This window comes from Caulobacter sp. FV2ps19, from assembly GCF_058681035.1.
Map to the genome: position 1 here is coordinate 3,432,411 of NZ_CM178729.1, position 53,303 is coordinate 3,485,713.

At 65.8% G+C, this 53,303-nt stretch carries 62 protein-coding genes and 2 tRNA genes (2 of these 64 cut by a window edge); 15 read left to right on the forward strand and 49 right to left on the reverse strand.

What is annotated here, in order from left to right; genetic code table 11:
- Positions 1-303 carry the end of a DUF1501 domain-containing protein gene (locus ACW18B_RS16220; RefSeq protein WP_492048054.1) on the forward strand. The gene continues 957 nt to the left of window position 1, outside the view, so only the last 303 of its 1,260 coding nucleotides appear in the window; its start codon lies off the left edge, out of view; its stop codon occupies positions 301-303.
- Here the strand turns inward: ACW18B_RS16220 and ACW18B_RS16225 are convergent.
- Positions 300-1,289 carry an RluA family pseudouridine synthase gene (locus ACW18B_RS16225; RefSeq protein WP_492048055.1) on the reverse strand — a complete coding sequence of 330 codons (990 nt, stop codon included), beginning with the start codon at positions 1,287-1,289 and terminating at the stop codon, positions 300-302. The two genes, ACW18B_RS16220 and ACW18B_RS16225, sit on opposite strands and share 4 nt — an antisense overlap.
- A complete protein-coding gene (gene crcB, locus ACW18B_RS16230) occupies positions 1,286-1,672 on the reverse strand; it encodes a fluoride efflux transporter CrcB (protein WP_492048057.1) in 387 nt (128 codons plus the stop codon). The genes ACW18B_RS16225 and crcB overlap by 4 nt, the downstream gene beginning before the upstream one ends.
- A 105-nt stretch (positions 1,673-1,777) precedes the next feature.
- Here crcB and ACW18B_RS16235 point away from each other — a divergent pair, with 105 nt between their 5' ends.
- Both ACW18B_RS16235 and ACW18B_RS16240 read left to right on the forward strand, forming a co-directional pair.
- Positions 1,778-2,911, forward strand: coding sequence for an energy transducer TonB (locus ACW18B_RS16235; RefSeq protein ID WP_492048058.1), 1,134 nt, complete (start codon positions 1,778-1,780; stop codon positions 2,909-2,911).
- Between the two features lie 111 nt (positions 2,912-3,022).
- Positions 3,023-4,273 (forward strand): hypothetical protein, encoded by a 1,251-nt coding sequence (locus ACW18B_RS16240; RefSeq protein ID WP_492048059.1) that lies wholly within the window; start codon positions 3,023-3,025, stop codon positions 4,271-4,273.
- On the opposite strand, the gene ACW18B_RS16245 is transcribed toward ACW18B_RS16240, so the two are convergent.
- The 9 genes from ACW18B_RS16245 to ACW18B_RS16285 form a co-directional block, all read right to left on the reverse strand.
- Positions 4,274-4,771 (reverse strand): CC0125/CC1285 family lipoprotein, encoded by a 498-nt coding sequence (locus tag ACW18B_RS16245; protein ID WP_492048060.1) that lies wholly within the window; start codon positions 4,769-4,771, stop codon positions 4,274-4,276.
- A gap of 18 nt (positions 4,772-4,789) precedes the next feature.
- Positions 4,790-5,584 carry an RluA family pseudouridine synthase gene (locus ACW18B_RS16250; protein WP_492048061.1) on the reverse strand — a complete coding sequence of 265 codons (795 nt, stop codon included), beginning with the start codon at positions 5,582-5,584 and terminating at the stop codon, positions 4,790-4,792.
- Positions 5,585-5,735: 151 nt separating this feature from the next.
- Positions 5,736-7,037, reverse strand: coding sequence for a replication-associated recombination protein A (locus tag ACW18B_RS16255; protein ID WP_492048062.1), 1,302 nt, complete (start codon positions 7,035-7,037; stop codon positions 5,736-5,738).
- A gap of 63 nt (positions 7,038-7,100) precedes the next feature.
- Positions 7,101-8,531: a Do family serine endopeptidase gene (locus tag ACW18B_RS16260; protein WP_492048063.1), complete on the reverse strand. Its 1,431-nt coding sequence runs from the start codon at positions 8,529-8,531 to the stop codon at positions 7,101-7,103.
- Between the two features lie 83 nt (positions 8,532-8,614).
- On the reverse strand, positions 8,615-9,862 hold the full coding sequence (locus ACW18B_RS16265; protein WP_492048065.1) for a TCR/Tet family MFS transporter: 1,248 nt from the start codon (positions 9,860-9,862) through the stop codon (positions 8,615-8,617).
- Complete coding sequence (locus ACW18B_RS16270; protein ID WP_492048066.1) at positions 9,859-10,377, reverse strand: SRPBCC domain-containing protein; 519 nt, start codon at positions 10,375-10,377, stop codon at positions 9,859-9,861. The genes ACW18B_RS16265 and ACW18B_RS16270 overlap by 4 nt, the downstream gene beginning before the upstream one ends.
- Positions 10,374-10,697, reverse strand: coding sequence for an ArsR/SmtB family transcription factor (locus ACW18B_RS16275; RefSeq protein WP_492048067.1), 324 nt, complete (start codon positions 10,695-10,697; stop codon positions 10,374-10,376). Before ACW18B_RS16275 ends, ACW18B_RS16270 begins: the two co-directional genes overlap by 4 nt.
- 7 nt (positions 10,698-10,704) lie before the next feature.
- Positions 10,705-11,163, reverse strand: coding sequence for a VOC family protein (locus tag ACW18B_RS16280; protein WP_492048068.1), 459 nt, complete (start codon positions 11,161-11,163; stop codon positions 10,705-10,707).
- 168 nt (positions 11,164-11,331) lie between these two features.
- The gene (locus ACW18B_RS16285) at positions 11,332-12,576 is read right to left on the reverse strand and encodes an alkaline phosphatase family protein (protein ID WP_492048070.1); all 1,245 of its coding nucleotides are present in this window, start codon (positions 12,574-12,576) and stop codon (positions 11,332-11,334) included.
- A 153-nt stretch (positions 12,577-12,729) separates the two neighbouring features.
- Between ACW18B_RS16285 and ACW18B_RS16290 the strand changes: the two genes are divergently transcribed.
- Both ACW18B_RS16290 and ACW18B_RS16295 read left to right on the forward strand, forming a co-directional pair.
- Complete coding sequence (locus ACW18B_RS16290; RefSeq protein ID WP_492048072.1) at positions 12,730-13,653, forward strand: ABC transporter ATP-binding protein; 924 nt, start codon at positions 12,730-12,732, stop codon at positions 13,651-13,653.
- Positions 13,653-14,477, forward strand: coding sequence for a DUF2705 family protein (locus ACW18B_RS16295; protein WP_492048074.1), 825 nt, complete (start codon positions 13,653-13,655; stop codon positions 14,475-14,477). The genes ACW18B_RS16290 and ACW18B_RS16295 overlap by 1 nt, the downstream gene beginning before the upstream one ends.
- Positions 14,478-14,616: 139 nt before the next feature.
- On the opposite strand, the gene ACW18B_RS16300 is transcribed toward ACW18B_RS16295, so the two are convergent.
- The 28 genes from ACW18B_RS16300 to rpsJ form a co-directional block, all read right to left on the reverse strand.
- Positions 14,617-15,339 carry a hypothetical protein gene (locus ACW18B_RS16300; RefSeq protein WP_492048075.1) on the reverse strand — a complete coding sequence of 241 codons (723 nt, stop codon included), beginning with the start codon at positions 15,337-15,339 and terminating at the stop codon, positions 14,617-14,619.
- Between the two features lie 316 nt (positions 15,340-15,655).
- Positions 15,656-16,069 carry a 50S ribosomal protein L17 gene (rplQ, locus tag ACW18B_RS16305; protein ID WP_419251717.1) on the reverse strand — a complete coding sequence of 138 codons (414 nt, stop codon included), beginning with the start codon at positions 16,067-16,069 and terminating at the stop codon, positions 15,656-15,658.
- 191 nt (positions 16,070-16,260) lie between these two features.
- A complete protein-coding gene (locus ACW18B_RS16310; RefSeq protein WP_062145568.1) occupies positions 16,261-17,277 on the reverse strand; it encodes a DNA-directed RNA polymerase subunit alpha in 1,017 nt (338 codons plus the stop codon).
- 76 nt (positions 17,278-17,353) lie between these two features.
- A complete protein-coding gene (rpsK, locus tag ACW18B_RS16315; RefSeq protein ID WP_035049391.1) occupies positions 17,354-17,743 on the reverse strand; it encodes a 30S ribosomal protein S11 in 390 nt (129 codons plus the stop codon).
- Between the two features lie 12 nt (positions 17,744-17,755).
- A complete protein-coding gene (gene rpsM, locus ACW18B_RS16320) occupies positions 17,756-18,124 on the reverse strand; it encodes a 30S ribosomal protein S13 (RefSeq protein WP_492048076.1) in 369 nt (122 codons plus the stop codon).
- A gap of 173 nt (positions 18,125-18,297) precedes the next feature.
- Positions 18,298-18,867 carry an adenylate kinase gene (locus ACW18B_RS16325; RefSeq protein WP_492048077.1) on the reverse strand — a complete coding sequence of 190 codons (570 nt, stop codon included), beginning with the start codon at positions 18,865-18,867 and terminating at the stop codon, positions 18,298-18,300.
- A gap of 123 nt (positions 18,868-18,990) precedes the next feature.
- On the reverse strand, positions 18,991-20,346 hold the full coding sequence (secY, locus tag ACW18B_RS16330; RefSeq protein WP_492048078.1) for a preprotein translocase subunit SecY: 1,356 nt from the start codon (positions 20,344-20,346) through the stop codon (positions 18,991-18,993).
- A gap of 181 nt (positions 20,347-20,527) precedes the next feature.
- Positions 20,528-21,019 (reverse strand): 50S ribosomal protein L15, encoded by a 492-nt coding sequence (rplO, locus tag ACW18B_RS16335; RefSeq protein ID WP_492048079.1) that lies wholly within the window; start codon positions 21,017-21,019, stop codon positions 20,528-20,530.
- A 171-nt stretch (positions 21,020-21,190) separates the two neighbouring features.
- Positions 21,191-21,376 (reverse strand): 50S ribosomal protein L30, encoded by a 186-nt coding sequence (gene rpmD, locus ACW18B_RS16340; protein ID WP_035049381.1) that lies wholly within the window; start codon positions 21,374-21,376, stop codon positions 21,191-21,193.
- 3 nt (positions 21,377-21,379) lie between these two features.
- Entirely contained in the window at positions 21,380-21,985 is a 606-nt protein-coding gene (gene rpsE / locus ACW18B_RS16345) for a 30S ribosomal protein S5 (RefSeq protein ID WP_425999898.1), read from the reverse strand.
- 10 nt (positions 21,986-21,995) lie between these two features.
- The gene (gene rplR / locus ACW18B_RS16350; RefSeq protein ID WP_035049377.1) at positions 21,996-22,352 is read right to left on the reverse strand and encodes a 50S ribosomal protein L18; all 357 of its coding nucleotides are present in this window, start codon (positions 22,350-22,352) and stop codon (positions 21,996-21,998) included.
- A 3-nt stretch (positions 22,353-22,355) separates the two neighbouring features.
- Positions 22,356-22,889, reverse strand: coding sequence for a 50S ribosomal protein L6 (gene rplF / locus ACW18B_RS16355; protein ID WP_492048080.1), 534 nt, complete (start codon positions 22,887-22,889; stop codon positions 22,356-22,358).
- A 17-nt stretch (positions 22,890-22,906) separates the two neighbouring features.
- Positions 22,907-23,305 (reverse strand): 30S ribosomal protein S8, encoded by a 399-nt coding sequence (gene rpsH, locus ACW18B_RS16360; protein WP_492048081.1) that lies wholly within the window; start codon positions 23,303-23,305, stop codon positions 22,907-22,909.
- A gap of 10 nt (positions 23,306-23,315) precedes the next feature.
- On the reverse strand, positions 23,316-23,621 hold the full coding sequence (rpsN, locus tag ACW18B_RS16365) for a 30S ribosomal protein S14 (RefSeq protein WP_492048082.1): 306 nt from the start codon (positions 23,619-23,621) through the stop codon (positions 23,316-23,318).
- Positions 23,622-23,640: 19 nt separating this feature from the next.
- Entirely contained in the window at positions 23,641-24,201 is a 561-nt protein-coding gene (rplE, locus tag ACW18B_RS16370; protein WP_492048083.1) for a 50S ribosomal protein L5, read from the reverse strand.
- Positions 24,194-24,508: a 50S ribosomal protein L24 gene (gene rplX, locus ACW18B_RS16375; protein WP_492048084.1), complete on the reverse strand. Its 315-nt coding sequence runs from the start codon at positions 24,506-24,508 to the stop codon at positions 24,194-24,196. The genes rplE and rplX overlap by 8 nt, the downstream gene beginning before the upstream one ends.
- Positions 24,508-24,876 (reverse strand): 50S ribosomal protein L14, encoded by a 369-nt coding sequence (rplN, locus tag ACW18B_RS16380; RefSeq protein WP_035049365.1) that lies wholly within the window; start codon positions 24,874-24,876, stop codon positions 24,508-24,510. The genes rplX and rplN overlap by 1 nt, the downstream gene beginning before the upstream one ends.
- 18 nt (positions 24,877-24,894) lie before the next feature.
- Complete coding sequence (gene rpsQ / locus ACW18B_RS16385; protein WP_492048085.1) at positions 24,895-25,134, reverse strand: 30S ribosomal protein S17; 240 nt, start codon at positions 25,132-25,134, stop codon at positions 24,895-24,897.
- 10 nt (positions 25,135-25,144) lie between these two features.
- Positions 25,145-25,339 carry a 50S ribosomal protein L29 gene (gene rpmC / locus ACW18B_RS16390; RefSeq protein WP_035049361.1) on the reverse strand — a complete coding sequence of 65 codons (195 nt, stop codon included), beginning with the start codon at positions 25,337-25,339 and terminating at the stop codon, positions 25,145-25,147.
- Positions 25,336-25,776, reverse strand: coding sequence for a 50S ribosomal protein L16 (gene rplP, locus ACW18B_RS16395; RefSeq protein ID WP_035049360.1), 441 nt, complete (start codon positions 25,774-25,776; stop codon positions 25,336-25,338). The genes rpmC and rplP overlap by 4 nt, the downstream gene beginning before the upstream one ends.
- A 12-nt stretch (positions 25,777-25,788) precedes the next feature.
- A complete protein-coding gene (gene rpsC / locus ACW18B_RS16400; RefSeq protein ID WP_492048086.1) occupies positions 25,789-26,538 on the reverse strand; it encodes a 30S ribosomal protein S3 in 750 nt (249 codons plus the stop codon).
- A complete protein-coding gene (gene rplV / locus ACW18B_RS16405) occupies positions 26,538-26,918 on the reverse strand; it encodes a 50S ribosomal protein L22 (RefSeq protein WP_035049356.1) in 381 nt (126 codons plus the stop codon). The genes rpsC and rplV overlap by 1 nt, the downstream gene beginning before the upstream one ends.
- Positions 26,919-26,921: 3 nt before the next feature.
- Positions 26,922-27,200: a 30S ribosomal protein S19 gene (gene rpsS, locus ACW18B_RS16410; protein WP_419251730.1), complete on the reverse strand. Its 279-nt coding sequence runs from the start codon at positions 27,198-27,200 to the stop codon at positions 26,922-26,924.
- 3 nt (positions 27,201-27,203) lie between these two features.
- Positions 27,204-28,043: a 50S ribosomal protein L2 gene (gene rplB / locus ACW18B_RS16415; RefSeq protein ID WP_492048087.1), complete on the reverse strand. Its 840-nt coding sequence runs from the start codon at positions 28,041-28,043 to the stop codon at positions 27,204-27,206.
- 4 nt (positions 28,044-28,047) lie between these two features.
- Positions 28,048-28,344, reverse strand: coding sequence for a 50S ribosomal protein L23 (locus tag ACW18B_RS16420; RefSeq protein WP_419251732.1), 297 nt, complete (start codon positions 28,342-28,344; stop codon positions 28,048-28,050).
- Positions 28,344-28,982: a 50S ribosomal protein L4 gene (gene rplD / locus ACW18B_RS16425; RefSeq protein ID WP_492048088.1), complete on the reverse strand. Its 639-nt coding sequence runs from the start codon at positions 28,980-28,982 to the stop codon at positions 28,344-28,346. Before rplD ends, ACW18B_RS16420 begins: the two co-directional genes overlap by 1 nt.
- Positions 28,982-29,749 (reverse strand): 50S ribosomal protein L3, encoded by a 768-nt coding sequence (gene rplC / locus ACW18B_RS16430; RefSeq protein WP_492048089.1) that lies wholly within the window; start codon positions 29,747-29,749, stop codon positions 28,982-28,984. Before rplC ends, rplD begins: the two co-directional genes overlap by 1 nt.
- A gap of 15 nt (positions 29,750-29,764) precedes the next feature.
- Positions 29,765-30,073, reverse strand: coding sequence for a 30S ribosomal protein S10 (rpsJ, locus tag ACW18B_RS16435; protein ID WP_004616952.1), 309 nt, complete (start codon positions 30,071-30,073; stop codon positions 29,765-29,767).
- A gap of 611 nt (positions 30,074-30,684) precedes the next feature.
- Between rpsJ and ACW18B_RS16440 the strand changes: the two genes are divergently transcribed.
- Positions 30,685-31,443 (forward strand): outer membrane beta-barrel protein, encoded by a 759-nt coding sequence (locus tag ACW18B_RS16440; protein WP_492048090.1) that lies wholly within the window; start codon positions 30,685-30,687, stop codon positions 31,441-31,443.
- 99 nt (positions 31,444-31,542) lie between these two features.
- On the opposite strand, the gene ACW18B_RS16445 is transcribed toward ACW18B_RS16440, so the two are convergent.
- From ACW18B_RS16445 to fdhD, 3 genes are all read right to left on the reverse strand, one after another.
- Positions 31,543-32,382, reverse strand: coding sequence for a GIN domain-containing protein (locus tag ACW18B_RS16445; protein ID WP_492048091.1), 840 nt, complete (start codon positions 32,380-32,382; stop codon positions 31,543-31,545).
- A 117-nt stretch (positions 32,383-32,499) separates the two neighbouring features.
- The gene (locus ACW18B_RS16450) at positions 32,500-34,767 is read right to left on the reverse strand and encodes an FdhF/YdeP family oxidoreductase (protein ID WP_492048092.1); all 2,268 of its coding nucleotides are present in this window, start codon (positions 34,765-34,767) and stop codon (positions 32,500-32,502) included.
- Positions 34,767-35,582, reverse strand: a complete 816-nt coding sequence (fdhD, locus tag ACW18B_RS16455; RefSeq protein WP_492048093.1) for a formate dehydrogenase accessory sulfurtransferase FdhD — start codon at positions 35,580-35,582, stop codon at positions 34,767-34,769. The genes ACW18B_RS16450 and fdhD overlap by 1 nt, the downstream gene beginning before the upstream one ends.
- A 342-nt stretch (positions 35,583-35,924) precedes the next feature.
- Between fdhD and ACW18B_RS16460 the strand changes: the two genes are divergently transcribed.
- The 3 genes from ACW18B_RS16460 to ACW18B_RS16470 all read left to right on the forward strand — a co-directional run bounded on the left by ACW18B_RS16460 (position 35,925) and on the right by ACW18B_RS16470 (position 40,900).
- Positions 35,925-38,804: a TonB-dependent receptor domain-containing protein gene (locus ACW18B_RS16460; protein ID WP_492048094.1), complete on the forward strand. Its 2,880-nt coding sequence runs from the start codon at positions 35,925-35,927 to the stop codon at positions 38,802-38,804.
- Between the two features lie 147 nt (positions 38,805-38,951).
- Positions 38,952-40,589 carry an FAD-dependent oxidoreductase gene (locus ACW18B_RS16465; RefSeq protein WP_492048095.1) on the forward strand — a complete coding sequence of 546 codons (1,638 nt, stop codon included), beginning with the start codon at positions 38,952-38,954 and terminating at the stop codon, positions 40,587-40,589.
- Positions 40,590-40,600: 11 nt separating this feature from the next.
- Positions 40,601-40,900, forward strand: coding sequence for a UBP-type zinc finger domain-containing protein (locus ACW18B_RS16470; RefSeq protein ID WP_492048096.1), 300 nt, complete (start codon positions 40,601-40,603; stop codon positions 40,898-40,900).
- Positions 40,901-41,903: 1,003 nt separating this feature from the next.
- Here ACW18B_RS16470 and tuf read toward each other — a convergent pair.
- From tuf to ACW18B_RS16485, 3 genes are all read right to left on the reverse strand, one after another.
- Positions 41,904-43,094: an elongation factor Tu gene (gene tuf, locus ACW18B_RS16475; protein ID WP_492048097.1), complete on the reverse strand. Its 1,191-nt coding sequence runs from the start codon at positions 43,092-43,094 to the stop codon at positions 41,904-41,906.
- Positions 43,095-43,149: 55 nt separating this feature from the next.
- Positions 43,150-43,223 (reverse strand) — tRNA-Gly (locus ACW18B_RS16480).
- A 79-nt stretch (positions 43,224-43,302) separates the two neighbouring features.
- A tRNA-Tyr gene (locus ACW18B_RS16485) sits at positions 43,303-43,388 on the reverse strand.
- A gap of 170 nt (positions 43,389-43,558) precedes the next feature.
- Between ACW18B_RS16485 and rlmB the strand changes: the two genes are divergently transcribed.
- The 3 genes from rlmB to ACW18B_RS16500 all read left to right on the forward strand — a co-directional run bounded on the left by rlmB (position 43,559) and on the right by ACW18B_RS16500 (position 47,141).
- Positions 43,559-44,383 (forward strand): 23S rRNA (guanosine(2251)-2'-O)-methyltransferase RlmB, encoded by an 825-nt coding sequence (gene rlmB / locus ACW18B_RS16490; RefSeq protein ID WP_492048098.1) that lies wholly within the window; start codon positions 43,559-43,561, stop codon positions 44,381-44,383.
- A gap of 165 nt (positions 44,384-44,548) precedes the next feature.
- Positions 44,549-46,255 (forward strand): stalk-specific protein StpX, encoded by a 1,707-nt coding sequence (gene stpX, locus ACW18B_RS16495; protein WP_492048099.1) that lies wholly within the window; start codon positions 44,549-44,551, stop codon positions 46,253-46,255.
- 142 nt (positions 46,256-46,397) lie between these two features.
- A complete protein-coding gene (locus ACW18B_RS16500; RefSeq protein ID WP_492048100.1) occupies positions 46,398-47,141 on the forward strand; it encodes a TerC family protein in 744 nt (247 codons plus the stop codon).
- Positions 47,142-47,144: 3 nt separating this feature from the next.
- Here the strand turns inward: ACW18B_RS16500 and ACW18B_RS16505 are convergent, their stop codons facing one another.
- From ACW18B_RS16505 to ACW18B_RS16515, 3 genes are read right to left on the reverse strand one after another with little or no spacing between them, the layout of a single operon-like run.
- On the reverse strand, positions 47,145-47,576 hold the full coding sequence (locus tag ACW18B_RS16505; RefSeq protein ID WP_492048101.1) for a hypothetical protein: 432 nt from the start codon (positions 47,574-47,576) through the stop codon (positions 47,145-47,147).
- On the reverse strand, positions 47,573-48,583 hold the full coding sequence (locus ACW18B_RS16510; RefSeq protein WP_492048102.1) for a phosphotransferase family protein: 1,011 nt from the start codon (positions 48,581-48,583) through the stop codon (positions 47,573-47,575). Before ACW18B_RS16510 ends, ACW18B_RS16505 begins: the two co-directional genes overlap by 4 nt.
- Entirely contained in the window at positions 48,580-49,686 is a 1,107-nt protein-coding gene (locus ACW18B_RS16515) for an Rv3169 family protein (RefSeq protein WP_492048103.1), read from the reverse strand. The genes ACW18B_RS16510 and ACW18B_RS16515 overlap by 4 nt, the downstream gene beginning before the upstream one ends.
- 111 nt (positions 49,687-49,797) lie before the next feature.
- Here ACW18B_RS16515 and ACW18B_RS16520 point away from each other — a divergent pair, with 111 nt between their 5' ends.
- Entirely contained in the window at positions 49,798-50,181 is a 384-nt protein-coding gene (locus tag ACW18B_RS16520; RefSeq protein ID WP_492048104.1) for a DUF423 domain-containing protein, read from the forward strand.
- A gap of 443 nt (positions 50,182-50,624) precedes the next feature.
- On the forward strand, positions 50,625-51,341 hold the full coding sequence (gene pyrH, locus ACW18B_RS16525) for a UMP kinase (RefSeq protein ID WP_492048105.1): 717 nt from the start codon (positions 50,625-50,627) through the stop codon (positions 51,339-51,341).
- A gap of 320 nt (positions 51,342-51,661) precedes the next feature.
- Here pyrH and ACW18B_RS16530 read toward each other — a convergent pair whose 3' ends face one another.
- On the reverse strand, positions 51,662-52,879 hold the full coding sequence (locus tag ACW18B_RS16530; protein WP_492048106.1) for a multidrug effflux MFS transporter: 1,218 nt from the start codon (positions 52,877-52,879) through the stop codon (positions 51,662-51,664).
- Between the two features lie 152 nt (positions 52,880-53,031).
- On the opposite strand from ACW18B_RS16530, the gene ACW18B_RS16535 reads away from it, so the two are divergent.
- Positions 53,032-53,303: the 5' portion of an alpha/beta fold hydrolase gene (locus ACW18B_RS16535; protein WP_492051754.1), read on the forward strand. 727 nt of this gene lie beyond the right edge of the window; 272 of the gene's 999 nt are visible here — the first part of the coding sequence; its start codon is at positions 53,032-53,034; its stop codon lies beyond the right edge, outside the window.

The window sequence follows — 53,303 nt, forward strand, 5'->3', positions numbered from 1 at the left end:
GTCGTCACCGTGACCGAGTTTGGCCGCACAGCGCGCGCCAACGGCACCGGCGGCACCGACCACGGCACCGCCTCGACCGCCCTGGTGCTGGGTGGGGCCCTGAAGCCCGGCGGGATCATCGGCGACTGGCCGGGCCTGTCGCCCGGCGCCCTGTTCGAGAACCGCGACCTGGCGCCGACCGTCGACATGCGCGGCCTGTTCAAGGGCCTGCTCCGTGACCACATGGGCGTCGAGCGCGCAGCGCTCGAGACCCAGGTGTTCGCCGACAGCGCCGACGCGAAGGCGGTGACGGGGCTGGTCTAGCGCCGCTTGATCTGCCGCCGGGCGAAGGGGTCCTGATCGGCCTCGTCTTCCGAGAAGCCGAACTTGGCGAAGCCGGCCTTCAGCTCGGGGCTCAGCGGAGCCTCGATATACAGCATGCCCACCGACGGGTGCGGCAGCATCACCGAGCGGGCGTGCAGCTGCAGCTTCAGGCCTTCCGACAGCGGCGCGGACTTGTCATCGCTGTATTTTGGGTCGCCCAGGATCGGGTGGCCGATGGCCTTCATATGGGCCCGCAGCTGGTGCGTGCGGCCGGTGTGCGGACGCAGGGCCATGAAGGTGACGCGCGGACCGGCGCGGCTGATCGAGACGAATTCCGTCTCGGCCGGCTGGGCGTCCGGGTCCTTGGGTTCGGCGGGCACGACCAGTTCCCGGTCGCCGACGCCGCGCTTGGCCAGATGCAGCTCGATGACGCCCTCGACCGGGTGCGGATTGCCCGCCACGATCGCCCAATAGGTCTTCTGCGCCTTGCGCTTGGCGAACGAGCCCGACAGGCGCGCGGCCGCAGCGGGGGTCTTGCCCAGCAGCAGCACGCCGGAGGTGTCGCGGTCCAGACGGTGCACCAGCTTGGGCCGATTGACCCCCTCGCCCCAGGCGCTGAGCAGCTTGTCGATATGGTGAGTGGTCTTGGTGCCGCCCTGCACGGCCAGGCCCGAGGGCTTGTTCAGCGCCAGGACTTCCTCGTCCTCGTAAAGCACCAGCGACTTGGCGAAGGCGATGTCACGCTTGGACAGGGCCTGCTTCTCGTCGGGATCGGGCGCGTCAGGCAGCGGGGGCACGCGCACCTGGCTGCCCGCCGCCAGCTTGGTGTCGCCCTTCACGCGCGAGCCGTCGACCCGCACCTGACCGGAGCGGAACAGCTTGTTGAGCTGGATATGGTTGAGGTGGGGCCAGCGGCGCTTGAACCAGCGGTCCACCCGAACCCCGTCCTCGCCCGCGTCCACATAGAGCGTGCGTACTTCTTTCATGCCGCGAATATCCTGCGGGCGATCAGAAGGCCCGCGAAAAGGGCCGCCACGGACAAAAGCACGCTGGCGGCGGAATAGGTGAAGGCCTGACCGTAGGCGCGCTTCTGAATCATCAGCGCGGTTTCCAGTGAAAAGGCCGAGAAGGTCGTAAAGCCGCCCATGACGCCGACGGCGAGCAACAGGCGGGCGGTTTCATGATTGGCGTTGCCCCTGTGGGCCAGCCACGAGGCCAGCACGCCCATCAGGAACCCCCCGATCACATTGACCGCAAAGGTGCTGTAGGGCCACGCCGATCCCAACAGCCGGAGGGCCTGGGCGCCCACCAGATAGCGGGCGACCGAGCCGACGGCGCCGCCGGCGGCCACGAGAAGCAGTTTCGTCATTGGCTCCTTATGCGCCGAGCGCGCCCGAACGCCAAGTCATGCGGCGCTTTGAAGTCGTCACACATCTTGTGATAGCATGAAGGCGACACATATTCCGGAGATCGCATGCGCGGATTGGTTCTCCTGGCCTTGGCCGTCCTGGTTCCGGCAACAGCGCAGGCCAGCGTGCCGCCGCTTCCTGTCTTCGGTCTGGGTGCCGGCGGCACAACCGCGATCATCAGCTTCGCCGCGCCGCCAGCGCGCGTGGCCTGTGACGGTCGCGAGGTTGTCGTCGTTCAGAGCACGCCGATCCATCCCACGACCTGGCAGGCATGGGCGCCCGCAGCCGGCGAAACCTCGCCCACAGCCCTAGCTCAACTGGGCCAGACACTCTCCTTCTCAGTTGACGCCAACGGCGCGGTGATCGACCTCAAGCGCGGTCCTGGCCTCTTGCCCTGGCCGAGCGACGATCAGGCCGCAGCCGTGGCCGCCTGGCGGTTCGCGCCAGGCGCGCCGGCCAAGGGCTGCGCGTTCGACCTGGCGCCCGTCCAGACGGCGCTGGCTGACACCGCTCCGGCCAAGCTGTTCGAGCTGTCCGCCTTCCAGGGCCGCAACACGCCGCCGGCCATCCGCGACGCGCTCTACAAGGCCGGGAACTGCAACAAGACCCCTCGCCGCGCGCCGGACACCATCGCCTATCCAGACCTGCGCGGGTTCGGAAACAAGAGCGCCTCGCCGCCCTGGGCGGGGATCCGCTACAGCATCGACGCCGGTGGCGCGGTACGCGACGTGCAGATCGTGGCCCAGAGCGGCGACGCGGCCTATGCTGACACCGCCGCCTCCAGCCTCGCCGAGAGCCGCTTTCGTCCGGGCGAGTTGCGCACGGGATGTTATGCAACCTTCTCCGCCAAGCCCAGGACGACGCACGCCCCCGCGCGGCCCGACATCAAGGTCTTCGAACGCCCCGGCGACGTCTGCGCGATCAAGGAAGCCTCCCTGAACCTGCCTGAGACCAAGACCTTCCCACCGGCCTTTGCCAAGCGGGGCGTCGAAGGCTGGGCGATCGTCCGTTTCGACGTGGCGCCCTGGGGCCAGATCGGCAATGTCCAGATCGTGGCCGCACAGCCCAGCGAGGCGTTTGGCAACGCAGCGCGTAACCTTGTGCAGTCCGCACGCCCGTCCGCGCCGGCCACCGGCTATCGCGGCTGTCTGGTCCCGGTCATGTACGCGATCCCCGCCCCGACCGACGATTTCGACTGAGCGGCCGATCTTGGTAAACCTATAAGGTAGTCATTCCGGAAACCTTATTTCCGAACGAGACGTTAAGCGTGGCGACAGCATTCTGGACCTCCTCTCCGAGAACCGAGTCCGATGCCCTTCGACAGCACCGACCAAGATGACAAGACCCGCCGGGTGGCCTTGCCCGCGCCGGTGCTGCACAGGCTTGCGGGGTCCGACCTGATTGCACGCGGCTCCGTCAACGTCATCAGCGTCAAGGCGATCCGCGCCTGGGCCGGTGACTGGTGGTCCCAGAAGCGCGGCGACGTCTGGACCTATGTCGAACGCAAGCTGGGCGAACACCTGGATCGCACCGACATGCGGGCCCGGATCTCCGACAGCGAATTCCTGATCGCCATGAACAGCGACCACGGCCTGGCCGCCCAGGCGACCAGTGTTCGTATCCTGGAAGACGTGCTGACCCACCTGTTGGGCTCTGCCGAGCTGAACGATCTGGGAGTCAGTTCGGTCGTCGGCCTGCAGGGCGGCGAAGCGGTTTGCCGAAAGATCGACGCCGCCACGGTTCTGGCCGCCCGCGCCCGCCGCGACTCGCAGCGCTCGCCCATGCGGCGCGTGACCGAAATCGGCGATGAAGCGCGACGCTCCCCCGTGGCCTTCACCACCGGCAGCGGCGCGGCCCTGCGCGTCGACTTCACCCTGGAACACGTCGTCAATCTGCGTCGCAACGTCACCACGGCGATCCGCATCGAGCCGATGGTCACCCACCTGGGCACCGGTCGCCAGGCCTCATCGCGGGCGATCAGCCGCCTGCCCGATCGCGACATCGCCTTTATCGACGAGGCGACCCTGAAATACGCCGCCCTGTTTGCGCGCGGCGCCCAGGGCTACAACGTGCCCGACCTGATCCTGCCCGCCTCGTTCCGCACTCTGGGCACCCAGCGCGGTCGCGACCTGCTGACCGGCACGCCGGGTCTGTCCCTGGCCCTGCTGCGCGGCGGCGTGATGATCGAGCTCGTCGACATCACCCGCGGCACGCCGACCGGCCGCCTGGTGGAGGTCGTCGGCCTGCTGAAAGCGCTGACGCGTGGCGTCATCGCCCGGGTTCTGCCCGAAAAGGGCGCCTTGCAGGGTCTGAAGGATGCGCGGCTGGCCGGACTGACGCTCGACGCCTCGGACCTCACCGGTCCGGCCGAGCGGGTCGCCATGGACATCATGACCTTTGGCCGCGAAGCCCAGAGCGTGGCGCCGATGACCGCGCTGCAGGGCCTGGTGGCGGAAGGCTATTTCGCGGCGGCCCAGACGGCGGGTCTTACCCACGCCGGCCTGCGCGCGGCCCATCCGGTGGCGAGCGCCGGGGCGGCGACCGGAGCGGCAGCCGCCTGATCAGATCTGGTTGCGGCCGTAGCCGACCGACCGGATGATTTCCCGCGCCACATAGGTGTCGGCGTCACGCGGCGCAGCGCCTTTTCCGAACACCACTTCCAGCGAACTGGTGACCGCCGGTCCCGGGCCGAGGTTGAAGCTGGTCCCTATGCCCAGACCCACCGAGCTGCGCCGGCCATAGCTGCTTGAGCCTCCCCCCACCGACAGGCGCGGACCGTTGCTGGCCCCGCTGCTGGAGGTCATCCGGTCCGAGACCCGGAACCAGTCGTAGCCGTCGCGTACGGCCAGTTCGGCGGCCCGCAGCAGGGCATAGTCGGAAACCTGCTCGACCGACGCGCCGGGCCCGCCCTGGAAGGTGACGCGATAGCGGCCGGGCTCCAGTCGGAATTCCGAATAGCCGGCGCTGTTGGGCGCGGCCTTGGCGGCGTAGAGGGTCGGCGCGGTGGCGCAGCCGCTGAGCAGCGCGACGGACAGGACCAGAGCAGCGAAGCGTTTCATGGCGGTTCTCCTACCAGGTCAAACGGTCTGGCTGGGCCGCTGTTCCGGAAGCGGCAGTCCCATCTTTTTCAGCATGGCCGTCATGTCGGCCGGAACCTCGGCGATTATGCGGCGCTCGCCGCCGTCGGGATGCGGAAATGACAGGCTGGCGGCGTGCAGCATCAGCCGCGGCACAGCCGAGCCGCCCAGCATCAACGCCCCGCCATAGCGGCTGTCGCCACTGATCGGCCGGCCGATCGAGGCCATGTGGACCCGCAGCTGGTGCATGCGGCCGGTGTCGGGCGACAGCTCGACCAGCGCCGCCGTGGCGCTGCTGGACAGGGTGCGATAGCGGCTGCGCGCGGTCTCGGCGTCCGGGTGGTCGGGCGGGCAGACCCGCATATAGGCCTCGCGGCCGATCGACTCGCGACGCAGCGGACTGTCGATCATGCCGCCCTTCGGCTCGGGCGCGCCCGGCGCGACAATGGCCATGTAGGATTTCCGGAACCGCTTGCCCATCAGGGCCTTGCCCAGGAATGCCGCCCCCGGCTTGGTCTTGGCGGTCAGGATGACGCCCGAGGTGTCGCGGTCCAGCCGGTGGATCAGTCGCGGACGCGGGCGCCCCGGGCGAGCGAAGGCCCACAGCAGGTCGTCCAGGGTATGGGCCTGGATGCGGCCGCCCTGGCTGGACAGGCCGGCGGGCTTGTTCAGCACGATGACGCTATCGTCCTCGTGGATCACCCAGGATCGCGCCAGAGCGATCTCGTCCTCGGTCAAGGCGATGGGCGCGTCGGAGGCCTTGGGTTTCGGCGCGAGGGGCGGACGGCGGCTCACGAGTCCTTCTCCCCTTGCGGGAGAAGGTGGCCCGCGTGAGCGGGTCGGATGAGGGGTCTCTCAGTCATGGCCGCATAGAGACGTAGCGGCGACGCCATGCAACCCCTCATCCGGCGCTGCGCGCCACCTTCTCCCGCAAGGGGAGAAGGGGTCACTTCCCGTCCCGCCGCAGCTTGCCCCAGGCGTCCAGCCGCTCCCGCACCTTGGCTTCCGCGCCCACGGCCTTGGGCTCATAGAACCGGGGCCGCGCCATGCCGTCCGGGAAATAGTTCTGGCCCGAGACGCCGCCCTCGACATCGTGGTCATAGGCATAGCCGTCGCCATAGCCGAGGCTTTTCATCAGCTTGGTCGGGGCGTTGAGGATATGGGCCGGCGGAGCCAGGGAACCGGTCTCCTTGGCGGCGCGACGCGCGGCCTTGAAGGCGGTGTAAACGGCGTTGGACTTGGGGGCGCTGGCCATGTGGACCACGCACTGGGCCAGGGCCAGCTCCCCTTCGGGACTGCCCAGGAAGTCAAAGGCGTCCTTGGCCGCCGTGGTCAGCAGCAGCGACAGCGGATCGGCCGCGCCGATATCCTCGGACGCCATCCGCACCAGCCGGCGCGCGATGAACAGCGGATCCTCGCCGCCCTCCAGCATCCGGGCCAGCCAGTAGAGCGCCGCGTCGGGATCTGAGCCGCGCACCGATTTGTGCAGGGCCGAGACGAGGTTGTAGTGCTCCTCGCGGTTCTTGTCGTAGGCGGGCCGGCGCTTTTGCAGGAATTGGCCCAGCTGCGTGGCGTTCAGCGGACTGTCCGTGCCCACCGACAGCAGGGTCTCGGTGAGGGTCAGCAGATAGCGGCCATCGCCGTCGGCCATGGCGATCAGGGTAAAGCGGGCCTCGGCGCCCAGCGGCAGCTTGCGGCCCTCGACCTCTTCGGCCTTGGCCAGCAAGGCTTCCAGGGCCTCTTCGTCCAGCCGCTTGAGCACGAACACCTGGCAGCGCGACAGCAAAGCGCCGTTCAGCTCGAACGAGGGGTTCTCGGTGGTGGCGCCCACCAGGGTGATGACGCCCTCCTCCACGAACGGCAAAAAGCCGTCCTGCTGGGCGCGGTTGAAGCGGTGAATCTCGTCGACGAACAGCAGGGTGCTCTGACCGGCCATGCGGCGGCCTCGCGCCTGCTCGAAGGCCTTCTTCAGGTCGGCGACGCCGGAAAACACCGCCGAGATCTGCTGGAACTCATAACCCCCGGCCCTGGCCAGCAGCCGGGCGATGGTGGTCTTGCCGGTGCCGGGCGGCCCCCACAGGATCATCGAGGCCAGGCGCTGCGCGGCCGCCATCCGGCCGATCGGACCTTCGGGACCCAGCAGGTGCTCCTGCCCCACCACCTCGCCCAGGGTCTGGGGCCGCAGACGCTCGGCGAGCGGGGTCGGCGCATGCGGCGTCAGGCCGGCGGCTTGGAAGAGATCGGACATGGGAAGGGTTTACGAAATCCCGGAGGGGACCGCCATGATCATCGCGGTCCCCTCTGGTGATCATCAGGTGGTGAAGCGCGCCGTGATCTGCTGGCCACCGCGCTCGATGGTGACGGCCCAGGTTCGGCCGCCCGCCGCCGTGGCCGACAGCAGATCGGCCACCGTATCGATGGTCCGGCCATTGACCTTACGCACGAAGTCGCCCGGGCGCAGGCCGGCGTTGAGCGCGAAGCCCTGGCCGATCTTGGTGACCAGCACGCCCTTGCCCGCGAACGGATCGGCGCCCAGGTCCTGGGCCACGGCAGGCGACAGGTTGACCACCGTCGCGCCGTCGAAGGGGTTCTTGCCCTTCAGGACGCGCTCGTCGCGGGCGGGGACTTCCGGCGCGGCCTCGGCGCGGACGGTCAGGGTCTGCTGCTTGTCGCCGCGACGAATGACCATCGGCACGCGGTCGCCGACCTTGTGGGTGCCGATCGCGAAGGCGCCGCCGCCCTCATCGTTCACCGGCTGGCCGTCGATCGAGAGGATGATGTCGCTGTCCTTCAGCCCGGCCTTGTCCCCGGCCGATCCCGGATAGACCTCGGCCACCAGCACGCCGTTGGGCGCGGCCATGCCCAGGCTGCGGGCGATCTCGGCGGTGACGGGCTGGCCCTTCACGCCCAGCCACGGGCGCACCACGCTGTGACCGCCACCCAGGGCGGTGGAGACCACCTGGCGCACCACGGCGGCCGGAATGGCGAAGCCGACGCCGGCGGACGAACCCGAGCGTGAGATGATGAAGGTGTTGATGCCGATCAGGTCGCCGTCCATGTCGACCAGCGGGCCACCGGAATTGCCCGGATTGATCGAGGCGTCGGTCTGGATGTAGCTGCCGAAACCGGCCGCCCCCAAATCGGTGCGGGCCAGGGCCGAGATGATTCCGTTGGTCACGGTCTGGCCGACCCCGAACGGATTGCCCAGGGCCAGGACCAGATCGCCGACCTCCAGCTGTTCCTGGTCGTCGATCGCCATCACCGGCAGGCGCTCGCCCTTGGTGTCGATCTTCAGAACGGCCAGGTCGGCGCGCGGATCGTCCAGCAGCACCGTGGCCGGGAACTCGCGACGGTCCGACAGCTGGACGGTGATGTCGCCGTTGCCGCCGGTGATGCCCTCGATATTGTGGTGGTTGGTGATGATCACGCCATCGGCGCGAACGATGGCGCCCGAGCCCAGCGACCCCTGCACCTGATCGCGCGGCCCGCCGCCGCCCATGAAGAAATCCCAGAACGGATCGCGCGCCTGCTGGCGCACCACGCGGCGGCTGGCGACATTGACCACGGCCGGCGCGGCCTTCTTCACCACCGGCGCGAACGAGGCCTTCATCGAGACCGGGTCGCTGGGCGCGCTGCGAGTGGGCTGGGCCAGGTCCGGGATCGACTGGGCGTTGGACGGGCCTTGCGGCGAGCAGGCCGCGAGCAGAACGAGGGCGGGAAGCAGAACGCTAGGGGCTCGCATGGGTATGGGAGGTCTCCGGTGAAGCGACCCGGATATCAGCCGAGCTTTCGGGCGCATTGATGGCGGCGAGATAATCAAACTGGTCAGGCGGGCTGGGGTTCCGCTGCAACAGGGGTCGCCACCTTGAGGGCCAGGGCTGTTGCGCCCAGCATCAGGGCAGCGGCGATCAGGACCGGCAGGCCCGGCAGGTTCAGGGTCGCGTCGTGGCGGACGGCCCAGGCGAAGGGCGCCAGGTACAGGGTCGGACCGATGATCGAGGCGATGCCCATCATCGCCGAATTGGCGCCCTGCAGCTGCCCCTGCTCCTGGGGCGACACGCGGCGGGTCATCAGGCCCTGCAGGCCCGGCTGGATCAGCCCCGAGAAGGCGAAGATCGGCAGGCCGCACAGATACAGCCATCCCGTCGGCGCCAGGGCGTAGATCAGGAAGCCCACGAAGCCCGAGAACAGTCCAATGAGAAGCGCCCCGCGCTCGCCGACCTTTCGAACGACGGGACCCACGACCACGGCCTGCATGAAGATCCCGGCCAGCCCGCTGCCCATCAGGGTCAGGCCCACCAGCTGCGGCGACCAGTGATAGCGATAGCCCATATACAGCACGAAGACCGACGGCAGGACATTGTGGGCCAGCTGGAACAGGAAACCGACCCCGGCCAGGCCCAGCAGGTTGGGCTTGCTGGACAGCAGTTTCAGCGAACCGAGGGGATTGGCCTTCTTCCAGTCGAAGCGCTTGACCCGACGCTCGGGCGGCAGGGATTCGGGCAGCACGAAGTAGCCGTAGAGCCAGTTGCAGAGGGCCAGGCCCGCGCAGACCAGGAACGGCAGGCGATGGTCGAACTGCCACAGGAACCCGCCCAGGGCCGGGCCGAAGGTGAAGCCGACGCCGAACGCCGCGCCCATCAGGCCAAAGCCCTTGGCGCGGTTCTCCGGCGTGGTCACGTCGGCGACATAGGCGCCGGCGGTCGAGAAGCTGGCCGCGGTCATGCCGTTGAACACCCGGCCGATAAACAGCCACCACAGGTTCGGCGCGAAGGCCATGAACAGGAAGTCGACGCCCAGGCCGAAGATCGAGGTCAGGATCACCGGGCGACGGCCGAAACGGTCCGACATCAGGCCCAGGATCGGCGCGCAGAAGAACTGCATGACGCCCCAGGTGGTGGCGAACAGCACCACCCAGTCGGCGGCCTCGGCCGTGTCGCCGCCGTTGAAGCGCTTCACCAGTTCGGGGAGCACCGGGATCATCACGCCCAGGGACAGCACGTCCATGACGGCGGTGATGAAGATGAAGCCCAGCGCCGCCTGGCGCCGCGATCCTGTGATGGTCTGAGTCATGCGTCGGCCTCCCCGGCGGTCCCTAGGTGCCGATCCTTCGCGGCGACCGCAAGGGCGTCCAGCAGATCGCGCCACCATTCTCCGTGCCGCCGCAGAAACAGGCCGTCGGGAAAGGTGTGGCGCGCGACATGGGCCTGCGGAACGCTGTCCCAGCCGCGATGCTCGACCGTCACCCGCGTGCCGTCCTCCACCGCCTCGAAGCGCACCTCGACCTCGGTGTCCATGTCGGGCGCGAAGGTCGCCTGCCGCCAGCCAACCACCAGTTTCTCGCCCGGCGACCAGACCCGGACCTGACCGACCTCGAACACCTTGCCCGAGGCCAGGCGCTCGACCAGGCGGCGGCCGCCCTCGCCTTCCCCCTCAATGGCCTCAAACGCCATCAACCCGGGCGAGCGGGGCGTGAAGGCGAACAGTGAATTGGGCCGCCACCAGAGGGCGATCTCCTGGGTGAAGGCCTCGAACACCCGCTGCGGCGGCGCGTCGATGCGCAGGGCGACGACGACGCGCGAGCTCATGAGCCCTCCACATGGGCTTTCAGCGACGCCAGCTGATCCACCCAATGGGTCTCGGCCATCTCCAGCCAGGCCTTGAGCTCGTCCATGGGACCGGCCCGCAATTGATAGACCCGCACCCGGGCGTCGAAGTCCGGGTGGCTTTCCTCGACCAGACCCGACTGGCGCAGGGCCTTCAGGTGGCGGCTCATGGCCGGCGGGGTCAGACCGACGGCTTCCGCCAGCTCTCCGGCCCGGTGCGGCCGCGCGCGCAACAGATCCACGACCCGCCGGCGGTGCGGATCAGCCAGGGCGGCCAGGGTGCGGTCGACGGACGTGCTCACGCGGCGATCATACGCGGCTGTCGATCTTCAGGCCGCTGCGCCGCTCCATCTCAGCGATCGTGATGTCCTCGACATTGCGGGCCACGGTCCAGATGTGGCCCTCCAGATCCCGGCAGCGATAGGTGCGGTCGCCGTAGAACTGGGTCTCGGGCTCGGCGATGATCTCCGCCCCCGCCGCGCGGGCCCTTTCGCAATGGGCGTCCAGATCACCCTCGCTGAGCTGGATGTGGACGGTCTGGGTGTTCTTGCCGCCGATCGAGGCCGGGCTCTTGTGGTCGGCGCTCCACTCATTGCCGATCATCACGCAGGCATTGCCGAAACGCATTTCGGAGTGACCCACATTGCCCTCGGCGTCCTCGATCAGGAACACCAGCTCGAACCCGAAGGCCGCCTCCAGCCAGGCCAGGGCGGCCCGGGAGTCGCGATAGCACACCGCCGAGATCAGATTGGGCCGCCAGTCCGCCATGTCGTTATCCTTTTCGAATATCGACAATATTTAACGCATATCAGAACTATATGCGCAAGGGCTTCAGGCTGGGGTCCTCGCTCTCGTCCACCAGGCAAAGCCCCGCCTTCCTGGGCCTTGTGCCCAGAAAGGCTGTCTTTTGTTCGATGAAGCGATAGGGGCTGTCCCCTACCGCAGCGCCGCCCCGACCACCTTCAGGCTGCCGTCGCCGGCTTCCGGCTTCACGCCCGAGATCCGCGCCAGCAGCGGATAGACATCGACATTATCGAACACCGGCAGGACGACGCCCGGCTTGATCGACGGACCATGGGCGATGAACACCGCCTGCATGGCCGGATCATAGGGGTCAAAGCCGTGCTGACCGCCGACGGCGGCCATGGGCTTGGTGGCCTTGTCGAGCATCGCCTGGGTGGTCACGTACCAGCCGGTTTCGGACAGGCAGATGATCGCCGGCACGCGGGGATTGCGGCCATAGTGATAGCGTTCCGGGATCTGACCCTTCTTCCAGCAGGTCAGGTGCGGCAAGGGCTTGAGCAGAGCGGCTTCAACCTCGGCCTCCCTGCCCGGCAAGGGCGTCAGCCCCACCACGGCGCCCATCGTGACCAGATGCGCCTTCGACAGGTCCAGCACGTCGTCCAGCGGCCAGCGTTGCGACACCGGCACCGGCGCCATGCCGTGGTCGGCGACGATGACGATGTCGGTGGTCTCGAACCGGCCGCGCGCCTTCAGCCCCTCGACCAGCCGCGTCAGGGCCTGATCGACCTCGGCGGTGGCGGCCCGCAGTTGCGGCGAACTGGGGCTGTAATAGTGACCCTGGGTGTCGACGACGTCGAAATAGAGGGTGGAGAACCGCAGCTCCTGCCCCTTGGGATCGTCCAGCCAGGACAGCAGCGTGTCGACGCGATCGTTCGATGACATCTTCTGGTCAAAGGGCATCCAGCGCGATGGACGCACCCCGGCGATTTCCGTCTCGGAGCCTGGCCAGAACATCGCCGCCGCCCGCTGCCCCTGTTTCTCGACCGAGACCCAGAACGGCAGGGCCTGATCCCACCAGCGGCCGTTGGTGACCGCGTCGGGATTGGACATCTTGAACGTCACGCCGGGAAAGTGCTCGTCTTCGAAGACGTTGTTGACGATGCCGTTGCGGTCGGGCCGTTTGCCGGTGATCAGGGTGTAGTGGTTGGGAAAGGTCAGGCTGGGAAACGACGGTCGCATCGCCGCCCGCGCGCCGTCGGCGGCCAGGGCGTCCATCGTCGGGGTCACGCCGCGCTCCAGATAGTCGGCGCGGAAGCCGTCGACCGACACCAGCAGGGTCAGGCGGCTCTTGGGCGGCTGAGGCCCTGCCCCGATCGAGGCGCAGGCGGACAGCAACAGGGCGCAGCCCAGGGCCAGGGCGCTCAACAGGCGACGCATGGGAAACTCTTTCACCGACAATGCGATCTCGATGCCATCCGGACGTCTCGCCCGTGTGACACGCATGACGCCGTCTTAACTTGGCGCGCGCCAAGCGCACCCCCATAGTCGCCGTCATCGACAGGATTCTCCTGACATGGACGCCGACGCCGCATGAGCATCGCCCTCGAGGCCACCGGCCTCAGCAAGACCTACGGGGCGGTTCGCGCGCTCGACGACTTTTCCATCGCCATCCCGTCCGGCGGCGTGTTCGGGGTTCTGGGTCCCAACGGGGCCGGCAAGAGCACCCTGTTCCGCATCGCCCTGGGTTTGGTGCGGCCCACCCGCGGGACGGCGCGGCTGTTCGGCGCGCCGGCCGGTGATCTGGGCGCCCTGCGGCGGATCGGCGCGATGATCGAAACACCGCGCTATCCGCCCTATCTGACCGCCCGCGACACGCTGCGGATGCTGGCCCTGGAGAGCGGTTGCCACGATGCCGACATCGGCGGCTGGTTGGACCGCGTGGGCCTGGGCGGCGCCGCCGACCGTCCCACCAACGGCTTTTCGGTGGGCATGAAGCAGCGCCTGGGCCTGGCGGCCGCCTTCTTCACCCGCCCTGAACTGGTGATCCTGGACGAGCCGACCAGCGGCATGGACCCGGCCGGCATCCAGGAGATCCGCGCGCTGATCGTCGACCTGGCCCAGCGCGAGGGCGTGACCATCATCCTGGCCAGCCACCAGCTGGACGAGGTCAAGCGCGTCTGCGACCGGGTGGTGATCCTGTCCAAGGGCAAGATCGCCGCCGAGGGCGCGGTCGACGCCCTGACCGCCGGCCAGGCCCGCTTGCGGATTGTCGCCTCCCCCATCGCCCAGGTTCTGGCGACCTTGGGCGACAAGGGCGAGGCTGATGGCCCCGACGCCGTGCTGGCCAATATCCGCCGCGAGGAGACGCCCGCCTTGATCCGGGCTCTGGTCGAGGCCGGGGTTGAGATCACCGAGGCCCGCTGGCGCGACGCCGACCTTGAGGGCGTCTATCTGAAGACCCTCGACCAGACGCCCCCCAACCAGACGCCCCAAGCGCAACAGGGAGCGATCTGATGCTGGTCGACGCCATCGCCGCCGAACGCTTCCGCCTGTTGCGCGACCGCTCGGCCCTGTTCTGGGGGTTCGTTTTCGCGCCCCTGGTCGGCTTTTTCCTCAATATCGGCGGCGACCTGTTCCTGCGCGGCGTCATCAAGCGGCCGATGCCCGGCGTGACGATCGACCTGACCGGACAGGTGCTCAAGGCCCTGGGCGACGGGGCCTCGGTGATGGCGGCGCTGTTCCTGATGATCGGCGCGGCCTCGGTTCTGGCCGGCGACTATCGCTGGGAAACCTGGCGGCTGCGCACGCCGCGCAATAGCCGCCTGAACCTGCTGGCCGCCAAGCTGATCGTGATCGGCGAGGCCCTGCTGTGGAACCTCGTCTTGACCGTGATCCTGACCCTGCTGGCGACGGTGATCGGCGCGGGGATCAACAGCAAGACCATCCTGCTGTCCTCGACAGGCAGCGGTCTCAGTCAAGTGGCCGGGGTGTTCCTCGTCACCTGGCTGGAGGCCATGAGCCTGGTCGCCCTGGCCGCCTGCGTGGCGGTGGTGGCCCGCTCGCCGATGGCCGCTGTGGTGGTCTGCCTGATCGTGCGCTTCGTGCAGTCGATCCTGGCGTCCACCCTGGGCGCCCTGGCGCCGACCCCGACCTGGAAGTCCCTGCTGCTCCCCGCCTATGACGCCGACCTGCTGCGCGGCTTCGTCGGCGCGCCGTCGCATGTGGGCCTGGACGCCGGCCCGGCGGGCTGGGCCCTGCTGGCGCTGATCGGCTGGATCGCGGCGCTGACGGCGGGGGCGGTTGTGCTGTTCCAGCGGCAGGATCTGACGCGGGAGTAGCTGGGCTGGGGTCTACGCCACCCTCCGTGAGGCTGAGAAGAGGCGCGTGGTGTTTCAGTGATGAAGAACCAGCGGCGCTTCTAATTGAAACATTGAGGAGCGGCCTGCTGACCTGAACGGTGGACCCGACCGATTTGGCCTAAACGGAGGTATCGACTTTGTCATCCATCACGTAGGCGCGTTCCGAGACAACCGTATGGGCTTTCGCCTTTTCGTTCGTGGCTTCGTCCTTGGCTTGCGCGAGGCTTTCCGCCGCCTTCTGAAGCATCTTCAACGCCGCGCCAGCAATGCCGTCGCCCTGGTCTGGCTTTGAAAGCGACTTCAGCGCCGTAGCTGCAGGGTCATCGCTCGTCGCCGCGCCGTCCGCGCCCTGCGTCTTACCCATAGCGGCCTTGGCGCTGTCCGAGAGGGTCACTTTTACAGCGCCCTTACCCGCCTTGATGTCTCTTTCAGCCTTGTCAGCGGCGATCTGCTCATCACGCCCGGCCGCGTTGACCTCCAGAAAGGACTTAAAGGCCTCGACGCCACCTTCAAAGGTCCCGGCTACCGCAAGATCTTGGTCAAAGGCAGACATGCCATTCAGATGGGCCAACGTGCTGCGGGTGGCGTTGGTCTCGCGAGGTTGCGACATGCCGAACTGGTTCAAAGCATCTGCGGCGGCCAGCACTCGCTTGGACATCGCGGAGTTGTCCATGATCGCGTTGACCGCATCGCGATCAGCTTGAGTGCTCTGCTGAAACCAACCCGTCCCTGTTCGCGACGACTGGTTCATTGTGGAGAAGATCGACTTGTAGGCGTCTAGCTTCTCCTGGTCAGAAGCGCCCGAGCCATCAGCCAGGATGGCAGCCTTCTGCTTCATCATATCGACGACCGCACCGCCGCTCGAAGTGAGAGCCGCCGAGTTCTGCGGCGCAGCCGAAATTTGCAATGTACTGCCCTCAAACCAGAGTTGTGTCGCGGGACCGCTCCACGGCACCCCCCCGCACTACTAAACCGGAGGTAAACATTAAGTGCTATAGTTGAAATTGCAGTCGCCGCCGTAGTTGGAGATTCAAGGCGGCAATCCAGTTGCACCTGATGGATAACGTCCGGCGCCACGCCCCTTCCCAACCAAGCCCCAAAACGCAAAAAGGCCCCGGATCGCTCCGGGGCCTTTTCCGTTCAGCCTAGGCTGAAAATTAGTCTTCGGCTTGGGCCGAGTAGTCCGGGCCCGAATCCTTGCCCTTGGCCGAGACGTCGCGGTCGACGAACTCGATCACGGCCAGCGGGGCGTTGTCGCCGTAGCGGAAGCCGGCCTTCAGGACGCGGATATAGCCGCCCTGACGCGTCTGGTAGCGCGGGCCGATGGCGGCGAACAGCTTGCCGACCTGTTCGACGTCGCGAACGATGCTGATGGCCTGACGACGGGCGTGCAGGTCGCCGCGCTTGGCCAGGGTGACCAGCTTTTCGACGAAGGGACGCAGTTCCTTGGCCTTGGGCAGGGTGGTGACGATCTGCTCGTGCTTGATCAGGCTGGCCGACATGTTGGCGAACATGGCTGTGCGGTGAGCGGACGTGCGGCCGAGTTTACGGTGAGCTTTACCGTGACGCATTGTAGTGTCTCCTGGGCCTTGGCCCGCAGGGGCGCGATCTAGCGCTGATTGTCACCCATCCCAGCCTGTTCCCGGCCGGGTCAGAACGAAGCGCCGGGGCCCTCCACCGCAGTTGCGGCTTCAAAAGGCCCAGGCCGCCTTTCCTCCCCGAGGGGTGAAAAGCGGCCCGGATCGAGCGCAGTAGCTAAGTCTTAGATCTGGTCTTCGAACTTCTTGGCCAGGTCTTCGATGTTTTCGGGCGGCCAGTTGGGCACGTCCATACCCAGGTGCAGCGCCATGCCGGCCAGCACTTCCTTGATTTCGTTCAAGGACTTGCGGCCGAAGTTCGGGGTGCGCAGCATCTCGGCTTCGGTCTTCTGGATCAGATCGCCGATATAGACGATGTTGTCGTTCTTCAGGCAGTTGGCCGACCGCACCGACAGTTCCAGCTCATCGACCTTCTTCAGGAGCGCCGGATTGAACGGCAGCTCAGGCTTGGCCTCGTCGGCCGACTTGGCCTTGGGCTCTTCGAAGGTGATGAAGATCTGCAGTTGGTCTTGCAGGATCCGGGCGGCGTAGGCCACGGCGTCCACCGGCGTGACGGCGCCGTTGGTTTCGACTTCCAGGATCAGCTTGTCATAGTCCAGCGACTGGCCTTGACGGGTGGGCTCGACGCGATAGGCGACGCGCTTGACCGGCGAGTACAGGGCGTCGACGGCGATCAGGCCGATCGGCGCGTCTTCCGGACGGTTCTTGTCGGCCGGGACGTAACCCTTGCCGGTGTTGACCGTGAACTCCATGCGCACGGTGGCGCCGTCGTCCAGCGTGCAGAGCACGTGGTCGGGGTTCAGGATCTCGATGTCCGAAGGCGTTTCGATCTGACCCGCGGTCACCGGGCCAGGGCCGGTGGCGCGAAGCGTCATGCGCTTCGGACCCTCGGCGTGCATGCGCACGGCCAGTTGCTTGATGTTCAGAACGATGTCGACGACGTCTTCGCGGACGCCTTCGAGCGAGGAGAATTCGTGCACGACACCATCAATCTGGATGGCGGTGACGGCGGCGCCCTGAAGCGAAGACAGCAGGACGCGGCGGAGAGCGTTGCCGAGCGTCACGCCAAAGCCGCGCTCGAGAGGCTCAGCCACGATCCGCGCCTTGCGGGTCGCGTCGGCGCCAGTCTCGATTTGCGGCTTCTCAGGACGGATCAGCTCGTTCCAGTTTCTTTCGATCACGTGGTCGATCCCTTGAACGCGACTCGCCGGCCGCGAATCTCGCAGCCGGCGAATGGAGAATTGAGTCTAAAAAGTACTAGACGCGACGACGCTTGGGCGGACGGCAGCCGTTGTGCGGGATCGGCGTGACGTCGCGGATCGTCGTAATGGTCATGCCCGCGGCCTGGAGAGCGCGCAGAGCCGACTCACGACCCGAACCCGGACCCGACACGTTGACCTCGAGGGTCTTCACGCCGTGCTCGGCAGCCTTCTTGCCCGCGTCTTCCGCAGCCATCTGAGCGGCGTACGGAGTCGACTTACGCGAACCCTTGAACCCCATGGCGCCGGCGCTGGACCAGGAAATCGTGTTCCCTTGGGCGTCGGTGATGGTGATCATGGTGTTGTTGAACGAGGCGTTCACGTGCGCCACGCCCGAGGTGATGTTCTTGCGTTCGCGCTTTTTAACGCGACCCGGTTCCTTGGCCATCGTCAGGCTACCTTATTTCTTCTTGCCGGCGATCGGCTTGGCCGGACCCTTGCGGGTGCGAGCGTTCGTGTGCGTGCGCTGACCGCGGACCGGAAGGCCCTTACGGTGACGCAGGCCGCGATAGCAGGCCAGGTCCATCAGACGCTTGATGTTCATCGAATTTTCGCGGCGCAGGTCGCCTTCGACGGTGAAGTCCTTGTCGATCGTTTCACGGATCGCGAGGACTTCGGCGTCGGTCAGCTGATTGACCCGGCGAGCGTCTTCGATTCCCACCTTCGTGACGATGTCACGAGCGGATCTCTGGCCGATGCCATGAATGTACTGAAGCGCGATCAAAACGCGCTTGTTCGTCGGTATGTTGACGCCTGCAATACGGGCCACGTCTAATGTTCTCCTAGTCACGCACTAAAGACGCGAACGGCGCGCCCGGCCCGGTCTCTCGACCCAGTCCGGCGCGCACAGATCGCGCCCTTTCGCGGAAGCGCCCCGTTATAGGGATCGTTGCGCCGCCGTCAATGGTTGAATCCGCCGAAAATCAACGAATTGAAAATGTCTCACGCCGCGCCCGAGAGCGCCGCGTCTATAGAGGCCGCGACCGTTTCCACAGGCGCCATGCCATCCAGCTCGGTCAACTTACCCTGCTCTACATAGTAGGGCAGCAAGGGGGCCGTCTGGGCGTTGTAGGCCGCCAGTCGTGTCACGAACACTTCTGGATTGTCGTCAGCCCTGCCCTGCTCTGCGAACCTCTTGGAGATCCGTTCGATCAGGGAGGGTTCGTCTACCTTGAGTCGGAGGACGAGGTCGATCTTCTGACCGCGAGCGGCCAGCATTTTGTCCAGCGCCTGGGCCTGGGCCACGGTGCGGGGAAACCCGTCGAAGATCGCGCCGCCGGCGGCTTCCGCCTCGGGCAGTCGATCCTCGATCAAGGCGATGACGATCTCGTCCGTCACCAGCTCACCGCGATCCAGCACGCCCTTGACGCGGGCGCCCAGCTCGGAGCCCGAGGCGATCGCCGCCCGCAGCATGTCTCCGGTCGAAAGTTGGACCATGCCGCGCTCTGTGACGAGCCGCTTGGCCTGTGTCCCCTTCCCCGCCGCCGGCGGACCGAACAGGATCAAGTTCATTAATGCCCCTTCGCGCGTTGCCGGGTCTTCGCCCGGTCATCTTCCCTGCGCAGACCTAGAGCGCGGGTCGAGAAAACGGAAGCCGATTTGTGACAAATCGGCTTCCAGAACGCTGTCTATTTTCTAACGGGTGCGGCCGCCGCGAAGTTTGGACTTCTTGATCAGCCCTTCGTACTGGTGCGCCAGCAGCTGGGACTGGATCTGGGCGACGGTGTCCATGGTCACTGTCACCACGATGAGCACGGAGGTGCCGCCCAGGGCGAACTGGGTCGCCCCCAGACCGGCCATCATCATCTCGGGCGCAATACAGACCACGGTGATGTAGGCCGCGCCGATGACCGTCAGACGGGTCAGCACATAGTCCAGATAGTCCGCCGTGCGCTTGCCAGGGCGAATGCCCGGTAGGAAGCCGCCGTACTTGCGCAGGTTCTCGGCCGTCTCCTCGGGATTGAACACCACCGAGGTGTAGAAGAACGAGAAGAAGATGATCAGCGCCGCATACATCAGCATGAACGCCGGCTTGCCGTGCTGCAGCGCGCCCACCGTTCCGGGCAGCCAGGCGGCCCAGTCCGGCAGGGTGGCTGTCGACAGGAAGCCCATGGCGGTCGTCGGCAGCAGCAGCAGGCTGGAGGCAAAGATCGGCGGGATGACGCCGGCGGTGTTGATCTTCAGCGGCATGAACGAGTTGTCGCCGCCGATCATCCGATTGCCCTGCTGGCGCTTGGGATAGTGCACCAGCAGACGGCGCTGTGAGCGCTCGATGAAGACGATCGCCAGCACGGCGCCGACGGCCAGCAGCACGATCGCGAACAGCGGGGTGTAGTTGCCCGAGGTCTGCGACTGCACCAGCAACTGGCCGATGCCGCGCGGCAGGCCCGCCACGATGCCGGCGAAGATGATCAGGGACACGCCGTTGCCGACGCCGCGGCTGGTGATCTGCTCGCCCAGCCACATCAGGAACATGGTGCCGCCGGTCAGGGCGACGACGGTCGAGGCGATGAAGAACGGCGCGTTGATGCCGTCATAGACCAGGCCGGGCTGGCCATGCAGGCCCACCGCGATGCTGAACGACTGCACGACGGCCAGGATCACCGCCAGATAGCGGGTGTACTGGTTGAGGGTCTTGCGGCCGGCTTCGCCGCCTTCCTTCTTCAGCTTTTCCCACGGCGGATACACCGAGCCCATCAGTTGCACGATGATCGACGCACTGATGTAGGGCATCACGTTCAGCGAGAAGATCGCCATCCGTTCGACGGCGCCCCCCGAGAACATGTTGAACATGCCCAGGATGCCCTTCGACTGGCCGGCGAAGGCGCTGGCGAAGGCGGCCACGTCGATCCCCGGGATCGGCACATAGGTGCCGAGCCGATAGATGACGAGCGCGATGATCGTGAACCAGATACGCTTATGAAGCTCCGTCGCCTTTTGGAACGACGAGAAGTTCATATTGGCTGCGAGTTGTTCGGCGGCCGAGGCCATTCAATTCCCCACGACTCTTAAGACGAGCCACAAATAGGTGAGGCTCGCCGTGATGTCACGGCGAGCCTCGAAAAGAACTGTCATCCCGGCTGTAGCGAAGCGAAAAGCCGGGACCGCCGGAAGCGCTGCGCCTGAGGCCCCGGGTCTGCGCTACGCTTGCCAGGGATGACAGTTTATAAGGTTAGGCCTTGGCTTCGGCTTCGACCTTGACCTTCTTGGTCACGGTCACCGAACCGCCAGCGGCTTCGACGGCCTTGATGGCCGCGTCGGTCGCCGAGTAGACGGTCAGCTTCAGGGCGGTCTTGATCTCGCCCTTGCCCAGCAGCTTCACGCCGTCCAGTTCGCGACGGATCACGCCGGCGGCGATCAGGGCGGCGGGGTCGAGGGTCGCGCCGGCCTTGAACTTGCCAGCGGCGACAGCCTGTTCCAGGCGCCACAGATTCACTTCAGCGAACTCAAGGCGGAAGGGGTTGTTGAAGCCGCGCTTAGGCATACGCATGTGCAGCGGCATTTGGCCGCCTTCGAAGCCGGCGATGGCGACGCCCGAGCGCGCCTTCTGGCCCTTGACGCCGCGACCGGCGGTCTTGCCCTTGCCCGAACCCGGGCCACGGCCAACGCGCATGCGGCCCTTGGTCGAACCCGGCGACGGAGCCAGTTCATTAAGCTTGGTCATATGTGCCTCTCCTTGGAGATCTGCGCCTGGCCATGGGCCAGACTCGGCTTGAAAAATGGGGCTTCGTCTGACGCCCTGCCCCGCTTTCCCGAGGGAACTGGAGGACAGGACTTCAAACGAAAACCACCCCGGCTTTCACCGGGGTGGCGATTTCGGCGTCTCGTAGCAGACCTACTCGACGATTTCCAGCAGATGCTGGACCTTGCGGATCATGCCGCGAACCGAAGGGGTGTCTTCCAGCTCGGACTCGCGGCCCAGCTTGTTGAGACCCAGGCCGGCCAGCGTTGCGCGCTGAACGGCGTTGCGACGGATCGGGCTGCCGGTTTGGCGAACCTTGACGGTCTTTGCAGTAGCCATGACTTAGCCCTCGATGGCGTCCGGAGCCGAAGCTCCGTCGGCGCGGCGGCCGAGAATGTCACCAACCTTCTTGCCGCGCTTGGCGGCGATCTGGCGGGGCGACGATTGAACCTTCAGGGCCTCGAACGTGGCGCGAACCATGTTGTACGGGTTCGAAGAACCCGTCGACTTGGCCACGACGTCCTGGACACCCAGGGTTTCGAGAACCGCGCGCATCGGACCACCAGCGATGACGCCCGTGCCGGGAGGGGCAGCGCGCATCATGACCTTGCCAGCGCCCCAACGGCCGTAGCCGTCGTGGTGCAGGGTGCGCGATTCCCGCAGGGGAACGCGAACCATGGTCTTCTTGGCTTCTTCGGTCGCCTTGCGGATGGCTTCGGGCACTTCACGCGCCTTGCCATGACCGAAGCCGACGCGGCCCTTTTGGTCGCCAACGACCATCAGAGCAGCGAAGCTGAAGCGACGGCCGCCCTTAACGGTGGCGGCGACGCGGTTGATGTGGACGAGCTTTTCGACGATGTCGCTGTCAGCCCGCTCTTCGGGGGCATTGCGGTCGCGACGGCCGCGATTGGGGCCGCCGTCTCCGCGCTGTTGATCACCACGAGCCATGATGTTTCCCTTAGAAGTTCAGGCCGGCTTCGCGCGCGGCGTCGGCCAGGGCTTTGACCCGTCCGTGGAAGATGTAGCCGCCACGATCGAAGACGACGTCCTTGACGCCCTTTTCGATGGCGCGCTCGGCGACGAGCTTGCCAACCAGAGCGGCCGCGTCCTTGTCCGCGCCCTTGGTCTTGCCTTCACCCTCGAGGGTGGAGGCCGCAGCCAGGGTCACGCCGCGTTCATCATCGATGATCTGGGCGTAGATGTTCTTGGACGAACGGAAGACCGTGAGACGCGGACGACCGTTGGACAGTGCCTTGAGGCGGGTGCGGGTGCGTTGAGCACGACGCACGGCGGATTCGCGAGGTGTGAGCGCCATGGCTTACTTCTTCTTGCCTTCCTTGCGGCGAACCTTTTCGCCAGCATACCGCACGCCTTTGCCCTTGTAGGGCTCGGGCGGACGAATGCGGCGAATTTTCGCGGCAATCTCGCCAACCGCCTGCTTGTCGGCGCCGGCGATCTTGATTTCGGTCTGCTTGGGAACCGCGAAGGTGACGCCGGCCGGAGGCTCAACGTTCACATCGTGGCTGAAACCGAGCTGGATGGAGAGCGCATCACCCTTCATCGCGGCGCGGTAACCAACGCCCACCAGTTCGAGGGTTTCCTCGAAGCCGGTGGTGACGCCCTGCACCATGTTGGCGACCAGCGTGCGGGACAGACCCCACATCGACATGGCGCGCTTGCTTTCATCGCGCGCGGTCAGCAGGAGGTCAGAACCTTCCTGGGTGACAGCGATCTCGTCGGCGATGGTCCAGGCGAGTTGACCCTTAGGGCCCTTCACCGTGACCGTCTGCCCGTCGAGCGTGACATTCACGCCCGAGGGGATCGCGACGGGTTTCTTACCGATCCGTGACATGCTTTTCCCTCCCGCGCCTAGTAGACGCGGCAGAGGACTTCGCCACCGACATTAGCGTCGCGGGCGGCGGAGTCCGACATGACGCCCTTCGGCGTCGAAAGGATCGAGATACCCAAGCCGTTCTTGATCGGCTTCAGGTCCTTGATCGACGAATAGACGCGACGGCCAGGCTTGGACACGCGTGCGATTTCGGCGATCACGGGCTCACCGTCAAAATACTTGAGCTCAATCTCGAATTCGGGGAACGCACCGGGCTTCTCGACGAGCGAGTAGCCGCGGATGTAGCCTTCGTCGGCCAGCACGTCCAGGACGCGAGCGCGCAGCTTGGACGCCGGGGTGGCGACCTTGTTGCGCTTGCGCGTGGCGGCGTTCTTGATGCGAGCGATCATGTCGCTCAGGGGATCGTTCATCGACATATGATCGTCCTCACCAGCTCGACTTGACGAGGCCGGGGATCTGGCCCGACGAGCCGAGCTCGCGGAGCGCGATACGGCTCATCTTCAGCTTGCGATAATAGGCGCGCGGACGGCCCGTGACTTCGCAACGGTTACGGATGCGAACGGCGGATGAGTTACGCGGCAGCTTCGCGAGCTTCAGACGAGCTTCGAAGCGTTCCTCGAGCGGCAGGTTCTCGTCGTTGGCGATCGCCTTCAGCGCGGCGCGCTTGTCGGCGAATTGCTTGACGAGGGCCTTGACCATCTCGTTACGATTGACGGCGCTTTTCTTTGCCATGGTGTGTTTCCCTGCCCGCTTACGCTGTGGTGAACGGGAACTGGAATTCCTTCAGAAGCGCACGCGCTTCGTTATCGGTCTTCGCAGTCGTACAAACGATGATGTCCATGCCCCAGATCTGATCGATCTGGTCATAGTCGATCTCCGGGAACACCAGGTGTTCCTTCAGGCCCATGGCATAGTTGCCGCGGCCGTCGAAGCTGGTGGGCTTGAGGCCCCGGAAGTCCTTCACGCGCGGCAGAGCCACGGTGATCAGACGGTCCAGGAACTCGTACATGCGTTCCTTGCGGAGCGTCACCTTGGCGCCGACCACCATGCCTTCGCGCAACTTGAAGCCGGCGATGGAGTTGCGGGCCTTGGTGGCGACCGGCTTCTGACCCGCGATGAGGGTCAGGTCCTTAAGGGCCAGCTGGGCCTTCTTGGAGTCGGCCACCGCTTCGCCGATACCCATGTTCAGGACGATCTTGTCCAGCTTGGGGATCTGCATTTCGTTGGTGTACGCGAACTGTTCCTTCATAACGGCGCGGATGCGCGCGTTATATTCGGTCTTCAGCCGCGGCTCGTAAGCTTGATCAACCATTGATCACCTCGCCGGTGGTCTTGGCAACGCGCACCTTCTTGTCGCCTTCGATCTTGAAGCCGACGCGTGTGGGCTTACCCTTGGAGTCGACGATCGCCACGTTCGAGACGTGAAGCGCCGCTTCCTTGCTCTTGATGCCGCCTTGCGGATCGGCTTGCGTCGCCTTGGTGTGGCGTTGAACCAGGTTCACGCCTTCCACGAACACGCGATTTTCCTTGGGAAGGACCTTGGACACAGCGCCTTGCTTGCCCTTGTCCTTGCCCGCCAGGACGACAACGCGGTCGCCCTTCTTGATCTTGGCAGACATTACAGCACCTCGGGGGCGAGGGAGATGATCTTCATGTGGTTCTTGGCGCGCAGTTCACGAGGAACCGGGCCAAAGATCCGCGTGCCGACCGGCTCGCTCGCTTTGTTGACGATGACCGCGGCATTCTTGTCGAAGCGGATCAGCGAACCGTCCTTGCGCTTCATGCCTTGGTTGACGCGAACGACGACGGCGCGAAGCACGTCACCCTTCTTCACCCGGCCGCGAGGAATGGCTTCCTTCACGGACACGACGATCACGTCACCGACGCTGGCGTAGCGACGGCCTGCGCCGCCCAACACCTTGATGCACATGACCCGGCGAGCGCCGGAGTTGTCGGCGACTTCCAGGTTAGTTTGCATCTGGATCATGGTTTAAACCTTCCAGACTTAAGCGGAGACCTTGGGAAGTGCTTCCCAGGTCTTCAGCTTGGACTTCGGAGCGCACTCGATGATCTTGATGGATTCACCGGTCTTGTACGCGTTGACTTCGTCATGAGCGTGGTACCGCTTGGAGCGGCGCACGATCTTCTTGAGCAGCGGGTGAACGATGGTCCGTTCAACCTTAACCACTACGGTCTTGTCGCCCTTATCGGAGACGACAACCCCTTCGAGGATACGCTTGGGCATATCGTTCTCCTTAAGCCGCGGCCTTGGCGCGCAGCACGGTCTTGATGCGGGCGATGTCCTTGCGGATCTCGCCAACGCGGTGGGTCTTTTCCACCTGACCGGTCGCGGCCTGGAAGCGCAGGTTGAACTGCTCCTTCTTGAGGCTGAGCAGTTGCTCGGCGAGTTGGTCAGGCGTCATGCCCCGGATATCAGCAATCTTGGTCATGCCGCTTCAGCCTCCAGAGCCGCACCGGCGTCGATGCGGGTGACGACACGGGTACGGATCGGCAGCTTGGCCGCGCCGAGGCGCAGAGCTTCGCGAGCGATATCGTCCGGCACGCCGTCGATTTCGAACATGATCCGGCCCGGCGCAACGCGCGCGGCCCAGTGATCCACGGCGCCCTTGCCCTTACCCATCCGGACTTCGGCCGGCTTGCCGGTGACCGGCACGTCGGGGAAGATGCGGATCCACACGCGACCTTGGCGCTTCATCTGGCGAGTGATCGCCCGACGAGCCGCTTCGATCTGACGAGCGGTGATGCGTTCCGGCTCAACGGCCTTGAGACCGTAGGAGCCGAAGTTCAGCAGGGTGCCGCCCTTGGAAACGCCATGAATGCGTCCCTTGAACTGCTTGCGATACTTGGTTTTTTTCGGTGACAGCATAGCGCTCTATCCTTAGCCCCGATCGCGACGGCCGCGGTCGCCCCGGTCGGGACGATCGCCGCGCTCGCGCCCACCACCTTCGCCGGCAGGGCCGGACTCGGTGGCGAGACGCTTGTCGAGCGCCATCGGGTCATGCTCCAGCACTTCGCCTTTGAAGATCCAGGTCTTCACGCCGATGATGCCGTAGGTGGTCTTGGCCTGCGCAAAACCGTAGTCGATGTCAGCGCGCAGGGTGTGGAGCGGCACGCGACCTTCGCGATACCATTCCATCCGCGCGATTTCAGCGCCGCCGAGGCGGCCCGACACGTTGATGCGAATGCCCTTGGCGCCAAGACGGACGGCCGATTGGATCGACCGCTTCATGGCGCGACGGAAGGCGATCCGGCGCTCGAGCTGCTGGGCGATGGACTCGGCCACCAGCTGGGCGTCGGTTTCGGGCTTGCGGATTTCGACGATGTTCAGGTGAACGTCGCCCTCCGTCATCACCGACAGGTCCTTGCGGAGCTTGTCGATGTCGGCGCCCTTTTTGCCGATGATCACGCCCGGACGCGCTGCGTAGATGGTCACGCGGCACTTCTTGTGGGGGCGCTCAATGATGATGCGCGAAACGCCGGCGAGATACAGGCGCTTCTTCAGCATCGTACGGACCGCGAGGTCCTGATGCAGGAGCTTGCCGTACTGGGGACCGTCGGCGAACCAACGGCTGTCCCAGGTGCGGTTGATGCCAAGCCGAAGCCCGACCGGATTAACTTTCTGACCCATCAGGCAGCCTCACCCAGTTCGCGGACCACGATGGTGATCTCGGAGAACGGCTTTTCAACGCGCGTAGCCCGACCGCGAGCACGCGGCGAGAAGCGCTTCATCACCAGGTTCTTGCCCACATAGGCCTCGGACACGACCAGCGAGTCGATGTCGAGGTTGTGGTTGTTCTCGGCGTTGGAGATCGCCGAGTACAGCGCCTTGCGGACGTCCTGAGCGATGCGCTTGTGGCTGAATTCGAGCTCGTTGAGAGCGCGCTGGACGTTCAGGCCACGGATGGACTGAGCAACCAGGTTCAGCTTACGAGCGCTGGTGCGCAAGGTGCGAACCTTACACATCGCTTCGTTGGCCGGCAGGCGGCGAGGTTGTTTAGCTTGGCTCATGGCCTACTTCCTCTTCGCCTTCTTGTCGGCGGCGTGGCCGGGGAAGTTGCGGGTCGGAGCGAACTCGCCGAACTTCATACCAACCATGTCTTCCGACACGATAACGGGGACGTGCTTGAGGCCGTTGTGGACGCCGAAGGTCAGGCCGACAAATTGCGGCATGATCGTCGAGCGACGCGACCAGGTTTTGATAACGTCCTTGCGGCCAGACGACAGAGAGGCGTCGGCCTTCTTCAGGAGGTACCCGTCGACAAACGGGCCTTTCCAGACGGAGCGTGTCATGGCTTAGCGGCCCTTCTTCGCTTTGTGGCGCGAACGGATGATGAACTTGTCCGTGGCCTTGTTGACGCGAGTCTTGGCGCCCTTGGTCGGCTTGCCAGCCGGGGTCACCGGATTGCGGCCGCCCGAGGTACGACCTTCACCACCACCGTGGGGGTGATCGACCGGGTTCATGGCGACGCCGCGAACGTGGGGACGACGACCCATGTGACGAACACGACCGGCCTTGCCGAGGTTTTCGTTCATGTGGTCGGGGTTGGAGACTGCGCCAATCGTGGCCAGGCAGGTGTCGAGGACCATGCGCAGTTCGCCCGAATTGAGGCGGATCTGAGCGTAGCCGGCGTCACGACCGACCAGCTGGGCATAGGCCCCAGCCGAGCGGGCGATCTGGCCGCCCTTGGCGGGCTTCAGCTCGACATTGTGGATGATCGTGCCAATCGGCAGGGTCCGCAGCGGCGAGGTGTTGCCCGGCTTCACGTCGACCTTTTCAGCGGTGACGACTTCGTCACCAACCTTGAGGCGTTGCGGGGCCAGGATGTAGGCGAGCTCGCCATCAGCCTGATACTTGATCAGGGCGATGAAGGCGGTGCGGTTGGGGTCGTATTCAATACGAACGACCTCGGCCACGCCTTGCTTGCGACGCTTGAAATCGACCAGGCGATACAGGCGCTTGGCGCCGCCGCCGCGGAAACGGACCGCGATACGGCCATTGCCGCCGCGACCGCCCGACTTGGTCAGACCTTCAACGAGCTTCTTCTCGGGACGACCCTTGTAGAGCTCGCTGCGGTCGATCAGGACCAGGCCGCGTTGGCCTGGGCTGGTCGGATTAAAGTGCTTCAAGGCCATCTGGTTAGAGCCCCGTCGTGATGTCGATCGACTGGCCTTCGGCCAGGGTCACGATGGCTTTTTTGACATCGGAACGACGTCCGATGATGCCGCGGAAGCGCTTGGTCTTGCCCTTGGTGACCATGGTGTTGACCTTGGTGACCTTGACCTTGAACAGCTCTTCGACTGCGGCGGCGATTTCGTCCTTGGACGCATCGGCGGACACCCGGAAGACAACCTTGTTCTGCTCGGAAAGCAGGGTGGCCTTTTCGGTGATCACCGGCGACAGGATCGTGTCGTAGTGGCGGGCGGTTGCGGCCATTACGCGGCTTCCTTCTCAGCGAAACGCGCCGAGATCGCATCCACCGCGTCCTTGGTCAGGACCAGGGTGTGGCGACGCAGCACGTCATAGACGTTCAGGCCGGCGTTCGGCAGCACGTCGATGTTCGGAATGTTGCGGGCGGCAAGCTTGAAGTTGCCGTCCACTTCCGGACCCGCGATGACCAGCGCGTTCTTCAGACCCATCTTTTCGAAGGTGGCGCGCAGGGCGGCCGTCTTCGGATCGGTCAGAACGGCGCTGTCCAGCACGACCAGCGAACCGGACTTTGCCTTCGAGGACAGGGCGTGACGCAGAGCCATCGCCCGGATCTTCTTGGGAAGATCGAACGCGTGGCTACGGACGACAGGGCCGTGGGCCTTGGCGCCGCCGACGAACTGAGCCGCACGGCGCGAACCGTGACGAGCGCCGCCGGTGCCCTTTTGCTTGTACATCTTCTTGCTCGTCCGAGAGACCTCGTTACGAACCTGAATCTTGTGGTTGCCGGAGCGGCGCTTGGCCAACTGCCAGGTGACGACGCGCTGAAGGATGTCACCGCGGATGTCGTCGATGCCGAAGATGGCGTCGTCGAGATCCACGGAGCCGGCCTTGCCGCCGTCCAGTTTAATGACGTCGAGTTTCATTAGCCTTCGCCCTCTTCGGTCGTCGCCGCGGGGGCTTCCTCAGCGGGAGTTTCAGCAGCAGCGGCCGGAGCTTGGCCAGCCTTGCGGAAGGCGCCCGGACGCGGAAGGTCAGCCGGAGCAGCCTTCTTGATCGCGTCGCGAACCTTCACGTAGCTGCCTTCGTGACCAGGGACAGCGCCCTTGATCAGGATCAGACCGCGTTCGACATCGACCTTCCAGACGGTGACGTTCAGGGTGGTGACGGTTTCCTGACCGAGGTGGCCAGCCATCTTCTTGCCCTTGAAGGTCTTGCCCGGATCCTGGCGTTGGCCCGTCGAACCGTGCGAACGGTGCGACAGCGAAACGCCGTGGGTGGCGCGCAGACCGCCGAAGTTCCAGCGCTTCATGGCGCCGGCAAAACCCTTACCGACGGTGACGCCCTGGATGTCCACCTTCTGGCCGGCCATGAAGTGGTCGGCCGTAAACTCGGCGCCGACTTCAATCAGAGCAGCTTCTTCAACCCGGAACTCGGCGACGACCCGCTTGGGTTCGACCGAGGCCTTGGCGAAGTGACCGCGCATGCCGTTGGGGGTGTTCTTCGGCTTCTTCGCGCCAGCGCCGAGTTGAAGGGCGGTGTAACCGTCCTTGTCCTGCGTGCGTTGAGCGGTGACCTGGCAACCATCCAGCGAAAGGACGGTGACCGGGATGTGCTGACCGGCTTCATCGAAGAAGCGGGTCATGCCCAGCTTCTTGGCGATCACGCCAGTACGATTTGCGGGGAGAGTCATAAGATTCGGCCCTCCTTACAGCTTGATTTCGACGTCAACGCCGGCCGACAGGTCGAGCTTCATCAGCGCGTCCACGGTCTGCGGAGTCGGGTCAACGATGTCGAGAACGCGCTTGTGCGTACGGATCTCGAACTGCTCGCGCGACTTCTTGTCGACGTGCGGCGAGCGGTTGACGGTGAATTTCTCGATTAGCGTGGGCAGGGGGATAGGTCCCCGCACCGTCGCACCTGTGCGCTTGGCCGTATTGACGATCTCGCGTGTGGAATGATCCAGCACGCGGTGATCAAAGGCCTTGAGCCGGATGCGGATGTTCTGACGATCCATATCGCTCGGTTTCCTAGTGGGCTGCGCCCGCGTCTCGAACCATTTCAAAGACCAACTCGAACTCCCGAGAGAGCTCGTACGCAGCGTCCGCAAAACAAATGGCCCTCACGGTCACCCGTGGGGGTTGATGTCCAGATATTGCGCCCCTTCCCGAAAGAAGGTTTGCGGCGCTATGTCCGGGCGTCTCGCGAACCGCGTTTGAACTCGAAAGTTCACAGCCGGTCCAACAGAGGCGCGCTTGTACGTTCCGAATCTCGTTTCGTCAAGCGCTCTGCTCGGGTCGTTGCATCAAGATGTGACGCGACTCGCCGGGCGAGTTCTGAATAGGCGCCCTGCCCTCCCGGCGCAAGGGGCTTGAAACAGATAACGTTGGTCGGAAATTTGCGTCAGAGAGCCATGTTATAGCAAGAACGTGCGCCCACTCACGCGTAGGCAAAGCCTCACAGCTTTCAAGTGTCACAAATTTGCATTATTTACCCCGCAAGCGCCGCCGTTGGCCTTGAGCACAAGACCAAAGCTCCATAGATGCCGCCCCTCCCCGGCGGACTGGTGGCCCCTCCCCCACAACGACCGCCAGCGCCGGGGTTGTTCCACCAAGGGGATTACCCACTATGAAGACCCAACTCTTTGCCGCCGCCGCCGTTCTGGCTCTCGCCGTCTCGGCTCCCGCCTTCGCCCAGCAAATTGGCTCGGTCGGCGCTGCGGTGAACTACACCGACATCGACACCAAGGTCGCCAGCGGCAATGGCTCGTCCGTCAAGATCGACGGTTCGGTCGCCATTCCGACCACCTCGGCCTGGACCGTCACCCTGAACGGCGACGTCAGCATCTCGGACAACGATCTGAGCGATGAAACCGTCGCCTCGGGCGCCGCCCACCTGACCACCACGATCGGCGACAGCTGGCGCGTCGGTGGCTTCACCACCCTGTCGCGTCCCAGCAACGACACCCTGTGGGCCGTCGGCGCCGAAGCCCACAAGTACCTCGACAAGGTCACCCTGTCGGGCCTGGTGGCCTATGGCCAATCCAACGACCTGGATGCCGACCTGTACGCCGTGCGCGGTGACGCTCGCTACTTCGTCACCGACGACTTCCGTCTTGACGGTGGTCTGGGCTATTCGCGCATCGACACGGCCATCAAGGCCGACGTGTGGGACGTCAACCTGGGCGGCGAATACAAGTTCGCCAACTCGGGCTGGAGCACCTTTGGCAAGTACACCCACGCCGAATCCGACGACCTGGCCGACCTGAAGTCGGACGCGGTGAAGATCGGCGTGCGCTACACCTTCGGCGGCAGCCTGAAGGCGCGTGACGCAGCCGGCGCCGACCTGGCGACCGCTGACGACCTGTTCGGCTTCGCCGCCCGCTAGTCGCGACGGCGCAAGTCTGAAAAGACGGAAGGCCCCGGGACATCCGTCCCGGGGCCTTCTTTCTACACTCTATATATAGGCGCGATCGACGAACGCGGCTCAGTGGCCGATGGCAACGTCGCCCGAGCCCGCCACGTGCTTGCTGATCGACCCGGTCGCCCGAGCAATCCGGACATCGCCTGAGCCCGCGATCGACACGTCGACATCCCCGACCTCGCCGTCATGGGTGACATCACCCGAGCCCATGATGTTGACGTCGATGGACCGCGCGCGGCCGCCGGCGATCGTCACGTCGCCCGAGCCCATGACATTGACGTCGACCTTGCCGCCGGCGCTGGCGGCAATGACGTCTCCGGAGCCGGCGATCGAAACCTCGATATTGCCCGCGACGGCCTGGGTCTTGACGCTGCCCGAGCCGGCGATGCTGATCTCAACAGAACCCGCCGTGCCGACCGTGGTGTCGCCCGAGCCGGCCTGGCTGACCTCAAGCTTGGTTTGCACATTGGCGACGGTCCAGTCGCCGCAGCCGGCATTGGCCAGCTCCAGGCTCTCACTGCGCCCGACGCTGCCGAACACCGCGCCGGCGCCTGCGACCTCGACCTTCATCGGCGTACGCACGACGATCTGCGGGATGTCATCCCACTTCACGGCGCCCACGCCGCGCACCTTGATGGTGGTGGCGCCCATCTTGGTGTTGCAACTCCCGATCTTGTTCCTGCGCATGCCACCGTCGACGATCGTCTCATCGCCGCTCTTGCGAACCGTCAGGGGCAGGCTCTTGTTGGTCGTGATGAACTCGACCTTCACGTCAGAGCGGGCTTCGGGGATGACCACGACGCGGACCACCGCATCCTTGATCTTCACTGAAGGCGCGGCTGCGGCTACGCCGGCGAAACCAAGGGCGGCCGCGCTGGCGGCCAGAACGAGAAGAGCGCGCATCGAATATTTCCCCTGTCGAATGGCGTTGATGCAGGGAAGCTAGCGTCGCACCTCCGACTAGACGACTTAATTCGAGGTCATGACCCGGATGTCACAAAACAGCCCTATGGCCATGGATCAGCCGGCCGCGTGAGCAGAGAGCCGAACCGGAACCGACTTGTAGGCCGGGGTGCCACTGCGCGTGTCGCGATCAGCCAGATCGACCAGGACATTGGTCTCGGGATAGTAGGCGGCCAGACAACCGCGCGGGATATCGCGCGCCACCACGGTAAAGCCTCGCACCACCCGCTCGCCGCCGACGTCAAACGCCGCTGACAGATCCACGCGGTCGCCCGAGGTCAGCCCGCGTGCGGCGATGTCGTCGGGATTGGCGAAGATAACGTCGCGGCGGCCAAACACACCGCGATAGCGATCGTTCTGGCCATAGATGGTGGTGTTGTACTGGTCGTGGCTGCGCACCGTGGTCAGCAGCATGACGTCGGGATCGCCCTGGCGCGGATCGCCGCCCTTGGGCGTGTAGATCAGGAAATTGGCCTTGCCCGAGACGGTCTTCCACACCCGCTCCGACGGCGGCACCGGCAGGCGGAAACCGCCGGGCTCGCGTACCCGCCTGTTGTAATCGGCGAAGGCCTGGGGAAAGACCGCCTCGATCAGGTCGCGGATCTTGTCGTAGTCATCGGCCAGACCCTGCCAGTCGACCGTGTCGCCAGCGCCGAACAAGGCCGCCCCTATGCCGGCGACGATGGCCGGTTCGGACTTCAGCTGTTCGGACGCCGGAGCGTTGAGTCCGCGCGAGGCATGGACCATCGACATGGAGTCCTCGACCGTCACCGCCTGGCGGCCGGACGCCTGGACGTCGATCTCGGTGCGCCCCAGACACGGGAGCAGCAGGCTCTCTCGACCGTGCAGCAGGTGGGTGCGGTTGGGCTTGGTGGCGATGTGGACGGTCAGGTCCACCTTGCGGATCGCGGCAAAGGTCCGGGTCGGGTCCGGCGCCGCAACCGCGAAATTACCACCCAGGCCGATGAACACCCGGGTCCGCCCCGCCTCCATGGCTTCAATCGTCTCGACAACGGTGTGACCGTGCTCGCGCGGCGACTTGAAGCCGAACACCTGGTCCATGGAATCGAGGAACGCGGCCGAGGGCTTTTCCCAGATCCCGACCGTGCGATCACCCTGGACATTGGAATGGCCGCGCAGAGGGCAGATCCCCGCGCCCGGTCGGCCGATATTGCCCTTCAGCAGCAGCAGATTGACCAGTTGCTGCACCGTGCCCGACGAGTCCCGATGCTGGGTCAGGCCCATGCCGTAGCAAAGGATGGTGGCCTTCGAGCGGGCGCATGCCCCGGCGGCCTCCTCGATCTGGGCGCGCGACAGGCCCGAGCCGCGTTCGATCTCCGGCCAGCTCAAGGCGTCCAGCGCCGCCACCAGAGCCTCAAACCCTGATGTGTGCTCAGCGATGAAGTCGCGATCGATCGCGTCCATGGCCAACATGGCCTTCATCATGCCCTGCACGGCCATGGCGTCGCCGCCGATGGTCAGCTGGTAATAGGCCGAAGCGATCGGCGTCGAGGACAGGGTGACCATCTCGACCGGGTCCTGCGGCGAGGCGAACCGCTCCAGCGCCCGCTCGCGCAGCGGGTTGAAGGCCAGGATCGTGGCCCCGCGCCGCGAAGCCTCGTGCAGCGTCGCCATCATCCGCGGATGGTTGGTGCCGGGATTGTGGCCAAAACAGAGGATCAGGTCGGCGTGATCGAAGTCCTCCAGGGTCACCGAGCCCTTGCCCATGCCGATCGAATCCGGCAGGCCCACGCTGGTGGGCTCGTGGCACATGTTGGAACAGTCGGGAAAATTGTTGGTCCCGACCTTGCGGCCCAGCAGCTGATACAGGAACGCCGCCTCGTTGGAGGCGCGACCCGAGGCGTAAAACTCGGCCTGATTGGGATCGGCCAGCGCGCGCAAGGCGGCGCCGGTCCGCGCGAACGCGTCGTCCCAGGCGATCGGCAGATAACGATCAGTGACGGCGTCATAGGCCATGGGCTGGGTCAGCCGGCCAAGATCCTCGATCGCATGATCGCTCCAGCCCAGCAGCTCGGTCACGGTGTGGCGGGCGAAGACCTCGGCCGTGGCGCGCTTGCTGGTCGCCTCCCAGGCCACCGCCTTGGCCCCATTCTCACAGAACTCGAACGAGCTGGTGTGCTTGGGGTCGGGCCACGCGCAACCGGGGCAGTCGAAACCCTCTGGCTGGTTCGCCGAGAGCAGAGAGCGCCCGCCTTCGATCACCGTCGCCTGGTCGCCCAGCGCGCCGGCCACGGCCTTCAGGGCGCCCCAACCGCCCGCGGGCGCATCATAAGAGCGGACACCAGGGATCTTCACCTCGGACATCAGAGGGTCTCCAAAGCAGGTTCGACCAGCCGGTCGGCTCGGGTGAACACGGTGTGGCCGTCCGCGCGGGCCAGGGCGATCAGGGTCAGGCCCGCCTCCTGCGCCTTGCGGATCGCCAGATCGGTCGGAGCCGAAACCGCGACCAGGATAGGGCAGCCGATCCGCACGGCCTTCTCCACCATCTCGAACGAGCAGCGGCTGGTGACCACCACGAAGCCCTGGGCGGGATCCAGCCTCGCCACGGCCATCGCCCCGGCCAGCTTGTCCAGGGCGTTGTGGCGACCGACATCTTCGCGCGACAGCAGGAGGCGGCCCTCCGGGTCGGCGAAGGCGGCGGCATGGGTGGCGCGCGTCAGACCGCCCAGCGTCTGGGCCTGGCTCAGGGCGTCAAGCGCCCGCTGAACCGCCGGATGAACGATCTTCACCCCCGCCCCCACCTGCGGCAAAGGTCGCACGGCGTCCGACAGGCGCTGCACGCCGCAGAGTCCGCAACTGGAGCGTCCCTCAAGGGTGCGCGGTCGAGCCTTGCGGTTGACCGCGCCGACCCGCAGTCGGACGTCGGCCAAGAGGCCCAGATCGGTCTCGCGAACCTCGATATCTATAATGTCGGCCGCGCCGGCCACGGCCTCGGTCAGGGTGAACCCCCGAGCCAGGTCCGCGACATCCGCAGGCGTCGCCATCAGCACCGTGTGTGGACGTCCGTCGAACGACAGACCCACGGCGACCTCGTCCGGGACGACGCGCTCGATGGATTCGATCTTGGCCCCGGCGCGCCACTGCTGGGCGGGACGGCGGGCGACGGTCGGAATTGACATGAGTGAGAGCCTATCGCGCTCAGAGCGCCGCCGTCACGACAATAAGATGACAGATGTGACCGAAAGGACACGGGAAAATCTACCCAAAATGCCGCTAATTCGACGAAATTGGGATAAAAATTGCCCCATTTGTCGCCATTACGAATGGCGCATTTCCAATAACGCATCAGCGTCCCTTGGAATATTTGACTAATACCCAACGGCCATTTTCCGCAATTTTCCGGCAATTTTTTGCTCACAGATGCGAAACAAGCCGCGCTTACCCCTGCCCCATCGCGAACATGCTTTCGCTGAACTTTCGTCGTCTTTGATTCAAGACGGCGAGTAAGGGGATTTTTCCGAATGCCGAGAACCGAGTACCTCGCCAGCGCCTCCGCGCTCGTGCTTCTGCTGACCGCCGCTCCCTTGGTCGCCCAAGCCCAAACCACCGACGCGGATCAACCCGCCGCGGTGGAAGAAATCGTCGTCACGGGCTCGCGCATCGCGCGCCGCGACTATGTTTCCAACAGCCCGATCGTGACAGTCGGCAAGGCCGACATCGAAAAGGTCGGCTCGGTGACGGTCGACACCCTGCTCAACCAGATGCCGCAATTCGTGCCGTCGGTGAGCAGCAGTTCGAACAACCCGTCGAACGGCGGCCAGGCCAATATCGACCTTCGCGGTCTGGGCACGCAGCGGACCATGATCCTGCTCGACGGCCATCGCGTGGTTCCGTCCAACTCTGACGGCACGGTCGACATCAACATCATTCCGGCCGCCCTGATCCAGAATATCGAGGTCATCACCGGCGGCGCCTCGGCGACCTACGGTTCGGACGCCATGTCCGGCGTCGTCAACTTCAAGCTCAACAACAACTTCAGCGGCCTGCAGATGGACGCCCAATATGGCGTCACCGAAGAAGGCGACGGCAAGGAAAAGGCCCTGTCGATCACCGCCGGCGGCAAGTACGCCGACGATCGCGGCCATGCCGTTCTGTCGCTAGGCTATTCGGAGCGCGGCTCCGTCCTGAACGCCGCCCGTGACTTCTCGTCGGTGTCTGGCGCGTCCTCGACGACCCCCTATGGCCGCTACGACGCCAGCGGCACGAACCTGCCCAGCCAGGCCGCCATGGACGCCGTGTTCGCCAAGTACGGCTCGGCCGCCGGTGCGGTGAAGGCCAGCGCCAACCTGGGCTTCAACAACGACGGCACGCTGTTCTACAACGGCGTCAACTACCTGGGCTCGACCGCGATCGACTATTCCACGATCCCGGTCAACGGCACCTACAACACCGGCCCGCTGAACCTGCTGCAACTGCCTCTGACCCGGTACACCGCCTATGCGGCGACCGACTATCAGATCAATGACCACGCTCAGTTCTACGGCGCGTTCAACTTCACCCATTACGACTCGACCACGATCCTGGCGCCGGCCCCGGCGGCCAGCTCCACGGGCTTCAGCGTTCCGGTGAGCAACCCGTTCATCTCCGAGGACCTCGCCACCCTGTTGGCCAGCCGCCCGGATCCCACCGCCAGCTTCCTGCTGCGCAAGCGCTTCACAGACGTGGGTCCGCGACAGTCGGACACCACTTACAACGTGTTCCAGATCAACGGCGGCGTGCGCGGCGACATCGGCTTCAAGGACTGGACGTATGACGTCTATGCCTCCTATGGCCGCTCGGAGCAGAACGAGACCCAGTCAGGCAATGTCAGCCACTCGGCTGTGCAGACCCTGCTCAACGCCGCCGACGGCGGCGCCAGCATCTGCTCGGGCGGCTATGACCCGTTCGGCCTGCAGGCGCTTTCGTCAGCCTGTAAAGCCTACATCGCGCGTCAGACCAAGAACCGCACCGTGGCCGAGCAACAGGTGGTCGAAGCCAACGTCCAGGGCGCTCTGTTTGATCTGCCGGCCGGCGAAGTCCGCGGCGCCTTCGGCGTCAGCTACAAGCGCGACACCTATCTGTTCGAGCCCGACAGCCTGCTGTCGACCGGCGACGTCGTGGGCTTCAACGCTCAGGACTCCATCGACGCAGCCACCAACGTCAAGGAAATCTACGGCGAACTGCTGGTGCCCGTCCTGAAGGACCTGCCGTTCATCAAGGCCTTGAACCTGGACGCCGCCTATCGCCTGTCGGACTATGACACGGTCGGCAATGTCAGCGCCTACAAGCTGGACGGCAACTGGGAAGTGGTTGACGGCTTCCGCGTGCGCGGCGGCTATCAACGCGCCGTTCGCGCGCCGTCGATTGGCGAACTCTATTCGCCTCAGTCTCAGAACTATCCCTCGATCAGCGAGGACCCCTGCGCCTATGACAGCACCTACCGCGCCGGGTCGAACGCCGCCAACATCCGAGCGCTGTGCGTGGCGCAGGGCGTGCCTGCGTCGATCATCGACAGCTACACCTATGCCAACACGCAGATTAACGCTCTCGAAGGCGGCAATCCGGATCTGAATGAAGAGACGGCCGACACCTACAATGCCGGCTTCGTCTGGACGCCGCGGTTCAGCCACCCGCTGCTGGAGCGCCTGTCTCTGTCGCTCGATTACTACTCGATCGACATCAAGGACGCGATCGGCACGATCGACGCCGCCACCGCCCTGGACAAGTGCTATTCGGCCGAGGGCAATCCGACCGGTTCGGCCTCGAACTATTATTGCAGCCTGTTCGTGCGCAACAGCGCGACTGGGGAAATCGATACGCTGAGCCTCACAAACCTGAACCTGGCCGAGTACAAGACCTCGGGCGTCGACTTCCAGGTCGACTGGGGCTTTGGTCTGGGCGCGGTGGGCCTGGATGACCGCTACGGCGCGATCAAGGTCAACCTGGTCGGCGCCTACCTGGACAGCTTCAAGGTCCAGAGCCTGCCGGGCGAAGACTTCGCCGAACTGAAGGGCACGATCGGCAATACGCAAATCAGCAGCAGCTCCGTCTCCCACCCCGAGTGGAAGTACACCACGTCGCTCAGCTATCTGGTCGGCCCGGTCGAGGTCGGGGCGCGCTGGCGTCATATCGGCGACATGGTCGACGCTTCGGACGCCAGCGAGAAGATCGGCGCGGTGGACTATTTCGACCTGAACGGGTCGTGGAAGATCACCGAGGCCTATTCGATCCGCGGCGGCGTCACCAACCTGACCAACAAGCAACCGCCCTACTTCACGTCCAACGTGCAGGCCAATACCGATCCGTCGACCTATGACGTGCTCGGCCGGCGCTTCTACATGGCGATCAAGGCGAAGTTCTAAAGTCTGATCTCGTTCTAGACGGCCAGGGCGGCGGATCCTTTTCAGGGTCCGCCGCCTTTCTTTTTGCCGCCTTGCGGCGGGGCGGGATCGTGCAAGACTTCGCCGTTCGCGGGACGTCCGATGAGGGTCTCAGGAGCACAGTCGCCCATGACAGCGTCCACCTTCGACACCCGCCACGCCCAGATGTTCCCGACGCTGGACGACGCCCAGATCGCTCGCCTGCGGCGCTTTGGGACGCCCCTGCGCTTTGCCCCGGGCGAGAGCCTGAGCCGCGCGGGCGAAGTCGGGCCTGGCCTCTTTGTCCTGCTCTCCGGACAGGTCCGGGTCTCACGCCGCGACGAGCAAGGCCAGGCGCACACCATCATCGATCACGACCCCGGCCAGTTCGTGGGCGAGATCGCCCAGCTATCGGGCCGCCCCTCCCTGGTCGATGTCGAGGCGCTCAGCGCGGTCGAGGTCCTGCGGATCGCCCCCGACCGCCTGCGCGCCGTTCTGATCGCCGAGGCCGAGCTGGGTGAAAGGATCATGCGGGCGCTGATCCTGCGCCGGGTCAGCCTGATCGAAACCGGGGCCGGCGGACCGGTGATCATTGGTCGCGCCGGGGACGCCGACGTGATCCGCCTCAGCAGCTTCCTGGCCCGCAACGGGCACCCCTTTCGACATCTCGACCCCGACACCGTCAGCTGCGCCCAGGTGCTGATCGAGCGGTTCGAGGTCGATGAGACCCAGCTGCCGATCGTCCTGTGTCCCGCCGGTCAATTGCTGCGACGGCCGTCCGACCGCGACCTGGCCCGCTGCATCGGCCTGGTCGGCCGGATCGATCCGGACCGGCTCTATGACGTCGCCGTCATCGGCGCCGGTCCCGCAGGCCTGGCGACGGCGGTCTATGCCGCATCGGAGGGCCTGTCGGTTCTGGTGCTCGACACCCGCGCCTTCGGCGGCCAGGCCGGGGCCTCGGCGCGGATCGAGAACTATCTGGGCTTTCCGACCGGCGTCTCGGGCATGGCCCTGATGGGGCGGGCCTATAACCAGGCCCAGAAGTTCGGGGCGGAAATGGCCATACCCGACCAGGTGACCATGCTCGACTGCGAAGGGCGATCCGACCGCTATCGCCTGATCCTCTCCCCCGATGAAACCGCTCAGGCCCGGACGGTGGTGATCGCCAGCGGCGCGCGCTATCGCCGGCTGGACGTGGCTGACCTGGACCGGTTCGAAGGGACCAGCGTCCACTATTGGGCCTCGCCCCTGGAGGCCAAGCTCTGCGCCGGCCAGGAGGTGGTGCTGGTCGGCGCCGGCAACTCGGCCGGCCAGGCGGCCGTCTATCTGGCCGGCCAGGTCGCCAAGGTCTGGATGATCGTGCGCGGCGAAAGCCTGAAAGCCAGCATGTCGCGCTACCTGATCGAGCGTATCGAGAGCCTGCCCAATATCGAGGTGGTGGTGCGCAGCGAGGTCACCCAGCTGGTCGGCGAGCAGGGCCAGCTTGGCGAAATCGCCTGGCGCGATGTCGACACAGGCGCGCAGACGCGCCGGCCGGTGCGACACCTCTTCCTGTTCATCGGCGCGACGCCCAACACCGCTTGGCTGAGCAGCTGTGACGTCGAGCTCGACAATCACGGCTTCGTCCGCACCGGCGCCGATCTGGGCCAGCCCCTGATGCAGACCAGCCTGCCCGGCGTCTTCGCGATCGGCGATGTGCGCTCCGGCTCGGTCAAGCGCGTCGCCGCCGCCGTCGGCGAAGGCGCCCAGGTGGTCGCCGCCATCCACGCCCATCTCGCCCAGGCCTGAAGGAGCCCGCCATGCCCTGCACCCACGCAAACGCGATCCATGACGTCACGCCCAGCGCCAAAGGCTGCGAAGACTGCCTGAAGACCGGCGGGCAATGGGTGCACCTGCGGATCTGCCGGACCTGCGGCCATGTCGGCTGCTGCGACCAGTCACCCGGCAAGCACGCCACGGCCCACTTCCATGCGACCCGGCACCCGATCATCGAGGGCTATGACCCGCCGGAGGGCTGGGGCTGGTGCTATGTCGACGAGCTGTTCCTGGAGCTCCCCGACCAGACGCCGCAGGACGGGCCCATTCCGCGTTTCGTGTAGAGACGCTGAGCTGGTCAAAGCACCGGCCTTTCGCCTCCAGACCGAATGTCCATTCGGCCCGGCGCGCACGGGTTCGCAGCCTCGCCGGATTTCACCGGCAAGTGGGGAGGCGGCGGAGCGTCCGGGCCAGGCCCGGATGAGGGTTTAGTGGAGTACCGTTTCGGCCGGGGCCGGAGCGCTCCGCGTAGCCGTTATTCGGGAGCATCGCCGGGCTGGCGGGGTGTTAATCCGCTCCGGTAGCTAGGCCCCCGGCGGGCAGAGTGTTGGCGCACCCTGGACCGCATGGGCGATTTCAGCCCATGCCTGTTGCGCGTCATCGGTCGTCGGCAAAGAGAGTTCCCGGCGGTCTGGGCCTGGCCTCAACACGGGACGGTCCTCGAGGGGTGTCCACGCTCAGCCAGACCCCGCCGGGCCTTCGACGACGGCCGACGGGCGCTTCCCGCTCGACCACCCCCACCGCGCCTTCGGTCGCCAGCTGAACGCCCTCCCCCGCGATGGGGCGAGGAGAAGTATGCGGCCGTTCTGGAGGGTGATGCGTCGATTTTCCATCGTGACGCTGGCTCGAGCGGTTAGGGCGTTGAATTTGTTGAGGGCGAGCAGCGCGAACGCCCGTGCGAGGATGGGGATAGAGGGCGGGCCGTCTCCCTTCCCCCTTGATGGGGGAAGGGTTGGGGATGGGGGTGAAAGAGGTTCAGGATGGAGCTCGGCCCGCGTGAAGTCGTCTGGCGGTGTCACCCCCATCCCTGCCCTTCCCCCATCAAAGGGGGAAGGGCTGTGCTTTGGCGTCGCAGGCCGCGCCGGAAGGGAGCCATCCTTAAATCTCACGGCGAGACGATCGGCGCCTGCCGCCCGCTCTCCCCGGCGAAAGCCGGGGCCCAGGTTCAGCCTGAGCCTCTGGGGATGATCCGCCTTTTGGCCCAGCCCCGCCCCCCAAACGCAAAAGGCCCCGGCGTTTCCGCCGGGGCCTTCGCCTTAGATCAGCTTGTCGCTGAAGATCGATCGATTACTCGACGATCTTGGCCACCACGCCGGCGCCGACCGTGCGGCCGCCTTCGCGAATGGCGAAGCGCAGGCCCTGGTCCATGGCGATCGGGGTGATCAGCTCGACGTCCAGCTCGGCGTTGTCGCCCGGCATGATCATTTCCACGCCTTCGCGCAGCTTGATGATCCCGGTGACGTCCGTCGTACGGAAGTAGAACTGCGGGCGATAGTTGGTGAAGAACGGGGTGTGACGGCCGCCTTCTTCCTTGTTGAGGATATAGGCTTCGGCCACGAACTTGGTGTGCGGCGTGATCGAACCGGGCTTGCACAGCACTTGGCCGCGCTCGACGTCTTCGCGCTTGGTGCCGCGCAGCAGCACGCCCACGTTGTCGCCGGCTTGACCCTGGTCCAGCAGCTTGCGGAACATTTCGACGCCCGTGCAGGTCGTCTTCTGAACCGGACGGATGCCGACGATTTCGACTTCTTCGCCGACCTTGACGATACCCTTTTCGATCCGGCCGGTCACAACCGTGCCGCGGCCCGAGATCGAGAACACGTCTTCGACCGGCATCAGGAACGGCAGGTCCAGCGGACGGGCCGGTTGCGGGATGTAGTCGTCAACCGTCTGCATCAGCGCGAAGATCGACTGTTCGCCGATCTTGGGATCGCCGCCGTCGATGGCGACCTTGGCCGAGCCCTTGGTGATCGGAATGTCGTCGCCCGGGAAGTCATACGAGCTGAGCAGCTCGCGCACTTCCATCTCGACCAGTTCCAGCAGTTCTTCGTCGTCGACCAGGTCGACCTTGTTCATGTAGACGACCAGGGCGGGCACGCCGACCTGACGGGCCAGCAGGATGTGCTCGCGGGTCTGGGGCATCGGGCCGTCAGCGGCCGAAACCACCAGGATCGCGCCGTCCATCTGCGCCGCGCCGGTGATCATGTTCTTCACATAGTCGGCGTGGCCGGGGCAGTCGACGTGGGCGTAGTGACGGTTGGCCGTCTCATATTCCACGTGCGCGGTGTTGATCGTGATGCCGCGGGCCTTTTCTTCCGGCGCGGCGTCGATGTCGGCGTAGTTCATCGCCTTACCGCCGCTGGCCTTGGCCAGCGTGATGGTGATCGCGGCCGTCAGCGTCGTCTTGCCATGGTCAACGTGACCGATGGTGCCGATGTTGCAGTGCGGCTTAGTACGTTCGAACTTTTCCTTGGCCATCGTCTCTACCTTCGCGCCGGCGGCTATGATTGTGGGTTGTGTATATATAGGGAGCTGGAGCGGGTAGCGGGAATCGAACCCGCATCCTCAGCTTGGAAGGCTGCTGCACTACCACTGTGCTATACCCGCCTAGCTGCGGGGTCGCGTCGGCTCCCGGTCTCTGGCTTCGGCGCCCGTCTCGATCGCCTTGAGGCGGCTTCAACGCGCGTGGTGGGGGAAGTAGGACTCGAACCTACGAAGGCGTACGCCAGGGGATTTACAGTCCCCCCCCTTTGCCACTCGGGACATTCCCCCAGCGCGCGTTGAGCGACCTCAATGCGACCCTTCCTGCTTCACGACGCCCGGCGAACCGTTCGTCACGAAAAAGGAACAAAGGCTTCCTTGAGCGCTGTCGGATGGTGCTAAAGCAGCGCCGTCCTGGCTCGCGGAAACCCTCAGGGCCCCAAATCGGAGCGCGTCTTATAGTGTCCTCTCATTCCGAACGCAACGACCGCCGGAAGCCTTCTGCGCCAGGACGTGATTTTAGTCACAAGCCTCGGAATAATCAGGGCTTTTCCAAGGGCAAAGAAGACGCCAAGGACTGGATTTGGGGGATTCACGCTGTTGAAGCGGCCCTGACCAACCCCGCCAGACCCGCTCCGAAACGCCTTCTGGTCACCGCCGACCGCGCCAAACGACTCGCTCCGGCGGTCGCCAAACTGGCGTGTCTGCAGATCATGGAAGGCCAGGATATCGCCCGCCAGTTGCCGCAGGGCGCCGTCCACCAGGGCCTGGCCCTGAAGATCGATGAGCCCGAGGCGCTGTCGATCGCCGAGCTGGGCGAGAATCCCGGCGGCTTTCTGGTGATGCTGGACCAGATCACCGACCCTCAGAACGTCGGCGCGATCTTCCGCTCGGCCGCCGCCTTTGGGGCGCGCGGGGTCATTCTGCAGGATCGCCACGCCCCCACCCTGTCGGGCGTGCTGGCCAAGACCGCCGTCGGCGGGGTCGACAAGGTGGCCCATGCGCGCGTGGTCAATCTGTCCAGGGCGCTCGAGGAACTGGCCGATATGGGCTGGCGGGCCGTGGGACTGGCCGGCGAGGCCGAAGAAACGCTCGACGTGGCGCTCGACGGCTCGCCGACCGTACTTGTTCTGGGTTCGGAAGGTGAAGGCGTACGCCGTTTGGTCGCAGAGCATTGTGATGCCATGGGAAAAATCGCCATGCCGGGCGGCTTTGAAAGCCTGAATGTGTCTGCTGCGGCGGCAATCGCGCTCTATGAAGCGTCACGGCTTTCCCGTGGTGGGTGAAATCGGTTCGTGAATCTCCCTTAACCGTTTTGATTTCGTCGCAACCTCGTGCTCTTCTCGCTGACAGTGTTCCGTGAGCGCTGCTCGGCGGATGAATCTGGCATGGGATCGGGGGACCCGATGTTTGGACTTAATGTGCGTCTGGCGGCTTTAAGCGCTTCGGCGATGAGCGCCCTTGTGCTGGCCGGTTGCGGCGCGAGCAACGGTGTGGACACCGCGCCGCCCGCCGCCGTGAACGACGCTGGCGCCGAGACCGCGCCGGAACTGATGGGCGCGGCGCCGGCTCCGGACGCCGCCACAGCGCCCGACGGTCTGCTGGGCGCCGCGGCCGCGCAGCCCGCCCCCATGACGGATGCGCCGCCGCCGCCAGCCCTGAACCCGGCCCTGAAGACCTGGCGGCGCCCGGACGGGACCCTGGTGACGGCCATGCGGCCGATCGCCAACCCCAAGGTGCGCCACGTCGCCCATTCTGCGCCGAAAGCTTCGAAGGCCATCTCGACCCCGGCGGCAACGCCGGCGCCGGTCGCCGCCGCCGCGCCGCCGAAGATCGTCGCCCCGCCCAAACCGGTCGTCGCCGTCGCGCCCGTCGCCAAGCCGACCAGCAAGATCGACCAGCTCCAGGCCGCGATCGCGCCTGAAGCCACCAAGGGCGCTGTCCTGGCTGCTGGAGACAGCCTGGGCAAGGGCGCGGAAGGACAGGTCACCCTGTCCTTGCCCGCCACCCTCGGCGACATGATCAAGGCCCAGGCCGCCAAGCTGGGCCTCGGCAAGGCCGCCAAGAAGGTCAGCGCCTACGCCACGCTTGAAGGCGAAGGCTACGAGATTTCACCCAACGGCAAGCAGACGGCCGTGATCGAGCCCGGCAAGCCCACCACCTTCGCCTGGCAGGTCAAGCCCGGCGCCGATGCCAAGGGGCAGCTGAAGTCGGGGTTCGGCATCGATCTCAACGGTCTGAAGTTGCCGCAGTCGTTCTCGCTGGGCGAGATCATGAAGCGCGTGGCCCCACTGCCGGAAACGGCCAAGGCCAAGACCAGCAACTGGCTCGACAAGCTCAACCTTCCGGCCCTGAACGGCAACGTCAATCTCCCCGGCCTGGGCGACACGCCCAGCAAGTCGGTGCTGGGCGGCGTTCTGGTGCTGCTGGCGGTGATCATCCTGGCGATCATCTCGCGCAGCGCCATGGCCAGCCGCGCCCAGGCCGAGCGCCGACGCAAGTTCCGCACGCTCACCGACTATGGTCGCAATGAGATGGAAGCGGATGACGCCCCGACCACCGCGCATGTGTCGCATGTGAACCCGATGGTCGCGGCCGCCGCCGGCGCCGTCGCCGCCACGGCTGTCAGCCACGGCCATGACGACCATCACGACGCCCACGGTCACGCTGACGATCATGGCCACGACGATCACAGCCATGACGCCCACGCCCCTGACGCTCACGCCCATGACGCTCATGACGATCACGGTCACGCCGGCGACCTGCACGCCGACGCCCATCCGGACCCGCACGCCCCGGCCGAGCATGTCGCCTATGTGAACCCGATGGTCGCCGCCGCTCACGCGCCGGTCTCTCACGCTCCGGCCCATGACGACCATGGGCATGGCGATCATGCTGAGCATGGCCACGATGAGCACAGCCATGACGAACACGGCCACGATGATGCGCACGGCCACGACGGTCACGCCGCCCATGCGGATCCGCATGCGGCCCCGGTCTCTCACGCGCCCGCCGACCATGGTCATGACGCGCACGCCGCCGACGGCCACGATGCGCACGACGACCATGGGCACGATGACCACAAACATGATGACCCTCACGCCGCTGCGCCGGGCCATGACGATCATCATGCCAAGGAACTCGAGCACGCTCACTGAAGCCCGCCGCCCGGCCTCATCGACCATCGCGTTCGATGAGGCCGGCTGGCCGTGAGCGCCGCCTTTCGAACCGCGTCGCGTCAAATGACGCTCTGGCGCGCACGACACTTGCAAGACCGTTCGCCCTGCCGCATGAGGGGTCATGTTTGACGCTTTGATCGTTCAGGCGGGCGGCCTTGAAGGCCCGTTCCTGGCCTTCCTGCAAGTCCTGATGATCGACCTGGTCCTGGCCGGCGACAACGCCGTGGCCGTGGGTCTCGCGGCGGGCGGTCTCCCGACGCATCTTCGCCGCAAGGTCATCCTGTACGGACTGGGCGTGGCCGTGGTGCTGCGCATCGGCTTCGCCCTGATCACCACCTGGCTCCTGGGCGTCATCGGTCTGCTGCTGGCCGGGGGCGTGCTGCTGCTCTGGGTGTGCTGGAAGATGTGGCGCGAGTTGCGCGACCAGATCACCCATGATCACGCCGACGCCGCCGCCGCGCTGGACAACGATCCCGACACCGTGCCGGGCGCCCGTCCGGTCAAGAGCTTCAAGCAAGCCTTCATCAACGTGCTGATCGCCGATGTGTCGATGTCGCTGGACAATGTGCTGGCCGTCGCCGGCGCGGCGCGCGAACATCCCGGCATCCTGGTCTTTGGCCTGTTGCTGTCGATCATCCTGATGGGCGTGGCGGCCTCCGCCATCGCCAGCCTGCTGCACAAGCATCGCTGGATCGGCTTCATCGGCCTGGCGATCGTGCTCTATGTCGCGCTGCACATGGTCTGGGAAGGGCATCGCAGCGTGGTCATGGATCTGAACAAGACCGCCGCCTACAACGCCGCCGCCCCCGCCCTGCTCGATATCAGCCCAGCCGAACAGACTGAGCACAACGCTCACAAGAAGTAGGCCTCACCGCCCCGGCAGCGGCGGCATGTCGAGCCGCCGCGCATGGGCCATCTCGCCATAGAGCCGCAGGATCGCGTGGTCGCGGGCGGTATCGCCCGCCGCCTCCACCGCTTCATGCAAGCTGACCAGTGCACGGCGTAGGGCGGCGTTGGCGCCGTCCAGCGCGCCCAGACCAAAGTCGGCGTCCTTGCCGGCGCCCGCCTGCGCAAGGGCCTCGCCATAGGTCGGCGCCGCCTCGGTCAGCACCGCGCGGATGGCGGCGTTTTCCCAGATCCGGGCCGAGAGCCCGCGCTCGGCCTCCTGGGCGGCCAGCAGCGACAGCAGGGCGACGACGGCGACCTTGCCGGCCATGAACTCGCCCGCCGATTCCGGCGGCGGCGGCTCGGCGACACACAGGAAGTTGCCGACCAGAATATCGGGCAGACTCGGGGTCATGACAGGCCCTCCAGGCGCATCAGGCGTTGGGCGAGGATCTCGTCGTGGCGCCGGGCGGTGTACCAGCCGGAAATCGCCAGCACCGGATCCTTGAACCCGCCCTCGCGATATTCCCGCGCCGCCGAGGTCCAGATCGCCTGGCCCTTCACGGCGCTGAACAGCTCCCACCAGGCCAGGGCGTCGGGGTCGATCGGCAGGCCGCTGACCCTGGACCAAATCGCCAGGGCCTGAGCGCGCGGGATCATCCCCGCGACACGCGCCTCATCGTAGTGCCCCCACAGCGGGTCAATGGCCCAGGCCAGGTCCTCCAGCGGATCGCCCAGATGGACCATTTCCCAGTCGAGGATGGCCAGGATCTTGCCCTGACCGTCATGCAGGAAGTTGCCGGTCCGATAGTCGCCATGCACCACCCGCACCGCGCTGGCCGGCGGCGGCGGGGCGCGGCGCAGGCGCCGGATCGCCGCCCGAACGATCGGCTGGGGATGCTGCTCATCGGCGTCGATCACCCCGGCCCAATGGTCCAGGGCCACGCGCCAGCAGTCGGCGGGTTCAGGCATCGTCGCCGCCCGCGTCAGGGGCAAGCCCTCGGGATCGGTCGCCGCGATCGCCCCCAGATCCGCGAAGAACGCCTCGCCGATCGCCTGGGCGTGCGGGCCATAGGGCTGGACGGTGAAGGGCGACGCCGCCGCCCCGCCATCCACCCGGCTCATGATGAAGAACGGCCGCTCCAGCTCCGCGCCGTCGGTGTCCAGCACGATGGGCTCGGGCACCGGCGCGCGGCCATGGAACGACTGGAAGGCCAGATATTCCAGCTGGCGATCGGTGTCGATCAGGCTGCCCGTCGGGTCGCGGCGCAGGATCAGCGGTCGCACCTCGCCCGCGACCTGGGCGTCGAACCGATAGGTCTCACGGCTGGCCCCGCCGGGAATGCGCGACAGATCGCTGACCGTGGTCGCAGACCCCCAGAGGCGGGTGAGATAGCGCTCAAGACGCTCGGCCAGGGTCATGGCGCGACATCCATCAGGCCGGCGAAACCGGACGGCGCGTGCGGACCCAGGGCCAGTTGCTCGAAGACGCCCCGGCCGGTGCGAACCCGCCCCTGGGCGTCGGTGAACACGATCCGGCTGAGGGCCTGAACATGCAGGTGGAACGGCAGGCGGCGATCCAGATCCGCGCCGTTGAAATCCTCGCGCTCCACCGCCAGTTCGCCGTGGTTGAGGCCATGACCCCACTTGGGATGGCCATAGCCCAGGCCCAGCATGAAGAACTCGCTCTGAGGCGTGATCTCGACCTTCCCGTCCGCGCCCAGATCCAGGGTCGCGGCGGCGGCGTTTCGGGTTCCGGATCGCCAACGGATCGCGCAGGCGGCCTGGGCGAAGCCGCCCTCCCCGCTTTCGCGCTCGCCGTCGCCCAGCCACAGCGCCCGGCGGTTCCAGGGGCGGCCGAGCTCGTCGTCATTGGTGTGGAAGAACAGGCCGCCATCCTCGAAATTGCAGGGCGACCAAAGCCAGAAGAACTGCGGCGCGACCGGCGGCGCCAGGTCCTGCGGATCGCGCACGCCCACCGGCCGGACGCCCCAGGACCGGTCGCGCGTGCCCACGAACCCGTCGATGCTGGCGCGCACCCCGTCCACCTCGATCCAGCCGGAATAGCGGCCGTTCTGGGTCAGGCGAGTATAGTCCATGAAGGTGCGCGGGCCGTTGCGACGGATGAAGCGCGGCTCTTCGATCGGAAAGGCCCGGCCTTCGAAGATGATCTCGGCGCGGATCGACTGTTCGGGCGCCTCGACGGTCAGTTTCAGGCGCTGCAGCGGTTCAAGGATCGCGACGCCGATCGGCCCGACCTGCAGGTCCATCCGCTCCATGCGCAGCCAGCGGCTGGCGTGCAGATTGATCTGCCGGCCGTCCTTCATCACGCAGAAGGCGGCGTCGGCGATGTTGAGATGCGGATAGATCCCCAGGGCGGCGGCGAAAAACAGGTCCGAACCGTCGCCGTCGGCGCCATAGCCGTTGAAGAAATAGCGATCGTAAAAGTTCCGATCCGTGCCGGCATAGGCCACCGGCTCCGGCGTCTGATGGATCGGGTAGTCATCACCCCAGGTGAGCGCCATGCCGTCCTCCCATCTGTCCGCGCCTGGCCCTCTGACGGGGCGGCTTTACGGGCAGGTGAACAACGTTAAGGTCGCGCCCAGCGATTGCAACTGTGACGGAACGTCAAGCTCATGGCCGTGTGGACTCCCAAGACCTGGACCGGCCTGGCGGCGCTGAGCGGCCTTTGCGCCGTGGCCCTGGGGGCCTTCGCCGCCCACGGCGTAACCGAGGCCAAGCCGGTTGAATGGCTGCACACCGGCTCGCTGTACCAGATGACCCACGCCCTGGCGGTGTTTGGAGCTTTCGCCCTGGCCCGCGCCGGGGCCCGCGGCATGGGTCTGGTCGCCGGCCTGTTCCTGGCCGGGACGGTGCTGTTCTCCGGCTCGCTCTACGCCATGGCCTTGGGCGGGCCTCGCCTGCTGGGCGCGATCACGCCGCTGGGCGGGCTGAGCTTCATGATCGGCTGGGCCGTGCTGGCCTGGCGGGCCTTCACCCTGCCGGAGAAAGCCGTTTAGAGCGGACACCCTGATTCTCGTCGCTTCAAATTAAACTCGTCATCCCGCGACGTGTTCGCGGGACCCATCGTTCAACTTGCACGGGCGGCGCAAGCGGCGCGCGGTAGCGCGCCGCCCCATCTTCACCTGCGGCGGACAAATGGGTCCCGCGAACAGGTCGCGGGATGACGCGGATAGTGGTAGGCCGCCCGAAGCGGACCTTCCGACCGGTTGAGAAGGGTGGTGAGCGGTCGTTGGCGTCGAGCACTGAAGCTGCTCTAGTCGCTTATGGCTTGGAAAGAGATCTTCGCGGAAGCGGGCCTACTTACGTCTCAGCTTGTTGGGCCTGATCGTGTCATCATGGGGTTCGGCACCCAAGACGCCGAGCAGAACGTGCGCTTGTTTCGAAACGTCATCCGTTGGCTTGCGGGCCCCAAGGATTTTCCTCCATCAGAGAGGCTCAAATGACAAAGTACAAACGTGTCCTGATCAAGCTTAGCGGTCAGGCGCTCGCAGGCCCGGCGGAAGTAGGCCTGGATTCCGAAGTTCTGCACCGAACGGCTTCGGAAATCCTGGCCGTGCGCGCGCTCGGTGTTGAGGTCGCGGTCGTCGTGGGCGCGGGCAACATTTTTCGTGGCAGTCTGGCCACGGACTGGGGCATCGATCGGGTCGAGGCCGACAACGTCGGCATGCTTGGTACGGCGATCAACGCGGTGATCCTCCGCGGCGTATTGAAGGGCCTGTCCGACTACGACGTCCGGGTGATGACTGGCGTCCTGATGAACCAGGTCGCCGAACCCTTTATCCGCCTGCGCGCCATGCGCCACTTGGAGAAAGGGCGGATCGTGATCTTCGCCGGCGGCATTGGTCAGCCGTTCGTGACGACGGACTATCCTGCCGTACAGCGGGGACTTGAGATCGGCGCGGACGTTCTGCTCGTGGCCAAGAATGGTGTGGACGGTCTCTATTCGGCCGATCCGCGCAAGGACCCCGGCGCCAAGCTGCTTCGAGACATCACCTACCAAGAGGTCATCGCTCAGAACCTGCGCGTCATGGATCCTGCAGCCTTCGTCCTGGCGCGCGAGCAAAATCTCCCCATGCATATCTTCGAGCTTGGCGCACCAGGACGCCTCGCGCAGATCTGCCAGGGCGAGCGGTTCGGCACCTACATTCATGGCTGAATCGTCAGGCGTCCTGATCGTACCAGGGGGCACCTCAAGGTTTGTTACACGGACGGCGCTAAGCCGGACAGATCCTGAACATGTGCTCAGGCTAGATGACGCCAGCACACTGGACGGCCAGCGCCAGACATCTGTCAGCGAGCGCTACGCGGATGGACGCCCGCAAGCGGACCTTCCCATCGTCCGTTCAGGGTCGGAAGCACGCTTTGGCTCCGGCGCGGTATCCAGACCTTCAGCTTGCCGCCGCCAGGACGGCACGGCCACGATGGACTTCCGCCCTTGTCGCGAGGATGCCGCCTAAGACTTGGAGATCACCCCTTCTAAGCCTCGTCCTTCGGTCCCCCCTTGGGCAGGGCGATCAGGAAGATGGCCAGGGACGAGCCGATCAGGCACACGAACATCACGCCCGCCATGGGGCGCGGCGTGCCGTCATGCAGGACGCCGCTGATCCACGAGGCCAGGGCTCCGGCCCCGAATGAGGCCGAGCCCATCAGGGCGGAGGTCGAGCCGGCGCGTTTGGGGTCGACGCTGAGCGCGCCCGCCATGGTGTTGCCGCCCATCAGCCCATAGGTCGACAATGACAGGAACAGCAGCGGCAGCACGGTCCATCGTCCACCGAGGCCTGACCACGCCGCTGTGACCAGCAGCAGGGCGAAGATCACCGAGGCGATGCTGGCCCGCATCAGGATGCGGTCCGGCGTCGTCCGGCGCAGCAGCAGGCGATTGACCTGACTGGCGCCGATGATGCCGACGGCGTTGAAGGCGAAGATGATATTGAAGACCACCGGAGAGTGGCCATAGGTGCTCATGATCACGCCCGGGCCGCCGGCGATATAGGTGAACAGCACCGCGCCGTTCAGCGTCCCCGCCAGGCCGTAGCCGACCAGCCGCCGCATGCGCAGCAAGGCCCCGAACGCCTTCAGGGGGTTTTCAGAGCGCGCCTGGGCCAGGGTTTCGGCTGAGCGCGACTCCGTCAGACCCAGCGCGACCCACAGGCCGATCGCCCCGCCAAACATCGTCAGCACCCAGAACACGCCGCGCCAGCCCGCGACCAGCTGGATCAGGCCGCCGAACTGCGGGGCCAGAACAGGCGCGAGCCCCATGATCAGCGTCATCAGCGACAGCACCCTGGCGGTGTCGGCGTGACCGAACCTGTCGCGCACCACGGCCCGGGCCACGACGGCGCCCGCGCAACCGCCCAGGGCCTGGACGAACCGCGCGGCGATCAGCGTCTCGATCGTCGGGGCCATGGCGCAGACGATCGAGGCCAGAACATAGACGCTGACCCCGAACAGGATCGGCCCCTTGCGGCCCAACCGGTCCGACAACGGGCCATAAACAAACTGGCCGATGGCCATGCCGGCGAAGAAGGCCGCCAGAGTCGCCTGGGTTTGGTCCGCCCCTGCGTGCAGCGCCCGGCCGATCGAGGGCAGGCTCGACAGGTACATGTCGATCGACATCGGCGCAAACGCCGTCAGGGCGCCCAGCAGGAGGACCAGTTTCCACGGGGTGGCTGTGGGGGAAGCGGCAGCGGTCATGGGCGGCTTCTACTCCCGTTTGACGCAGGGTGAACCCCTTAACCCGCTTGCCGAGCCCGCATCGAATGCTCAGGGTGCTCCCCAAACACAAGGCGCCAAGCCAGGAGGAGACGCTGATGACCCGGCCCCAGGATCGCCCGCTGGCCCCACCGATGCCCGAGCCGGCCTTCGCCAGCGTCAACGGAATCCGGATGGCCTACTACGAGGCTGGACCCCGCACGGGCGTGCCGATCGTGCTGTGCCACGGCTTTCCCGAGTTCTCCTATTCGTGGCGCTATCAGATCGCGGCCCTGGCGGCGGCCGGCCGCTGGGTGATCGTCCCCGACCAGCGCGGCTATGGCCTGACCGATCAGCCAGAGCGCGTCGAGGCCTATGACATGGAGCACCTGACCGGAGACCTCGTCGGCCTGCTCGACCATCTGGG

Coding starts and splice junctions, on each gene's coding strand:
- ACW18B_RS16450 (WP_492048092.1), bottom strand. CDS start 34,767: ATGTCCGAGGTGAAGATCCCTGGTGTCCGCTCTTATGATGCGCCCGCG.
- secY (WP_492048078.1), bottom strand. CDS start 20,346: ATGGCCTCGGCCGCCGAACAACTCGCAGCCAATATGAACTTCTCGTCG.
- ACW18B_RS16280 (WP_492048068.1), bottom strand. CDS start 11,163: ATGGCGGACTGGCGGCCCAATCTGATCTCGGCGGTGTGCTATCGCGAC.
- ACW18B_RS16295 (WP_492048074.1), top strand. CDS start 13,653: ATGCTGGTCGACGCCATCGCCGCCGAACGCTTCCGCCTGTTGCGCGAC.
- ACW18B_RS16225 (WP_492048055.1), bottom strand. CDS start 1,289: ATGAAAGAAGTACGCACGCTCTATGTGGACGCGGGCGAGGACGGGGTT.
- ACW18B_RS16420 (WP_419251732.1), bottom strand. CDS start 28,344: ATGGCCGCAACCGCCCGCCACTACGACACGATCCTGTCGCCGGTGATC.
- ACW18B_RS16245 (WP_492048060.1), bottom strand. CDS start 4,771: ATGAAACGCTTCGCTGCTCTGGTCCTGTCCGTCGCGCTGCTCAGCGGC.
- rplV (WP_035049356.1), bottom strand. CDS start 26,918: ATGAGCCAAGCTAAACAACCTCGCCGCCTGCCGGCCAACGAAGCGATG.
- ACW18B_RS16505 (WP_492048101.1), bottom strand. CDS start 47,576: ATGACCCCGAGTCTGCCCGATATTCTGGTCGGCAACTTCCTGTGTGTC.
- rplX (WP_492048084.1), bottom strand. CDS start 24,508: ATGTCTGCCAAGATCAAGAAGGGCGACCGCGTTGTCGTCCTGGCGGGC.
- rpsK (WP_035049391.1), bottom strand. CDS start 17,743: ATGGCCAAGGAACCGGGTCGCGTTAAAAAGCGCGAACGCAAGAACATC.
- rplF (WP_492048080.1), bottom strand. CDS start 22,889: ATGTCACGGATCGGTAAGAAACCCGTCGCGATCCCCTCGGGCGTGAAT.
- pyrH (WP_492048105.1), top strand. CDS start 50,625: ATGACAAAGTACAAACGTGTCCTGATCAAGCTTAGCGGTCAGGCGCTC.
- ACW18B_RS16235 (WP_492048058.1), top strand. CDS start 1,778: ATGCGCGGATTGGTTCTCCTGGCCTTGGCCGTCCTGGTTCCGGCAACA.
- rpsN (WP_492048082.1), bottom strand. CDS start 23,621: ATGGCAAAGAAAAGCGCCGTCAATCGTAACGAGATGGTCAAGGCCCTC.
- ACW18B_RS16445 (WP_492048091.1), bottom strand. CDS start 32,382: ATGCGCGCTCTTCTCGTTCTGGCCGCCAGCGCGGCCGCCCTTGGTTTC.
- ACW18B_RS16265 (WP_492048065.1), bottom strand. CDS start 9,862: ATGACTCAGACCATCACAGGATCGCGGCGCCAGGCGGCGCTGGGCTTC.
- ACW18B_RS16240 (WP_492048059.1), top strand. CDS start 3,023: ATGCCCTTCGACAGCACCGACCAAGATGACAAGACCCGCCGGGTGGCC.
- rplN (WP_035049365.1), bottom strand. CDS start 24,876: ATGATCCAGATGCAAACTAACCTGGAAGTCGCCGACAACTCCGGCGCT.
- ACW18B_RS16255 (WP_492048062.1), bottom strand. CDS start 7,037: ATGTCCGATCTCTTCCAAGCCGCCGGCCTGACGCCGCATGCGCCGACC.
- ACW18B_RS16510 (WP_492048102.1), bottom strand. CDS start 48,583: ATGACCCTGGCCGAGCGTCTTGAGCGCTATCTCACCCGCCTCTGGGGG.
- crcB (WP_492048057.1), bottom strand. CDS start 1,672: ATGACGAAACTGCTTCTCGTGGCCGCCGGCGGCGCCGTCGGCTCGGTC.
- rplO (WP_492048079.1), bottom strand. CDS start 21,019: ATGACCAAGCTTAATGAACTGGCTCCGTCGCCGGGTTCGACCAAGGGC.
- rplQ (WP_419251717.1), bottom strand. CDS start 16,069: ATGCGTCACGGTAAAGCTCACCGTAAACTCGGCCGCACGTCCGCTCAC.
- rpmD (WP_035049381.1), bottom strand. CDS start 21,376: ATGGCTACTGCAAAGACCGTCAAGGTTCGCCAAACCGGCAGCCCGATC.
- rplC (WP_492048089.1), bottom strand. CDS start 29,749: ATGACTCTCCCCGCAAATCGTACTGGCGTGATCGCCAAGAAGCTGGGC.
- ACW18B_RS16520 (WP_492048104.1), top strand. CDS start 49,798: ATGGCCGTGTGGACTCCCAAGACCTGGACCGGCCTGGCGGCGCTGAGC.
- fdhD (WP_492048093.1), bottom strand. CDS start 35,582: ATGTCAATTCCGACCGTCGCCCGCCGTCCCGCCCAGCAGTGGCGCGCC.
- rpsQ (WP_492048085.1), bottom strand. CDS start 25,134: ATGCCCAAGCGTATCCTCGAAGGGGTTGTCGTCTCCGATAAGGGCGAC.
- ACW18B_RS16500 (WP_492048100.1), top strand. CDS start 46,398: ATGTTTGACGCTTTGATCGTTCAGGCGGGCGGCCTTGAAGGCCCGTTC.
- rpsH (WP_492048081.1), bottom strand. CDS start 23,305: ATGTCGATGAACGATCCCCTGAGCGACATGATCGCTCGCATCAAGAAC.
- stpX (WP_492048099.1), top strand. CDS start 44,549: ATGAGCGCCCTTGTGCTGGCCGGTTGCGGCGCGAGCAACGGTGTGGAC.
- rpsS (WP_419251730.1), bottom strand. CDS start 27,200: ATGACACGCTCCGTCTGGAAAGGCCCGTTTGTCGACGGGTACCTCCTG.
- rpsJ (WP_004616952.1), bottom strand. CDS start 30,073: ATGGATCGTCAGAACATCCGCATCCGGCTCAAGGCCTTTGATCACCGC.
- rplR (WP_035049377.1), bottom strand. CDS start 22,352: ATGGCGCTCACACCTCGCGAATCCGCCGTGCGTCGTGCTCAACGCACC.
- ACW18B_RS16470 (WP_492048096.1), top strand. CDS start 40,601: ATGCCCTGCACCCACGCAAACGCGATCCATGACGTCACGCCCAGCGCC.
- rplE (WP_492048083.1), bottom strand. CDS start 24,201: ATGGTTGATCAAGCTTACGAGCCGCGGCTGAAGACCGAATATAACGCG.
- ACW18B_RS16290 (WP_492048072.1), top strand. CDS start 12,730: ATGAGCATCGCCCTCGAGGCCACCGGCCTCAGCAAGACCTACGGGGCG.
- ACW18B_RS16270 (WP_492048066.1), bottom strand. CDS start 10,377: ATGAGCTCGCGCGTCGTCGTCGCCCTGCGCATCGACGCGCCGCCGCAG.
- ACW18B_RS16530 (WP_492048106.1), bottom strand. CDS start 52,879: ATGACCGCTGCCGCTTCCCCCACAGCCACCCCGTGGAAACTGGTCCTC.
- ACW18B_RS16300 (WP_492048075.1), bottom strand. CDS start 15,339: ATGATGAAGCAGAAGGCTGCCATCCTGGCTGATGGCTCGGGCGCTTCT.
- ACW18B_RS16460 (WP_492048094.1), top strand. CDS start 35,925: ATGCCGAGAACCGAGTACCTCGCCAGCGCCTCCGCGCTCGTGCTTCTG.
- tuf (WP_492048097.1), bottom strand. CDS start 43,094: ATGGCCAAGGAAAAGTTCGAACGTACTAAGCCGCACTGCAACATCGGC.
- ACW18B_RS16440 (WP_492048090.1), top strand. CDS start 30,685: ATGAAGACCCAACTCTTTGCCGCCGCCGCCGTTCTGGCTCTCGCCGTC.
- rplB (WP_492048087.1), bottom strand. CDS start 28,043: ATGGCCTTGAAGCACTTTAATCCGACCAGCCCAGGCCAACGCGGCCTG.
- ACW18B_RS16260 (WP_492048063.1), bottom strand. CDS start 8,531: ATGCGAGCCCCTAGCGTTCTGCTTCCCGCCCTCGTTCTGCTCGCGGCC.
- ACW18B_RS16515 (WP_492048103.1), bottom strand. CDS start 49,686: ATGGCGCTCACCTGGGGTGATGACTACCCGATCCATCAGACGCCGGAG.
- rpsE (WP_425999898.1), bottom strand. CDS start 21,985: ATGGCTCGTGGTGATCAACAGCGCGGAGACGGCGGCCCCAATCGCGGC.
- ACW18B_RS16465 (WP_492048095.1), top strand. CDS start 38,952: ATGACAGCGTCCACCTTCGACACCCGCCACGCCCAGATGTTCCCGACG.
- ACW18B_RS16325 (WP_492048077.1), bottom strand. CDS start 18,867: ATGAACTTGATCCTGTTCGGTCCGCCGGCGGCGGGGAAGGGGACACAG.
- ACW18B_RS16285 (WP_492048070.1), bottom strand. CDS start 12,576: ATGCGTCGCCTGTTGAGCGCCCTGGCCCTGGGCTGCGCCCTGTTGCTG.
- rplD (WP_492048088.1), bottom strand. CDS start 28,982: ATGAAACTCGACGTCATTAAACTGGACGGCGGCAAGGCCGGCTCCGTG.
- rplP (WP_035049360.1), bottom strand. CDS start 25,776: ATGCTGTCACCGAAAAAAACCAAGTATCGCAAGCAGTTCAAGGGACGC.
- rpsC (WP_492048086.1), bottom strand. CDS start 26,538: ATGGGTCAGAAAGTTAATCCGGTCGGGCTTCGGCTTGGCATCAACCGC.
- rpmC (WP_035049361.1), bottom strand. CDS start 25,339: ATGACCAAGATTGCTGATATCCGGGGCATGACGCCTGACCAACTCGCC.